This window comes from uncultured Veillonella sp. (assembly GCF_963551295.1).
In the GTDB taxonomy this organism is placed as follows: domain Bacteria; phylum Bacillota; class Negativicutes; order Veillonellales; family Veillonellaceae; genus Veillonella.
Genome location: NZ_CAUVFT010000018.1, coordinates 1 through 45175, shown reverse-complemented (window position 1 = coordinate 45175; position 45175 = coordinate 1). Strand labels below are relative to the sequence as shown.

Genomic DNA, 45175 nt, shown 5'->3' with positions numbered 1-45175 from the left:
ATTATGCTCTACCAATAGAAATCAACGCCGCATTTTTTGCATGTATCAATGTAGTATCAAATAACGGTATATCCGTATCATCCTGTTTAACAAGTAACCCGATTTCAGTACAGCCTAAAATAACACCTTGTACACCAGATTTTACCAAATCACCAATAATATCTAAGTATTGTTGTTTAGATTCATTAGAAATAACACCTAAACACAATTCATTGTATATAATATCATTCACAAGTTCAACTTGATCTTCGTTAGGGATAACAACATGAATCCCCCGATTTTCCAAGATACATTTATAAAAATCTTGTTGCATCGTGTACTTGGTACCGAGTAGACCTACCTTTGTAATACCTGATTTTTCTAACTCTACTGCAGTCATTTCCGCAATATGAAGAAGAGGTATGTGAATATGTCTTTCTATTTCATCCGCTACTTTATGCATTGTATTCGTGCATATAACAATATAATCAGCACCAGCCTTTTCAAGAGATTGAGCCGCATCGGATAAAATTTCAGCGCTTCTATCCCAATCGCCATTTGCCTGGCACTTTTCTATTTCTTCAAAATCAACGCTATATAAAATACATTTTGCCGAATGTAAGCCGCCCAAAACTTGCTTAATAGTTTCATTCAAAACTTGGTAATACGTAATCGTACTTTCCCAGCTCATTCCCCCAATTAAGCCTATTGTTTTCATAATGTCACCCCCTAAGCTTAGAATAACCCAAAACAAAAAGGTTATTCATTATGATTATTCAGCCAACCCTTGTTCTCTACCGATAATATCAGCGATTTCTTGGCACAGGGATTGTAGTTCTTCTTGGTTAGGTCCTTCAGCCATGACACGAATGAGTGGTTCTGTCCCGGATGCACGTACTAAGACGCGACCTTCGTCACCGAGCTCTCCTTCAGCTGTTACGATAGCAGCTTTGATAAGGTCATTGTCTTCCCAGCCAGTTTTTGTAGCAACGCGAACGTTCAAAAGCACTTGTGGATATTTTGTCATAATGCCGGCCAACTCGGAAAGAGGTTGCTTTTTCTCCTTCATAAGAGCCGCCACTTGAACAGCTGTCAACATACCGTCACCAGTGGTGTTGTGATCTAAGAAGATTACGTGACCAGATTGTTCACCACCAACGGAAAGATTATGTTCACGCATGTATTCCAATACATACCGATCACCAACAGCAGTGGAAACCGTTTTCATACCAAGTTCTTCTGCTGCTTTATGGAATCCGATATTACTCATAACGGTACCAACTATGGTATCACCTTTAAGTTTGCCTTCTTCTTTCAACTTAAGAGCGCATAACAACATAATTTGATCGCCATCGAGGACTTGACCTTTTTCATCAACCAATAAACAGCGGTCAGCATCGCCATCATTAGCAATACCAAGGTCTGCATTATGTTGTTGCACAGCTACTTGCAATCCTTCAATATGCGTAGAACCACAGTGATGATTGATATTCAAGCCATCTGGATTCACATTAATATTGATGACTTTAGCCCCTAGTCCAGACAAAATTTCTGGACCTACACTAGACGCGGCACCATTGGCACCATCATAAACGATAGTCAACCCTTCAAGGGACGTATCGATTGTGTGACGTACAAAGTGAGCATATAAATGAGCCAAGTTACTATTAAACTCAATTTTACCTATACCATCCCCTGTAGGACGTGCTAATTCATTATCTGCACTTTGACGAACATATTTTTCCAATTCATCTTCCACTTCATCAGGTAATTTATAGCCATTGCTATCAAAGAATTTAATGCCATTATCTGGATATGGATTGTGAGATGCAGAAATAACAGCACCCGCATCAAACCCTTGTTGACGTACAAGGTACGCTACTGCTGGAGTTGGGATAACGCCTGCAATCACTACATTACCGCCAACAGAACAAATGCCCGCTGCTAATGCACTTTCAAGCATAGAACCAGAAATTCGCGTATCGCGCCCAATCAAGAACATAGGATGTTCCTTTTCCTTACCAAAATGAGTTCCTGCCGCACGACCTAAATGATAGGCTAATTCTGGCGTTAAAAACTCATTAACAACACCACGTACACCATCTGTACCAAATAAACGAGCCATAATTATCCTCCTCTAAGGATTTGTGAAAGTTTCACAAGTCTATATATCTACCGTGTGTATCATTTCAATAATTACTGTTGTGTATTATATCACAATATAGAAAGCATACCTACTATAAAGTCACATCTATATTACATAAATAGTATGAATCTATACTGTAATTCAATTCATCAGTATAATTCCCCACTAATTAGGTTTAGCGTATTTTGCCATACATAAAATGGCTGTTTCCGCGCCATCAAGGGCAGCACTCATAATACCCCCTGCATAGCCAGCCCCTTCACCCATAGGATAGAAACCTCCTACAGTAGGAGAAATGCGTTCTTCATTGCGTCCCATACGAAGCGGTGCAGAGGTGCGCGTTTCAACGCCTGTCATACACACCGCAGGATTATCGAATCCACTGATACGACGGCCCCAGTATGGCAAAGCTCGCTCTAATACGGATGTGACGAACGGTGGCAAGCAATCATGTAAATCGCAATTCACGACACCTGGCTCGTAGCTATATATACTATTTTGTACACTAGGTGCTTGTGAAAGCCCTAAAAACTGCCCTACTGTTTGTGCAGGTGCATGGAAATTAGATCCGCCCAACTCATAAGCCTTTCGTTCCCATTCTCGTTGGAATGCAACGCCATCTAATGGATGAGTACCAAAGTCATCTGGACCCACGTTAACCACGATAGCACTATTAGCAACACCGCTGTTCCGAGCGTATAAGCTCATGCCATTTACGACAACGCCACCTTCTTCAGAGGCAGATGCTACTACTTGACCTCCTGGGCACATACAGAAGCTATATGCAGTACGGCCTGATTCTTTATCGTGGTATACGAGAGAATATTCTGCTGCACCGAGGCCCAAGCTAGATGGTTCTACACCATATTGGGACTCATCAATTACAGCCTGATTATGTTCAATACGAACACCGATAGCAAATGGTTTTGCCGTCATTTCCACATTGCGTTTATAAAGCATTTCGTATGTGTCACGCGCACTATGGCCTACACCAGACAAAACAACAGTCGTATCAATACGCTCACTACCATTAACTTCAACGCCTACGATACGGTCATTTTCAATAAACAAATCCGTTACCTTAGAACCAAAACGGACTTCACCACCCCATTCGATGATGCGCTCACGCATGGCTTTTACCATAGTACGCAATTTATCTGTACCTACGTGAGGTTTATGTTTATATAATATTTCTTCAGGCGCACCAAACTCAACAAAGTATTTAGATATCTCATGTAAACGCGGATGGGTAATACGAGTTGTCAACTTACCATCGGAAAAAGTTCCTGCGCCACCTTCCCCAAATTGTACGTTGGATTCAGGTTTAAATACGCCCTTTTTCCAAAATGTTTCTACATCATGACTACGTGTATCTACATCTTGACCGCGTTCAAGTACGATAGGGCGATAGCCTTCACGAGCTAAGTAAAAGGCTGCAAGCATCCCCGCAGGGCCAAAGCCCACAACAACAGGACGATGTGCTAATGGTACAGACCCCCAAATAATAGGTTCTGGATCTTCTGCAGCAAATACAGATACATCCTTTTCTTTACCAAGCTTCTTCATGACTTGAGCTTCATTATGAACCTCAATGAATAGGGTATATACAAAAACAATGTTTGGCTTCTTACGAGCATCTACGGCACGTCGAACAACATGAATCGTTTCGATAGCACCACGTAACGGGGGATATTTCTTTTCTACAATACTTTTTATATCCGACTTAACCGTAACAGCCACGCGGAGATTTATTATTCTAATCATATTTTTCCTATTAAAGCCTCCCTTTTAGGCGAGCCTACTTCTTTAATCTTTGACCAAAATTCTTTACCACTTGATCTGTAAGAAAATAGTCATACATCTTTATTATACAACACTACCATAAAAGCTAATATATAAATCATAAAAAGGCCCTAATAGAGAAATATTCACTCTATTAGGGTCTTCGTCGCAAGATTTTAAAGCCTCACAAAAAACTTATCATCCATTAAGTACTTTCTTTTGTATTTCTACTTTCACCCGTACCGTTGTGGTATTGCTATTAACACCATTTGGTAACACTAAATTATAGTTTCCCTGTACAGTTTCGGTAGCACCCGATACATCGATAGGTTCTGTTTGTATTTCTGTAACGGAATCAATCATTTCTTCACGACCGGTAACCGTTAGTTGCGTTGGTGTAGCCGACGTAGATTTAACTTCATAGCCTTCTGCTACTGTACCAACAGTCGGAACAGTAATAGGAACTGCCTTTTCTTTACGTAATAAGTTAAGTTCATATTGTGCTTGACCTTGGTTTGGATTAATATGTACATCCAGTACATTACCTGCCGTATCCCAAGCTTCTAAAGTACTAACAGCGCTAAAGTTCTTCGTTTGACCAGCCACATTAACTTTCATGACAACCTTATTCACTGCGTTAACTTGTTGTTTGCGTCCAGAAACAGTTACCTCTTTTGGTACAATCGTGATAGACTTCATGGCAATATCATCTGAGAATTTACCGATTGGAACAATTTCAACAGGAATCTTTTTCTCCGCATATTCGTCAACATTGATAGTGATGGTATCTGGTTTAACCTCCACAAGATTCATCCCTGCAGGAGGAGTAAAATTAATAGTTACATTATTTTGACCTGGTTTTACACCGGATGCATCAATATAAGCCCGTAAATTATCTGATTTCATAGACATAATGGTATCACGTGGACCAGCTAGTACAACACGGACCACATCTGGTGCGTCTTCTATAATATAGCCAGAATTGAGATTTTGAACCTGTACAGGTATTGTATAGGTTACTTCCATCACAGGGTTCTGATCGCGCATAATAAAGAACCACATAACGATAGCCGCTAACAAGGATAATAATTTAGCAGGCCAATTGCGTTTCAAATGAATCATCATTTATTTGCCCTCCATTTCCACATACTAGTAATGGTTTGACGAGGGCGTTCCATAAAGGTGCGCAATGCCTCTTTAATTTGATCCTCTGGTAAATGGCGATAAATATGACCGCCATACGTATAAGAAATGGTCCCTGTTTCCTCACTGACAACGACTACAACAGCATCAGTTTGCTCAGACAAGCCAATAGCTGCACGGTGACGTGTACCTAGTTCAGTACTCAATGTGCGGTCCTCAGTCAACGGTAACAAGCAGCCTGCTGCACGAATTCGCCCATCACGAATGATGAGAGCCCCGTCATGAAGAGGTGTACTGGGAACGAAGATATTTTTAATCAACTCGCGACTCAATACAGCATCAATAAGAATACCTGTATCTACAAAATCATTGAGACCTACTTCACGTTCAAAAACGATAAGTGCCCCCGTATGTTCGCGAGACATAACGCGAGCCGCAGCCATCACTTCATTAATGGCCATATCCATCTCTTCTTCGTTTACATTTTGTGCCTTGCTAAAAATTCGTCCACGCCCCAATTGTTCTAGGGCACGACGCAATTCTGGTTGGAATACAACCGGTAACGCAAAAAGAAGAACGGTCATACTTTGTTGCAAAATCCAGTTGATAACGTATAGATGTAACAGATGACTCAATAAATTTAAAATTGCCAACATAACGAGACCTTTCAAAAGAGAAACGGCCCGCGTATCTTTAAGCAATTTATATAAATAGTAAATACCAATGGCAACGATTATGATATCAACGATATCAAGAAGCCTAAAGGTATGTATAAGTGCGTCAATATGCATAAAAATAGCTCCTTATACAAAATAATAAGGTACAATCAATTCTTTGACTGTACCTTATATTTTAACTCATTTTGAGAGTACTGTAAATTTATAAACAAACGCTGAATGAGATTTTATTAGATGTTTTGTGTTTCAATCCATACATCCATTTGTCCCCCACAAACCATGCCTTCTTTAACAGCTACGTCATCATCAAGGAGAACATCAATACGACGGTGAGCTTCTTTTTTATTCAAAGAGTCCACAGCACTTAGGCGGATTTCATTTTCTGCACGACCGCCGCCAATAGTGCCAAAAATAGATCCATCAGGAAATACAACCATAGATGTACCAGCTTTACGAGGTGTGGATCCACGAGTATATAAAATAGTGGCTACTGCTAAGGTTTCATTTTTACGTTCACTAAGATATTCAATAAACTCACGATTCATGGAGCACTCTACCTTTCCGCAATGAGCCGCCTTTTTTACCACGTACCACTGCCAAATATTCACTAACGATAGATAATGCAATTTCCTCAGGAGTTTGAGCTCCTAAATCTAGCCCAATAGGTGCATATACCATATCTAACTCATCTTGAGTCCACCCCTGCTCACGCAACACTTCAAAGGCGTGATGAATGCGTTTTTGGCTGCCCATAACGCCCATATAGGTAGGCAAGTACCCTCGTAATTGTTCTAAACATATATTATCGTACTCATGAGCACGCGTCACAATGATAAAGCCATTATATTCATCAAGAGGTAAATCGTTCTTGAAGTTTTCTAAAGGTAAGCACTTACGTGTAACACGTTCATCAAAGAATTCAGGAACTACATATTCTGGACGGTCATCTACGACTGTAACACGACAGCCAATAAATAACAGCAAATCAGTAATAGCTCGGCTAACATGACCTGCGCCTAATACGAGAACTGACGGATCATTTTCTACAGGTTGTACGAAACACTCCATTTCGCCTACCATGCAGAGAGAATTTAGCTTTGCTTTATCTACAGTAAATCCTTCAATAGGAGTTCCGTATAGAACACTTCCATCTTCAGCATAAATAGTCTTATCCCCTTGACGAGGACCGGATAGAACTGTAACCATCACGGTAGTTTCAGTAACCTGTAGACGATTTTTCATCACATCATAAATTGTTTCCATCTAGATTCCTTTCATAATCCCAAGCGGTAACAGCCTCTAAAACGCCACCACCAACAGCTAGAGATTTATCTGAAATACTATAACAATGAGACTCTTCACAACGAGCATCCACATCAGCCAACTTAAAATGATCTGATACGATGAGCCCACTTTTTAAAATTCCTCGTAGAATGCCTGTAATTTTAGCTCGGACTGGTTCTTCATCGACATAACCAATCACCTCATTGGCTTGTACAGAATCCCCAATATGCCGTTTTGCTGTAAATAGTCCAGCCTTTGGAGAATGGATAACGCGCTCATGAGTGTAGCCACCTACATTTCCAGGGATACCTGTATTAGGTTGAGCCGGCCCATCATAGATACAGCGACCTAATGAATGACCACGCATCGTTTCAATGACCACATCTACATCTTCTCCAGCAGTAAATCCAGGGCCAACACCTATAACGAGCTCTGCATCATCTCGTTTTGTTCCAAGATTCTTTTTACTCAAAATAGCATCGACTACAATCTCTGGTTTTAAAGTGTCCAATAATTCCTCATATGAGCTAGTAACAACGGGAATGATTTCCTTTGCCAATGTATCCTTCACTTCACCAATAGACACATGGCGAGCAACAAAACGTTCCAAAATCATTTCTCCACGATGAACCGCGTTACCGTAACATACTTCGCGGCGAATCATGGTAGGAATCGCTATTTCACTAATTACAACGGGATAGCCCGCCCGTCTCAATCTATATACAGCGCCGGAAGCGATGTCTCCGCCTCCACGCATGAGTACCAATGGTTTCATAATGCCTCACTTTCACGATGTTTCAAACGCTCAAAATCATCGGGTGTATCTATATCGTCGCCAATATCATCACTAATCCATAATTTCACGACATGGGCTTTACCATCACCACGAATAATGGTCTTACCGCCTTGATCCCCTTGAATCTGCTGTAAAAAATCAAACCAATGAGAACCAAAAATAACAGGATTCCCCGAGTGATAATTCGCCCCATAATGTGGAACGACGATAGTTTTCGGATGAAAGTTATCACTAAATGCACTAATGACCTCATGTACAACAGCACTCGTCAGAAGTGGTTGATCCCCTACTGAACAGAGAATACCGTCTAGCGGTATGGGCGACGTATTCACCAAATGATGTACTCCCAACGCTATGGATACTCCTTGCCCTAGTTCAGGATGGTCATTTCGAATGGCTTCAAAACCATAGCTTGTGACAATAGGTTCTAGTTTCTCATGATCATCACCAGTAACCGCCACAAAAGGTAGTTTACACGACGCAGCAGAAACTACCTGTCCACCCCATCCACATTGAAGAGCCCCACAGACCGCATCTAGAACAGTCTTACCACGCCAGGGCAAGAGTTGCTTATTACATCCCATGCGCTTGGATTGTCCTCCCACAAGGAGGACAATCCCAATATGCAAAGGATGACGGTCTATGGGGTCTTTCATGGGACTAAAAGCAGTGTCACAATTTGCTTTCATAATAGTCATGAGTACCTACCGACATTGAATAATGCGACGGATTTCACAACTTGCTTTATATCCATCAGCCAAAATGATAGCCGTAATATCGCTATCAACAATATGATCAATAAAATCATCGATAATGCGATGTTGCACTGTTTCATAACCAGTACAGAACAGTATTTTCTTGCCTTTACTGTATTGGAATAAACCTTGTTTATGCAAAACAAGATCAGCCAACATACGCGGAGTTACAATAGCCCCCATATCGCGTTTTACGATATCTTGAACGAGCTCAATATTATGTACGTGCTCATCATCTAATGGGGCCCCTAGCATTTGTAGATTGACAAGACCAATCGTAGTCTTTGTAAGAGATGGAATGACAGGCTCAGTCGTCTTAGGCGCCTTGAGCCATTTTTCCTTCGCCCCATCTGCTTCTACAACAATTTGCCAATTTGGATGTAACTTGGCTAAACCATCGATAAGATCACAATCTAAGGAGTCTACTTTTGTTCCTGTAATTCCAGCGAACCACGCACCACAATAGCCACGTAAAAGTCGGTCAGTACAATACTCATCAGCTTCATTAATATTACGAGTATAAATCGGTTCATAATGAGCCACCTGAGATTCATAGAGTCGAGTTGTAGTCGTAACTACGATTGGCTGACCTTTCAGCCGTCCATATTCTACTAGTTTTGAAAGCACAGTCGTTTTACCGCCTGCCCCAACAAGGGCAACGATTCCCGGCTGAATCAATCGATTCCAATAGGATGTTTGTGATGTCATAGAACCAGGCCTCCTTAGAAAGTAAAAGGAACTAGAAATCTCTATACTTTATATTTCTCGTCCATAGCCATAAATACCTTCTCAGGTGTCATAGGTAATGTACGAATATCCGCACCAACTGCATTTTTAATGGCATGTTGGATAGCAGGGCACCCCGTATTGATGACAACCTCACCAATAGATTTAGCGCCGAAGCCACCTGTAGGCTCGTAAGATTCTACAAAGTCTGTATGTAATTCACCAATATCCTGACGGGTTGGGATTTTATAAGTCATAAGATTATTTGTTTCCAAACGACCATTGTTGGAATAGCGTACATCTTCATATAAAGCCATCCCGATAGCTTGTACCACACCACCCTCAACTTGAACGCGAGCCAATTTAGAGTTGATAACAGTACCGCAATCAACACAAGAATAGAAATGAAGAGGGATAACCTTACCTGTTTGTTTATCTACCTTTACCTCAGCAATAGATGCCATAAATGGAGGTGGAGACGTATGACTGCCCCATGTAGCGAAACCAGACAATTGCTCCGCATTAGCACCAACTAATAATTTTGGTGCCAATTGATGGATATCCATTGTTTTGGAGCCGTCTTTCGTGGTAGCTACAACGCCGTCAAAGTCAACATTCTCAACGTCGGTTTCAAAGAATTGAGCAAATTTAGCAATAATCTTAGTGCGTAACTCTTCTGCAGCCATCTTAGCAGCAGTCCCCGTTACATAGGTTGTACTAGATGCGTAGGAGCCTGGATCGAATGGTACGATATCTGTATCTGATTCAATAACAGTCATATATTCCATAGGACAACCTATTACTTCACAGGCCATTTGAGTTAATACGGTATTAGACCCCATGCCCATATCAGAAGATCCAGTATACAATGTATAATTGCCATCGTCACCAAGTCGGATTTCAACAGATGCTACGTCGATATTTGCGACACCAGAGCCTTGTAATGCTAAAGCCATGCCAAGTCCACCGCGATAGCGCTCATCGATGTCCCAAGAATGAGGGCGTTCATCCCAACGAGCCATTTCTTTTACACGATTTACAGTATCTTGGAAAAGACCAGAATCAAGATATTCATCTGGAGCATATACTAAGCTTTGTTCACCTTCCGCTATTAAGTTCTTCTGACGTAATTCAGCTGGATCAATCCCCATCTTGTCAGCCAATTGGTTAACAGCACATTCTAATGGCCACAAGGCTTCTGTTGCACCGTACCCACGGAAAGCACCACCCGGAGTTTGGTTAGTATACACACCTTCTGTACCATAATGAACAGCAGTAGCTTTGTTGTACAAAGGCACAGATTTATGTTCACCAGCCGTAGTAGTAGTGAAGCAATGAGTTGCATGTGCCCCAGCGGCTGTGATGGAGTCCATATCAATAACTTTAATAATGCCATCTTTTGTAGCACCTACACGGATTTTCCATTCACGAGCATGACGTGTAGTGGAGCAAGTTTGTGCTTCTGTACGATCGTATAAAAGATAACAAGGTTTTTTCAATGTCCACGCTACGAAAGCTGTCATAATTTCTGTACAAGCTGTTTGTTTAGAACCGAAGCCACCACCAATACGAGGCTTAATTACACGGACTTTTGTAGCCGGAATACCGAGTGCACGAGCGATGTGACGGCGTACATGGAATACGATTTGCGTAGAGGATACAATAACTACACGACCTAGCGCATCTATATATCCAAAGCTTTGGAATGGTTCCATCGCTGTTTGGCGTGTGGCCTGGTCAAAGTATGTACCTTCTGCCACGTAATCACATTTAGCAAGTTCCGCTTCAATATCGCCCACGCGCTTATGGTAAGATACGCAAATATTGCGTTTGTAATCTTGACCTACAGGGATATTGTTGTGAATATCGTCTTCAGGATGCACTATAGTTTCATGATCGATAGCTGTATGCATATCAAGCACAGGTTTTTGTACTTCGTACTCAACCTTGATAAGTGGCATAGCTTTTAATGCGGTAGCCTCATCTTTAGCTACTACAAGAGCTACTTCATCACCAACGTAGCGAACTACAGGATCTAAGATAAGCGCATCATAAGCGGATGGCTCTGGATATGTTTGACCAGCCAATGTGAATCGCGTATTAGGCACATCTTCATAAGTAAAAATAGCTTCTATGCCAGGGATCAATTTAGCTTTAGATGTATCAATAGATTTGATGCGCGCTTGGGCATGAGGGCTACGAAGAACCTTAATAACGAGTGCATCTTTAGGAACAAAATCGCCTGTATAAGACGGCTTACCCGTCAAAATACCTTTGTAGTCAACTTTGTCATAAGATTTACCAATGTGCTTTTTCATTATAGGCCTCCTTCTAAGAATTTACGAACCCCTCGAAGTTGTGCTTCATAGCCAGTACAACGGCATAGGTTACCAATGAGGTACTCCCGAATTTCATCATCGCTAGCCTTTGGATTTTTACGTTTCAAATTGATAGCACTCATCATCATGCCAGTCGTACAGAAACCACATTGGTCACCACCCTCACTAGCGATACAGTCTGCCAATAATTCAGCTTCCTCTTGTAAGCCTTCTAATGTAGTAATCTTATGACCTGGTGCACGGAAGGAAGGATACGCACAAGACAAGATGATTTCATCATCTACCCATACAGTACAAAGACCACAGTTTGTTGTATCACAGCCACAACGTACGCTATAATAACCAAGGTTACGCAATGTGTCTAACAACATTTCATCAGTTGGCACATTAACCGTTACATTTTTATTATTAATATTAAGTACGAGTTCCATTATTGTGCCACCTCCTTAGCTAAGCGTTGAACCATTGCTTTTACCATCTCCATGCGGTATTCTTTGGACGCATGGGAATTAGATTGATAAACTAGCTCTTCAGATGCCAATTGACCTGCTTCTTTTGCTGCAGACAATCCTTTTTCTGAAAGTAAAGCACTTGCTTTTTCTGCTAATTGAGGTGTACCAGGTCTTGTGCCGATGTATAATTCAACGCCTTTTTCGTCATGGCGAAGAGCACCTGTTAATAATGGGAAGTCGCCACGAGAGATGCGAAGAGCTTCAACAGCTACAGGTACATCTACTTTAGGGATGCGAATTTCCACGAGAATATCACGTTCTCTATATTTCATATAGTCTTGCATGGACATACGACCACCTTTAAAGGTTACGATGTCTGCATGTACTGCCAATAAAGCAGGAATGATATCTGAGAAGCCAAATTTACTTGCTACAGAACCGCCCATGGTAGCAGTATTTCTAAATTGAACACCAAGGATCTCCTTAACGCCTTTAACTACGGCTCCGCCACAGAATTGTTGTAATGGCTGAAAACGTTCCACATCTCCTTGTGTCGCCATAGCGCCAATTACAAACTCCTTATCTTCTTCACGAACATAACGCAAATCAAGGCCTGCCATATCAATCACTGATGGCCAAGTACGTCGTCCTAGACGCAGCCAACAGCCTCCCGCTAGCATAGGAGCAGTTTTGTTCTTTGTGGCTAATTCATAAGCCTCTTCCACCGTCTTCGGTTGTAATACTTTCATAAATGCTAACATAATCTGTCCTCTCAATGGTATACTAATACTAACAGAATTACGGTGCTAACTATAAAAATACAGTTATCACCAAACTACAAACATAATAAAGATCTATAGAATCTCACGCATTTCTTATACTTTTATTTTACCAATTATTTACCACTAAATCTACGATGAAAGATATAAATTTACAGGGAATTTGCAAAGAATTACATATTTATGAATTTGGAATTGCCTCATGGCCACTGCCTGAACAAGCCAGAACTATTTTATTTGAAAGCAACCCATGCCCCTTCACTACGGCAGATGTAGAAGCAAGGCTACTAGGAACGAAGCAATTTATACCGAAAAGTGCCATCGTTTGTCTATTTCCATACCATGTAGAACACAAAGACCAATCCAATCTATCTCGCTATACATGGTCTACAGATTATCACCTAATCATTAATGAATATTTAGAACGTCTTATTGAAAGATTACAAATAATTGATGACTCGGCTCAGTTCTCCATTCATTGCGATACCTCTCCTTTAGCCGATCGGTACATGGCCTACTTGGCAGGTCTCGGCTTTTATGGAAAGAACAACTGTTTTATCAGTCCTAAGTGGGGATCTTATGTCGTTATTGGCACAATTTTAACAACACTAGAGCTCGAGCCAAATGCCCCCCTTGAGCAGTCCTGCATGGGATGCAATCGTTGTATTACAGCGTGCTTAGGTCAATGTTTAGGCCATGACGATTTTAAATACGACACTTGTAAAAGCTTCTTGACGCAGAAAAAAGGAGAGCTCACTGATGAAGAGGAAAATATCCTCGCTAAAACTCCACTCGTATTTGGTTGTGATGTATGCCAAGAGGTGTGTCCTCACAATAAAGATATTCCAACTACGCCTATCCCTGAATTTCAACAGATAGAGCCGTATGTCAATATAGACGAACTAGAAGCACTAACGAACAAAGAATTCAAAGCAAAATACGGCCGTCGAGCCTTCTCGTGGCGAGGTAAAAAAATACTAATGAGAAATCAAGAGATTATAGATAGGAAAAGTAAACTATAATATTCAATAAGGGATAATAATTAACAAATACGCTTATAATAATTATTATTAAACAAACTAACAAAAATTTGATAAAGCATTAGCAACATAATCTACAAATTTTTAGAATCAAAAAGAGACGGCCAAAATGAACTACACCCTCAAAATTGTGTCCAATTTTGGGGGTGCAGTTCAAGAAGTCATCTCTTTTAGTAATTATTTAATTTCATAATAGTTCAACTCATCCAAACTCTTACCAAGAGCAGGGATATATATTTCAAGAAACATATCTACCTCAGGCATATTTAGATTTTTCAACTTAGCTAAGATAGAGTCATGTGCCTCTTTAAACTCATCATTTCCTGCCTTGAGCTCTTTGACGCATTTCATATAGGCTGAAATTATATCGGCAGCCTTAACGAGAGGCCATTCTGGACTAGCCTCTGCATCAACAAGTATAGGCTTATAAACAGATTGTAACCGGTCTGGCAAGGTTGATAGCATTTTTTCTTGCGCCAAAGTTTCAACCTCACCATACAGTTCCCGCAACTTTGGATCAAAATACTTGATTGGTGTCGGCATATCTCCTGTAAAGATTTCGCTCACCTCATGATACATAGCTATGACAGCTACCTTATTGATATCTACATTCCCACCGAAGTATTCATTTTTTATGGCCCCTAAGTTGTGCGCTACCATAGCCACTTCAAGGCTATGTTCTTGAATATTTTCTATTTCCGTATTTCGCATGAGGCTCCATCGATTGATAAAGCGCATGCGTTTTAAAAATGCAAAAAATGAACTCATATGTCCCCCATTACACAATAGGTCCTTAAATTACCCCACGGAGTTTAAATCCATAATCAAGGAATTGTACAGCTTCTTCCCAACGATTATCATCATTAAGCATAACTACAATCATAGTATGGCCCTTCCGTGTGGCAGACGCAATCAAACATTCTCCTGCTGCATTTGTAAAACCTGTTTTCAAGCCATTTGCACCTGGATATTTATTGCGAATAAAATGGTTTGTAGTACGAATTGTTTCTGGTGCACGGTTTTGATACGGCACCTTGTAATAATCATTAGCAACCTTGTCACGGAACATTTGGTATTTCATGCCGTACGCTGCAATCATCGCTAAATCACGAGCCGTAGAATGGTGACCCTTTTGTGTTAATCCATGAGGGTTCAAGAACACACTATTCTTTGCACCCGCTTTTGCAGCAATGCGAGTCATATCCTTAGCAAATTTATCTACAGAACCACTTACATTTTCGGCTACTACAACGGCCGCATCATTACCACTAGCAACCATCATACCTTCAAGAACACCTTCCAATGTAATCTGATCCCCTACGCGAACTCCAAGGTTTGATTCTTCCATGCGCGTTGCATAGCTACTTATCGTAGCTAATTCATCAAGCTGTGTGCCCTTTAGTTCTAAAGCAGTTAACAAGGTAACCATTTTCGTAGTACTAGCTGGATGCATCCACTTATCTGGATTCTTTGCAAATAAAATTTCTTTTGTGTCCGCATCAATGAGGACCACGGCCTCACCAACAGTAGATGGCGGAGCAAAGTATTTAGCATGAGCAATACCATAACTTGCAAATACGGTAGCCATAAACGCCATGACCAATGCTAGTCGCTTACAAACTATATAAATATTCGTTGTTAAAAATGTCATCTCTCTCTTTCTACCTTTCAGTATCTTGACTTTCAAGATTATCTTCTATTACTGCATTTGTAGCAGTCGCTTTTTTCTTTGTCCCTTTAATTTCACCAGTCGATGTATCTACATTTTGGATATATACCACACGTTGAGGATATGGAATATCAATACCGTATTTATCAAAGGCATCTTTCACATCAGACATGATACTGTACTGGACATCTAGGAAGTCTTTAGACTTAACACGGGCATAAGCAGCGATGCGTACAGAATTATCTCCAAATTCAGAGATACCAATTTCCATATTCTTGGGATTGAGGACACGTTTATCAGCAGCAAAAATTTTTTTTAAGATTTTTATTGCTTCATGATGATCATTATTATAGCCAATATCAAACACAAATGGGATAACCCTTTCAGTTGTATAGGCTATATTAGTTACAGCTTGAGATGTAAGGAGGGAATTGGGTATGTATACATTCTTTTGATCTTTAGTAGTGATAACAGTATACATAAATTGAATTGATTTAACACTACCTACAGTATCTCCAACTTGAATAACATGACCTGCTCTAAAAGGCTTAAATATAAGAATTAATAATCCTGATGCCAAGTTAGATAAGTTACTTTGTAAGGCTAACCCAATACCTAAACCAAAGGCACCAAAAGCAGCTACAAAGGAAGTCGTAGGCACACCAATTTGATTTAAGCAAATCAATATTAACCCTACAAGTAGGGCATAATTAATAATCTGAGTGATAAAACTCATCGCTGCAGAGTCATAAGAAGCCTTAGTCATAATACGTACAGCAAAGGTTTTCACCCATGAAATAGCATAACGCCCTACCCAAAATATAATAAGAGCCAATAATATATTACCAGCTTGTGAAAAGAACCAATCGCGAATATGAACTAATACATTAGCATCTTTAAACAGTATTTCTGAAGCGGCATAAAATACATCGCCCATTTTAAACCTCCATTAATATAACTATATATAGATTAAGAACATCTATAAATATAGGTACCATAAACATATATGCTATAATTTAATAAGTGTATTTTACAACAACATAATAAAGTTATTATATCGTTATATTCTATATATAACAATCAAAAACTAGGGAGACTTACATGTTCAAAAATCTATACGAAGCACCCCAAGAACTCGCTACTGGAGGCTATGTAACTAGAGAGTTACACTCCGTCACGATACACTTTGACGATATCCACTATTCTCTTTCGAGCGGACAATTAAATGGTGGCTATCACCATACTCTAGCGGTACGCAACCAGCAGCTAACATATCAAATCGAAACAGAAAAAGATTTACCCGGTGGCTCTGTAGCCGATTATTTAGCTCAAGAATTTGAGCACATTGATACACCTGTTCATTTTAGTACAGCCCTCCTCACGTCTGCCACAATGCATCTACACGCCTATGCCAAAGTCGAAGAACATGATACTATCGTAGAAACTATCGTGACTGCAGGCTATGAAAAAACGGCACATCGCGCAGGTACAGGTTATTGTTATGAAGAGCGTGATGGAGACTTCATAGTACCAGGCACAATTAATATCCTCGTATTTACAAATAAAGCTTTAACAGATAGCGCTATGGTAAAAGCTATCATGACGATTACCGAGGCTAAAACCGCAGCCCTACAAGATTGGAATGTTGAAAGCGTACGTCTCCATCCGTTTATTAATGAAGATATTCCTGACGCAATTACGAAAGAACGCAAAACATCTGCCACAGGTACCTCTACAGATGGTATCGTTCTCACCATCGATACAAATGGAGATATCTTAACCGATGCTGGCTCCTTCTCACTATTTGGAGACACTTTAGCCAAGGCCGTCTATGTAGGCGTACAAAGAGCACTAGAAAATGCTATTGGAGCTGAATAATCCTATCTTGTGATATCCAAAAACATCTAGAATGCCCCCAAATTATCATTCAACACCCCACTCATATATGAAAAATATAATATAAATGAAAAACCGCACATCCTAGGCGATCGGAATGTGCGGTTTATTGCATATAAAACTGTTACATGTAGTATAATTCTTGAAAATGAATATCAAATTAAATTTTGAGATATTTTCTCAACTTTTTATTAAATTAATTATTAGATCAAAGAATCATTATGTTCCATGAATATTATGTGCTTTTAATAATCATAGAAGAATTGTTGTAACTTTTTAAGATTTTTAGTTTTTGTAAGCCCTAGCATCAATAAAATACGCGCTTTTTGTGGACTTAAAGTATCACATACTAGATAGTTTGCCAGTGCATCTTGTGGCACTGCAGATACCATACCACTACCGGTACGAGAAGCACGTACCGTTGGAAACTTTGTATTCTGTGTGATTTGACGTACGTTTTGTGGGATTGTACCATGACCAAGACCTGTTAAGATTAAACCGTCAGGATTTGTAGCAACTACACTCATAGGCACCATATCATCCATACCACCATAGCAGGTCATTATAACTACACGAGGTAACTCAGACAATTTACTCACATCAAATACAGAGTCTTGAGTATGACGTCGAGTAGACACTTTATAATAGTGGGCAACACCATCTTGTACAATACCAAGATGCCCCACTAATGGACTATCAAAAGTCGCTACATTAGTAGTGTTGCATTTAGATACATCCCTTGCCCCATCAATGTAGCCATTTAATACGACTATCACACCTTTACCTACAGACGATGGTGTTCTCGCTACTTGGATAGCTTGCAATAAATTAATTGGCCCATCTGCACTAATAGCACCTGCGGGTCTCATAGATCCAGTAATAACAATTGGCTTGTCTGTATGAACTGTCAGATTCAGAAAATATGCCGTCTCCTCCATGCTATCTGTGCCATGAGTAATAACAACACCACCGATATCATCTCGATTAACCAATTTTTGCACCAACTTAGAAAGTTCTAACCAGTGATTTACGGTAATATCGGAGCTTTCAATATTACTAAACTGAGTATATGTATAAGGACCATACGGTTTTGTACCAGGTACGGAGACTAAGATTTCGTCAAGTCCTAACACCCCTGCCGTATAGCCTGTTAAATCAGTATTTGAAGTACCTTTTCCTGCAATAGTTCCTCCAGTACCAATCAAAGCGATTTTTGTATCCATATTACCTCCACTATAAAACTATAAAATAATTATTGTTATTAAATTTAAACTAAGTACGATTCAATAAGGCTGGTCAATAATGGCCAGCCTTATTATGTTCTAAAAAATTATTTTATCTTATTTTATGGCTTCGCCCCTATAGATTCATGGATTCATCTCTATAAATCGAGATTTCCGCCTTATCAATTAAAGCTTTGGGTCAAATGATGGCATCAACTCTAATTTATGCTTATTAATTCGATTCAGATAGTCGATTCGCTCTTTTGTTATCTGATCTTCAATTTCCCCAGTTCTAATATAATGATCCAATACAGCATAGGTAAATCCTAACTTATCCTCATCGGACTGACCACTGAGACCATCACTTGGCACCTTATCAACTAGGTGCAATGGAATATCAAGAAGTTTTCCTATTTGACGAACTTCTTCTACTACTAGTTGTGCGAGAGGGCTAAAATCACCTGCACTATCTCCGTATTTTGTAGAGTATCCTACGTAGTCTTCAGATCCATTACAAGTATTTGCTATACGAGCACCATTTGGTAAATTTTGCCCTACTGCATAGAGCGTTGTCATTCGAAGTCGAGGCGGTGTATTGATAATTGCATCCTTGGCTAAATCAGTTCTCCCCGTTACAACATCATATCCCTTAGCTTGAACGATAGCATGAGTTAGCGCCTCATAGGCAGCACCAATGTTAACTGTCATGTGAGGAATTCCTAAATGATTCACCACTGCCTGAGCATCATCAATATCGGATTGCACTCCATTTGGCATAAGAACACCAACTACGCGATCTGCACCAAGAGCTTCTTTGCAAAGAGCTGCCACGATAGTAGAATCCTTACCACCTGAAATACCGACTACAGCACTACAGTTAGGACCGTTTTGACTAAAATAATCTCTAATCCATTGAATAAGGGCATTCTTTGTAGATTGTGGATTTTCTAACATAGCCCCTCCTATTTTTTTCGATAAATACGGTTCAATAAATCCATCTTCAATTGATAGTAGCTAGGGCTCATATCAAGATAATGACGATGTGGATTTTCAAAGCGTTGTTCTTCGGGCCAAATTTCATTAGATAATTGTTTCTGTACATATTCTCGAATTTCCTCTAAGGTTGGCAGATTTACAACAAGTTTACCATCCTTGATAACGAGTTGTTTCATTTCTTTAAAGGTACAGTTTTCAAAATATAATTCACGCCAAGGTTGCTCAGGATCGATATAACGATATGGTTCCTCTGTATCGGGTACCTCTCGCAACAATGTTAATAGATCTGCAATCGCACGACCTTTATCATTATAAACACGATATACCTTTTTTAAACCTGGATTAGTAATTTTTTCAACACTTTCAGAAATCTTGATACGCGGTTCCCACATACCATCTTTCTCGATGCTAGCAATCTTATATACCGCACCAAATACGGGGTCACTTTTAGAGGTAATGAGGCGTTCCCCTACACCAAAAATATCAATAGGCCCACCTTGTATTAGCAAAGAAGTGATTGTATACTCATCTAGACTATTAGATGCCATGATTTTACAATCCTCTAAACCTGCATCATCTAGCATGCGCCGTGCTTTTTTAGCCAAATACGCAAGGTCACCAGAATCTAGGCGAATTCCTTTTAAGCGTTTACCCATTGGCTCCAATACATCCTTTGCTACCTTAATAGCATTAGGCACGCCAGAATTTAACACATCATAAGTATCAACGAGGAATACTGCATTATCTGGATACACTTCGGCATAGGCTTTGAAAGCATCATATTCAGAGCCATAGTACATAACCCAGCTGTGTGCCATGGTCCCACTGACAGGAATACCAAATTGTTGACCCGCTAAAACCGTTGCAGTAGACTGAACACCGCCAATATAAGCGGCTCTTGCGCCATATACGGCAGCGTCTACATTATGTGCACGGCGAGCACCAAAGTCAGCCACAATACGACCATCCGCAGCGCGAACAATGCGATTAGCTTTTGTGGCAATAAGAGATTGATGGTTCATCATAGTAAGCACTGCAGTTTCTATGATTTGTGCATCTATGAGAGGTGCCACAATTGTAATAACAGGTTCATTAGGATAGATGATAGAACCTTCTGGAAAGGCATATACATCACCGGTAAAAGAGAAATCTTTTAGATATGCTAAAAATTCTTCACTAAAAATACCCTGACTCCGTAAATAAGAGATATCACTTTCATCAAAGTGTAGATTTAAAATGTACTCAACGATTTGTTCGAGACCACCAAAAATAGCAAAACCGCCCTTGTCTGGATTACGTCTAAAGAAAACATCAAATGCGACGCGATCCACATTTTTTAATTTTGTAAAGTAGCCATGTGCCATAGTCATCTCATAAAAATCCATAAGCATGCTAATATTGCGGCTTTCATGTTGCATTGGTTCACCAACCTTCTAAGATCTATAGAATTTAGATAATTGTCATTCGTTATTCGTATACCCTCATTATACAATATTATTCCTATATAGCTAGCACCTAGCATAAGCTATCCTAATAATCCTTATTGTGATATAACTATATATATAGTAATAATTTATATATTTCATGTGTATGTATGAAAGAACCTACTATAAGTTGTAAAACAAGCGACCATTACGATAAAGTATTTCATTTTATATTGTTTTAAAAGCTTTCAATAATACATACATGTCTATTCTACATGAGAATGAAAGGTGCCATTATGGAAACAATCGTTCAAGCAAAACGCGTTTTAGAAATTTTTAAAGAAATGAGCCAAATTCCACGTGAGTCCGGCAATGAAAAAGGAATCAGCGATTACATCGTGAACTTTGCCAAAAATTTAGGTCTTGAAGTTCATCAAGACGAAATCTTTAATGTAGTTATAAAAAAAGCTGCATCTCCAGGTTATGAAAACCGTCCATCCATCATTTTACAAGGCCATATTGATATGGTTTGTGTTAAAGACCATGACTCTAACCACGACTTCTCTAAAGATCCAATCGCCAACATCATCGAAGGCGATTGGATGCACGCAGACCATACAACGTTAGGTGCTGATAATGGCATGGGAGCTGCTATGATGCTTGCTCTCCTTGAAGATGAAAACCAACAACATGGTCCAATGCAATTATTATTCACTACCAACGAAGAAACTGGTATGGATGGTGCCTTTGCCATTAAAGAAGGCCAAGTAACTGGTGACTACTTACTCAACCTAGATACAGAGGTAGAACATGACTTCACCGTTAGTTGTGCTGGCGGTTGCCACGTACATGTAAAAACTCCATTGTTACGCGATAACAATCAACCAGGCTATGATGCGGGCTTATCCATTACAGTAACCGGCCTCAAGGGGGGGCACTCCGGCATCGAAATCAACGAGCAACGAGCCAATGCAAACCAAGTGCTAACCCGTGTGCTCTATGATATTCAACAGCAATATCCTATTAGTTTAGCGTTCTTCGAAGGTGGCGTAAAACATAATGCAATCCCGTCTAAGGCAGTAGCCGTATTATCTGTACGTTCTGAAGATGTGGCAGCCATTAAAACATTACTCGCATACCAAGAAAAACAATATCAACACGAATATAGCGTACAGGATCCAGGACTTACATTCGTAGTTGAAGATGTTCCTACTCCTGAAATAGTATATGCAGAAGACACAACAGAAGCACTTATTACATATATCTATCTTGCACAAGATGGGGTTCATTCTGTAAGTAAGTCTATCCTAAACCTTGTAGAAACATCTAATAATATTGCTATCGTACGTGAAAATCAACATACCATTGAAATACTCATTTCTATTCGTAGTTCCAATAGCAATAGTCTTGAATTCTTAACTAAAAAAATGATGCTTCTTGCAAAAGCACTTGGCGTAGCCGCAGAGCGTACAGGTGGATATCCAGCATGGGAATACGACAAAGGCTCAAAATTGGAAGAACAAGCGATTTCCTTGCATAACGAAATGTTCAATACACCAGCTAATGTAAATGCCATCCACGCAGGCCTCGAATGTGGTTTATTAAAAGGCGTATTACCAAATACACAGATGATTAGCTTTGGGCCTACTATCGTAAGTCCTCATACACCAACAGAACGCGTTCATTTACCTTCTGTTGAAAATGTATATGTGTACCTCAAAGCATTATTAGCAAAATTACAATAAAATAAATAATTACTATATTTTTGATGTATAATTTGTTATACTATAAGCAAATAGCACATCAAATTACGAGATCCATGTAATAATGACTCTCCAACCCTCCTACAAGTAATTCAGCCAATCTCTCCAACTGAATTATCTTGTAGGAGGGATTTTTTTATAAAAATTTCTCAACTATACAAATAAATATTTATTCACATGGGAGTATTCCTTCATATGTGAACAACATGTAATGCATCATTTTATTTATAAATAATTATGAATATCAACTACATGTGTCAGTATACTCATATATAGTATATAACCTATAAATTTCAGAGAAGACTGTTAAACTCTGAGGAACTTGCTAGTCTCCATATACCCCATAGAGTATTTTCTGTGTTATCCTATAGGTGTATACTGTGTTTACATTACGCAGGAGGTATATATGATTCCAATAGTTATTATATCCGGATTTCTAGGTTCTGGAAAAACAACATTATTACAACATATATTAAAAGAACATACATCGAAAGATAAAATTCTTATTATAGAAAACGATTTTGGTGAAACTAGCCTTGATGCGACTAATCTTGCAAAAACAGGGGCTACAGTCCGCGAAGTAACCTCTGGCTGTATTTGTTGTAGCTTACAAGGAAATTTCCAGCAAGCACTACTTGATATTCTCCAAAATTACAAAATCGATATGATCTACATCGAGCCATCAGGTGTTAGCAAGCTTAGTGAAATCATCCATACTTGTAACGACGAGGACATTGCAAAATCTGCTTACGTTCACGCATCGATAACGACTGTCGATGCTATGCAAGCACCAATGTTTATCAAAAATTTTGGTCTTTTCTTCAAGGATCAAATCACTCATAGTGATGCGATTTTTTTGAGCCATACAGAAGATATTCAACAAACAAGCATTACGAAACGTATGATTCGTGACCTCGCGCCACATACACCAATCCATGAAGAAGCATGGGATACCATCAGTTTGCGTGATTACATCAAGCGCCTGTATCATTGTCATGATGATCACTGTTTGCACGATGAACATTTATTTATGAGTCATACCTTTAAGGATTTACGTACTCTCAGTCTCGCACAGTGGAAAACCATTTTAGAAGGCATGCCTGATACAGTGCTTCGTGCCAAAGGGATTGTACCTACTACAGAAGGCCCACACGAACTCCAGTACGGCACACATTATTGTTCGCTTTCACCTAGTGAAACTAATGACTATAGTTTAGTCGTTATCGGAACAGATTTTAATGTACCAATGGTACATAACGAAGTGTGTCAATCATGATTCCTGTTTATATCGTTACAGGGTTTATTGGATCCGGTAAAAGCACGTTCATAAACAAACAATTACAATACCGAAAAAAGCTAGGCGGTACCGCAATAATTAGCGCCGAAGAAGGCAGTGAGCCTCTTATTAAAGAGCCCTTACAACTCAATGCGGATGAACTCAGTGCCATCATTCCTAGCGATATCAAGTCTTACGAGTTGATAGCCTGTAAAATTGCGGATTATTTAAAACGACTACAGCCAAAAGAGCTATGGATTGAGTGGAATGGCATGGTAAGCTTTCATCAACTAGAAGCCTTACTATATAGCGATATATTAAGCCACCTGGTACAAATAGAAAAGGTGTTATATATTTGTACCGATCAATTTGTTTCAACCATACTCCCTGGCTTAGGTAATGACGTAATGAGTCAATTATACAGCGCAGATTGTATCATCACAGAATCCGATACACATCACGCTTTATTGCGCACCTACAACGGAGAAGCTAAAATTGTAACTACTCCCACCCCTGAAAAAGTGGAGCAGCTGTGCCGAAATTCTACATGGGGACTCATTCCCAATCTATTAGTTATTGGTGTTACAACTTATATACTGTTGGTCACAGCTTTTCGCCATGACATCCCCTATTCTATCCACCAATGCTTCGCTATAATCACGGGTCTCATCATCGAAGCCATTCCATTCCTATTGCTAGGCACGGTAGGCTCAACGATTATTCGTTATTTCGTGCCACAACGAGTGCTATTGAAACTTTTAGGTGACCATTCTTGGAAAAGCTATGGAGCTGCCATGGTCAGTGGTTTTGCCTTGCCAGTCTGTGACTGCGCCATCATCCCACTATTCAAGGCACTAATAGACAGAGGTATCCCTTTATCGGTAGCCCTTTTATTTATGCTCGCTAGTCCGATTATAAACCCTATCACCATTCTTTCTACTTGGTATGCATTTCCAGACAATCCTATGCTCTCCGTATGGCGTATCGTTTTAGGACTAGTTGTGGCCTTGTTAGTAGCCCTATCATTCCGATTCTGGCCTCCATCCACATCTATATTCAAAGCAAGAGCACCACAGAGTCTTAGCTACGAAGAAATCGTTTTAGAAACAACTAAAACTAAATATATTGATAAAAAAAGATTGTTAATCCATATGGAACAAGAGTTTTCTCAACTCTTATTCTATTTCTCCATGGCGGCAACTGTACTATCTATAGTTCAAGTGTATGGCAAGCCTTGGCTTCTCAATGCAGGATTAACCTTGCCAGAATTTACAGCCATTCCAATTTTGCTGATGTTAGCATTCTTCTTCTCAGTCTGCTCTACATCAGATGCTATCATCGGTAAATCCTTGAGCACTTTATTTCCTATTAGCTCCGTAATGGGCTTCCTCATCTTGGGTCCGATGCTAGATATCAAAAACGTGTATATATTAAAACAATATATGCCTACCTCATTTATCATACGATTAAGTATAACGATTGCCGTTATGTCCTACATAGCAGCATTAGTATTCAAATTTTTTCTTAGCTAGTTTACAAATTTTTACTTAGTTAGTAGGCAAATTCTTACTTAACTACTTTCCAATTCACAATTACTCATTAAATTAACGAGCTACTATTTGTAATTCAGTATAATCATTACATCTTATAGTGTAATATATCTTAATTTTAAGATAATTATTATCTCAGTTCTTAATTGATTAAAAGGAGATGATTTCATGACATTAGGACTGAAAGATCGCTTTTCTATCGTGAAAGGTCTATTGTATCTCACCTTAGGTATCTGCTGTATTTACCTCATTGTGACAGGTCGTTATTTAAACTATATTGCACCACGTTATGAACTTTTACTAGGTATTAGTGGCGTTGCCCTTATTTTAGGAGGTCTAGCGACGATCATTTGGGCGCCTTCAAAATACTACAAGCATAACTGGAAGTCTATCGTTCCGATTATTATTCCCATTATGTTGCTCATCATTCCTCCCGTTCTTGTACCATCAACAGGCGTTCATGGTGCCGCTCGCGTAAACGATGATACTAACAATTTCGACTTTACAAACGATGCTATTGGAGAGGTTGTCACCGTTAACAGTGAAAGTAAAGAGCCAGGGATTTCCAAGGACAAAAAAGAAATCGTTTTGAACTCAGATAATTTCTATCAAACTATTGTTAAGGTTGGATCTAATGTTGATCAATATAAAGACTACACAGTTTATATGACAGGCTATGTAAACCGCGAAGATAATACATTAAAATCTAACGAATTTACGATTTCTCGTATGGCTATGGCTTGTTGTATTGCTGACGTTGCCCCTATTGGCATGACAGCCTATAAAACAGATGGTGATAGCTTACAAAATGAACAATGGGTATCGATTGAAGGTAAGGTTTCTACGCGAGACTTCCACGGTCGTAAACAACCATATGTAGAGATTACAAAAATCAAATCTGCAGAACCTATATTAGGCTATGTATACCCTTAAGAATTACATAAAAAACGAGGCTTAACGCCTCGTTTTTAATAGGAATGATTCTGTTGAATAAAATAATAACGTATATTTCATAGTTCAATGTCTATATGAATCTACAAAAGATTGATGCCTTATAATAGTTATTATATTTATTCTTGTTATTATAATTATAATAATTATTAAAATGTTCTATTAGTGCTGTAATTCTTTAATAATTCTCTTACCAAGAGATGCTGCTACAGCGCACAAGAAAATATCTGGACCAACGGGGATTAGGAAGCATGTAATAATAACAGCTTCGACACCAATAGGCTTACCTAAATACAGATTCATAATAAAGTATAGGTACACCATGCCAAGACCATATACAATAAATAGATTTAATATGGATCCAGCTAGCAAACGTTTAAACGATAATGTATCCATTGTCTCTGCAATGCGTCCTACTGCATACGCACCAACCATAAAGCCAATTAAATAACCAAAGGTAGGTTGCAAAATATAACTAGGACCACCACCGGACGTAAAAATAGGAACCCCAACAAGACCTAATACAATATAAATGCCAACACTAGCGGCACCTAAACGACTACCTAAAACAATGCCCGCTAATGTAGTAAATAAGATTTGCAATGTAAACGGACAATTCGGTAATGGGACCCGTATGAAAGCACCAACGGCGATTAGCGCCACAAAGAGTGCTGTCATCGTTAACTGACGGGTGGTAATGTGAGTTTGTTTTGATACAGTAGAGCTCATGGTATACCTCCATTCATAACAGACCTAAGCAGGAATTTGTGCTATCAATGGAAAATAAAAATCCAAGATAACACGAAAACAAACTACTAACTATCTAAATTAAAGCACTTGTATTTTTAATTGTCAACTATAATGATTGACTTTTAGTTTACTATATAGTCTAATATTATATATACTATGTTTTTTGTACTTTTTAATTTTGACTATAGCTAATAGTTATTATCAATAGTTTATAATAACTAAAAGATATACTCATCTTCATACAAAAACCATTTAAATTCATCTTATTTTCATATAACAAGATTAAATTATACGTAAGTAGATTGAGTAAAATCTACTTTCACAAAATCGTAACTAAACGAAAATTATAATTTGGTATCAGGAGGCATTGCTTATGAAAAATGTTAAGAAAGTATCCAAAGTACTATGTGCATTTGGCGTTAGTACAGTATTATTAGCAGGTGTAGTTGGTGCAGCTAGCAACCATGGTTACAACAACCATAGCAACTGGAATGGTGTTGGTAGCGTTGTTCCATCCGCACAAGCTAACTATTCTGTTGATTATATGGGCGCTATTACAGTATTCCAACAACAATTCCCTGGCGCTACTGTAAAATCTATTTCCTATGACGCAAAACACAATCCTTACTATGAAGTAGAAGGTTATTATGGCAACCGTGAAGTAGAAATTAAAGTAGACGAAGCATCTGGTCAAATCGTTGGTAAAGAAGTAAAAGGTTACTCCAAAGCTTCTAAAACAATTAACGTTCAAAACATCATCATTCCTGAAGTAGCTGAAACAAAAGCTATGGAAAAAGTTGGTTCTGATTTCCAAACTATGGATTGGACGGTTGAACGTGAAAACGGCAGAGTTGTATATGAATTCGATATGACAACTGGCGGCGGTAAAAATGCTGAAGTAAAAGTAGACGCTACATCCGGTAAAGTTATTAGCGCTAAAGTTAAAAACACAAAATACTAAGATTTTTCTTTCATCAAGTGAAACCCTATCCTAACCCACTTAGATGACACACTACACATATAACACACATACTATACACACTGTATCCTTTGGATACACTCTCTAACACACTCTCAGAGAGCCCGTAACACTAACCACGGGTTCCCTAACATCCTATCTCACACAATAGGAAAACGGTCTGTGCACACACCACAGACCAAACGTTACACACACTATACTCCCTTAAAGGCCTTGGATCATTGAATCCAAGGTCTTTTTATATATCCATTCTATCAAGGTTGTATTACACCTATACAACTTTTTATTCTTATAAAATTAGCACATACTAACAAAAAGACCTCCCAACGGGAGGTCTTTTGTATAAGTTTTATAGGTTTGATAGTTATGTGTTCTATTTCTTAAGCAAAGTTCAGCTTAAGGATGTCATTTGTAAGTTCTGAAAGTTTGATCTATAGTTTTCAAACTAAAGGTGTGAAAGATTAAGCTTTATCTAAAGCTTGTGCTAAGTCTTCGATGATGTCATCTACATTTTCAAGACCGATAGACAAACGAATCATGTCTGGTGTTACCCCAGCAGATTTTTGTTGCTCTTCATTAAGTTGAGCATGAGTTGTAGATGCAGGATGAATAACAAGAGATTTAGCATCTGCTACGTTGGCAAGATTGGAGAAGATTTCCAAAGAATCAACTAGCTTAATACCGGATTCTTTACCACCTTTTACACCGAATGTGAATACAGAGCCAACACCTTTAGGGAAATATTTATCTGCTAACGCTTTATATTTGCTATCTGCTAATTCTGGGTAATTTACCCATGCTACTTTAGGATGTTTGCTTAAGAAATCTACTACTTTACGAGTATTTTCAACATGACGTTCTACGCGCAAGGACAAAGTTTCAACCCCTTGCAAGATTTGCCAAGATGCAAGCGGTGTAATGCATGCACCTGTATCGCGAAGCAATTGAGCGCGAATTTTTACAGTAAATGGAATTGGTAGATCACCATACACTAAACCATTATAGTGTTCATCCCCTTCAGAGAAGCCAGGATATTTACCAGAACCTTTATAATCGAATTTACCAGATTCTACTACTACACCAGCCAATGTTGTACCATGACCACCAAGGTATTTAGTAGCAGAATGTACAACTACGTCAGCACCATGTTCTAATGGACGGAACAAGTATGGAGATGCAAATGTATTATCTACGATTAAGATGATATTGTGTTTGTGTGCAATATCAGCTACTGCTTGTACATCGATAAGATTAATACCAGGGTTACCAATAGATTCGATATAAACGGCTTTAGTCTTTTCATCGATAGCTGCTTCAAATTCTTCCAAATGATCGGGATTTACGAATTTAGTTTGAATCCCCAATCGAGGCAATGTAGCAGTAAACAAATTATAAGTACCACCGTACAATGTGGATGCAGCAACAATATTGTCGCCAGCATCTGCTACATTTAAAATAGAGTACGTAACTGCTGCGGAACCAGATGCTACAGCTATACCGCCTGCGCCACCTTCAAGTTGTGCAACGCGAGCATCCAATACATCGGTTGTAGGATTGCCAAGGCGGGAATAAATGCCACCAGGATTAGTCAACGCAAAACGACCCGCTGCTTCCTCAGCATCTTTAAATACGAAAGATGTAGTTTGATAAATAGGCACCGCACGAGCACCTGTTGGATCCACCGTATGTCCGGCATGTAATTGTAATGTTTCAAATCTGTATTGCTTACTCATTATGATAACTCCTTTATATTAATTATATTTTAAGTTCATTCTTTATACCTAGTATAGTACTATGCTTTAAAAAATATGTCTACTATTTTTTATATGGTCTTCTCCATAACTTTAAACTATGGTGAACAAAGGATGATGAAAACTTTTACCAAAGCCTCTAAAGCAAGCAAAATCATTTTATAAGAAATAAAATCCCCTAATTACTTCCAAAGAACCCGCTCCCTTGAGAGATGTTAGAAGTAATTAGGGGTACATAGTACTAACAATAAATTAAAAATAAGTGCTTAAATTTAGATGTAAGCGCCTAAATTTTTATCCCGTTCAAATTTCATTTTTTGTATTTGTTCAATGATATATGGCGTTTCTTGGTATACATAGTAGTTTAACCAGTTTGTAAATAATAGTGTACTTACAGAGCGCCAGCGCACGATGGGACGTTGTTTCGGATCATTATCCGGGAAGTAGTTTTCAGGAACCGCAATATCCATACCTTTTTTGATATCCCGCACGTACTCACGGTTAAGTGTATCCCAATCGTATTCGGCATGACCAAATACAAAGATATGTTTATTATCTAAACTACGAACGATAGCAGCTCCTGTTGGTTCAGACCCAGCCAAGAGTTCCAAGTCACGATTTTCCTTAATTTGTTGCAACGAAACTGTGGTGTGCCGTGAGTGTGGCATCCAAAACTTTTCATCAAATCCACGCATGAGCACTGGTCGATCATTATAAATATCGTGTTCGTAAACACCAAATAATTTCTCATCCATAATCGATTTATTAATGCCAAAGTGATGATATAAGCCAGCTTGAGCACCCCAACAGATATAGAACGTAGAGTATACATGCTCTTCGCCCCAGTTCATGATTTCTACGAGTTCAGACCAATAGTCTACCTCTTCAAAAGGCATTAACTCTACAGGAGCACCGGTAATAATCATACCGTCAAAAAACTGGTCTTTTACTTCATCAAAGGTGCGGTAGAAGGTTTCTAAATATTGTTCATCTGTATTTTTAGCCTTACGAGATGCAGTATGTAACAAAGTTAAATTAACTTGCAATGGACTATTACTGAGAGCACGCAAAATTTGCGTTTCCGTCACTTCTTTAGTAGGCATCAAATTGACAAGCAAAATTTGCAAAGGTCGGATTTGTTGATTTTCCGCCCGTTCAGTATCCATAACGAAAATATTCTCTTGAGCTAATTTCGTTATGGCCGGTAAATTTTTTATTACTTTAATAGGCATAGTGTCACCTCTACATATTCTACAATTTGATAACCTAATCTAATTAAAAGCCTTTAGCCTCATAGGCACGACGCCAAGCTTCGAGCCCTTCTTCCAAGATTTTACGAGGACAAGCTACATTAATGCGTTCAAAGTCCTCCCCATCGACGCCAAACATAGAACCTGTATCGAGCCATAGCTTGGCATCATTGATGATCCATTCGTCTCGCTCTTTAGGGCTAAGCGGCAGTTGAGAGCAGTCCAGCCACATGAGATATGTCCCTTCAGGACGATATACACGAATCTTTGGCATATATTTTGCTACATAGTCAATGGTGAATTGAATATTGTCTTGAATATATTCTTTTAATTCATCAAGCCAAGGAGCCCCGACTTTGTAGGCTCCTTCACAGCCCACAATCCCCATCGTATTTAACTGGCTATAGCCAGTACGGTCAATTTCTTTTATAAAACGACGGCGTAAGGAATCATTTGGAATGAAAATATTACTTACTTGTAAGCCTGCTATGTTAAAAGTCTTGCTAGGCGCTGTACATACAATGCAATGCTCTGCATAGCTTTCACCTAGGTCGGCAAAGACCTTATGAGTATGCCCTTTCCAAACAAAGTCAGCGTGGATTTCATCACTTACGATGAGTACATTGTGTTTAATACAAATGTCGCCGAGGCGTTTCAACTCGTCCTCAGTCCACACGCGCCCTACTGGATTGTGCGGATTACACAAGAGGAATAATGTTACATTCTCCTCGATAATTGCACGCTCGATGCCTTCAAAGTCGATAGTGTATTTTTCGTCGCCTTTGACGAGCGGCACATTGATAAGACGACGATCGTTGTCGTCGATAACCATACTAAATGGGTAGTACACAGGTTGATTAATGAGCACCCCTTCGCCAACCTCGGTAAAAGCACGAACCGCCATCGCTAAAGCAAATACGATACCAGGCGTTTTAACAAGCCATTTTTGTTCTGGCGTCCAGTTAAAGCGCGTAGCAAACCAATTCTCCAACACTTCAAAGTATTCATCATCAGACTCTGTATAGCCGAAAACACCATGCTTAACACGATCCAATAAGATTTGTTTTAACTCAAGGGGAATTTCAAAATCCATATCCGCTACCCAGAATGGCAACACATCCGCAGGTTTACCGCGCTTTACAGCAAAGTCGTATTTCAATGATTTTGTATGAGTTCTATCTACTATTTGATCAAAATTATATTGTCCCATAGGAACTCCTTTATTTATTGAAAGCTTGTTCCAAGTCCGCAATCAAATCATCAGTATCTTCAATACCTACAGAGAGACGCAATAAGCGACGTGTAATACCTTTACGCTCTGCATCTTCAGGTTTTAAATCTGGATGTGTTTGCGTCACAGGATACGTCAACAGGGACTCTGTACCACCAAGACTTTCAGCAAATTGAATTAGTTCAATGCCTTCCAATACGGTTTTAGCCGTTTCTTCACTGTCTACTTCGAAGGATAACATGCCACCAAATCCAGTTGTTTGAGCTTTATTGATTTCATAACCTGGATGTTCTGGAAGACCTGGGAACAATACTTTAGTAACATTAGGTTGTGTCTTTAGCCATTCAGCAAGAGCAATCGCATTCTTTTGGTGTTGCTCCATACGAAGTGCCAATGTTTTTACACCGCGGATTACGAGCCAGCTATCCATGGCGGACAAACAAGCCCCTACAGTTTTGTAAGTTAGACGCAATTTAGCAGCGATTTCCTCATCTTTCACAATAGTGAAACCAGAAATTACATCGTGATGGCCACCGATGAATTTCGTACCGCTATGAACGACAATATCTGCACCCAAAGTCAATGGTTTTTGGAAGTATGGGCTCAAGAATGTATTGTCGATGATTACTAGCGCATTACGTGCATGCGCCAATGCACAGAGTGCACGAATATCGGTAATCTCCATCATAGGATTGGTAGGTGTTTCAATATAAACAGCCTTAGTATTTGGTTTAAAAGCTGCTTTCACCGCATCAAGATCAGAAGTACCAACATATGTAAATTCTATGCCGTTTTTTTCATAAATATTGGTGAACATACGGATAGAACCACCATATAAATCATCACCTAAGATGATATGGTCTCCAGGGGAGAATAGATGGAATACTGCGTCCACTGCGGCCATACCAGAAGAGAATGCTAATGCATCTGTACCTTCTTCAAGATCTGCTATCAATTGTTCCAAACGGTCCCGCGTCGGATTAGACTCACGCGTATATTGGTAACCTGTGGTATCACCCAACTGCGGGTGAGAAAATGTACTAGACATATAAATTGCGGGGGAAATTGCACCAGTATTATCTGGCTTGCCACTGCCGTGAACACATTTTGTATTAAATTTCATTCCATTCAACTCCTCATATTTGTATACAATATGTTAATTATAAGAGTAGAGAATGACTAAGGTCAATAAAAAGGGGCACTCATACATCCTGAGTGCCCCTGAAAAGTCATATCTATTTTGAATGGCTTGTCATAACTCTAAGTTAAGTTGACCTAATTTTTAATGCGTTTTGTAATAAGTAATGACAAAATAATACCTAATGACGAAGTTACCAATTGCGGCCAACTAGATACAAAAAGCATGGTATTTACAATTTTTGGTGGAAATTGGAACAAGGAGAAGAACAAGGAATATCCCCCAAAGAGTACGCCGGCTTTTACCAAAGCCGCCACAATAATAAGTAAAAGCTTTGGCTTATGTTGTAACCAATGTGCCACAAATACATACGCTGTCGTGCCAAGAGCCGTAATCAAAATGAACGGCGGCAATGGTAACATGCCTTGTAAATGTGCTACCACTGGTGCAATCCAAGCAATAACAAGACCATTCTTCCATCCATAGCGCCATGTGGCGAGTACAAAGGTTGCGGACGTAATGGAACCGATGAGGAACATGCTCACCTGATTAGGAATAAAGGGGAAAATGAGGCGCAAGCTTTGCGCCAATAAGGCTACGGCCAACAATAGGCCTGTGCCCGTAATAGACTTTGTAGACATAAGAACCTCCTACTATACGATATAGATTTTACAAGAGGTACCTACCTCACATTTAAAATTAAGCCTCTACAAAATATAGACGTGCTCGATCATATACCCAATTATATACATATGTATAACCTAAAATAGCTAATGTCATAGTTATATCCGTCATAAAAGCCATCCCAAAGGTCATATGCATCATGTACATAATAATTGGCACCGTTGCAATCATAAATAAGCCTTCAAACAACACTGCATGAACCGTGCGAATGATTGGACCTCGTGCTAATCGATCACCTGGTACTAGTTTATCAAAAATCCAGTTAAACACAAAATTCCAAACCATAGCTAGTAAGGAAAAAATAACCATCAATAAAAAAGGCTGCCCCTCATGCGGAACAAACTGCATTACCAAACAACCAATTAAAATACAACCAATCTCATATAAAATTGACTGAACAACACGCTCTGTAGCAGACATAATAATAAACTACCTCCATCAGAAAACTCAAAAAAAGATATTTACTATCATATCAATATTATATTATATTTATTTTCTTAGATTTGTCGAATATTACCATTTTAAAATAAAAAAGCCGCGTTGTATCTACTAAGCGACTTGCCCCTCGAAGTGAGTATTGCCATTTTAAGATAGAAAAAAACGCCATATGTCTATCTAGCGACTTGCCCTCTGAAGTGAGCTATGCCATTTTCGGATATAAGAAAAGCCCCTCGTAGCGTTCTGTAAGCTCGACTTTTTCTGAAGTAAGTATTGCCATTTCAGGATAAAAAGAAGCCGCGTTGTATCTACTAAGCGACTTGCCCCTCGAAGTGAGTATTGTCATTTCAGAATAGAAAGAAGTCGCCATATGTCTGTCCAGCGACTTGCCCTCTGAAGTGAGCATTGCCATTTTAGGATAAAAAGAAGCCGCATTGTATCTACTAAGCGACTTGCCCCTCGAAGTGAGTATTGTCATTTCAGAATAGAAAGAAGCCGCCATATGTCTGTCCAGCGACTTGCAGCGAATGGAGCGCAGAGAGACATATGGCGGCGGAAAGCTATCCTAAAAGTGGCATTACGAACTGAATCCATGGAATCCCCACCACGATAAAGATAGCGAGGTAAATAATTCCAAAGATAGCGCCCAATTTCCAGAATTCAGGACCTTTGTTATAGCCACTAGCAAACCAGATTGGGCTGTGACCAGTACCATACGGTGTGAGGATACCCATAATCCCCATTGGTACTAAAAGAATCAACATAACTTGCGCTGGGTCAACGCCAGGAATTTGAAGAATTAGAGTAGCAAATAAGCCTACCATAGCCGTTACATAAGCAGTGCCAGAAGCAAAGAAGTAACGAAGCAAACAGAATGCTAATAACAAACCTAAAACTGCCATTGTAGGATCTAGAGAAACTAAAGAACCACCTGCAGATTTAGCAAGCCACTCCAAAAAGCCTACATTTTTAAGACCCGCAGCCATAGGTACGAGTGTAGCGAACCAAGTCAAAACATTCCATGCTGGTTTGTTAGCAAGGAAGTCTTGCCATGTCATAATCTTAGTGAAAATCATCAAGATAATAACAATCAAAGCTGTTGTAGTTGGGTTTACTTTAAATGTAGAAGCACCAATCCACAATACAAGAGCCAATACGGAAATCAAGGCCATAAAAATTTCACTGCGTGTCATGGAGCCTAATTTCTTGTACTCATCCTTTGCCCAAGCTGCAATTTCAGGGGAACCTTTCACCTCTGGCTTGCAGAATACATAGGTCAACAATGGAGTGATGATGAACAAAATAAGACCTACTGGCAAAAATGCGAGGAACCATGTGCCCCAGTTTGCCGCCACGATACCAGATTTAGCAGACAATTCAAGAGCCAATGGGTTTGGCGCTTGGCCAGTCAAGAAGATGGAGCTAGATACACATGTAGTTGCCAACGCTACCCAGTTCAAATAGGAACCGATTTTACGAGGATTCTTATCTGGATAGGAGTCAAACATTGGACAAATACTAGATACGATTGGGTAAATCGTACCACCAGAACGAGCCGCATTACTTGGGATGAACGGCGCCAATACAAGGTCCGTAATAGCGATGGCATAACCAAGACCTAAAGAGGACTTGCCAAGCTTTGCTACGAGGAACAAGGCAATACGGCGGCCAAGGCCAGAGTTTTCATAACCGATGCCGATCATGAAAGCGGCAAAGATCAGCCAAACAATGGCATTAGAGAAGCCGCTAAGGCCCCAACTGATAGCTTGTGCATCAGTAATCGCCTTTGCTACACCAGTTGCTTTATCTACAACAGGAGCAGGACCAACCTTAAACAACATAGACACGGTAACAGCAATGATACCGATGAAAGCTGGTGGCATTGGTTCTAAAATCAACCCTACCACGAGGCCAGCGAAAATACTTACGTAAATCCAAGAATTTGCGCTAAGGCCTTCAGGAGCACCGATGAGCCATACAAGAATAGCTACTACAAGCGGTGCGAATAATTTCCAATTCAACTTCATTAGAAACTCTCCTTACTACGTCAAAACAAAAATTACAAAAATTGCCTATACAGTATATCAAATATTTCAATAAGATGATATAAACTCAATCATAATACTTATTAATTGATAATAAACTTTTAGTAATAGCTTTTATAACAATAAAAAGCGATACCCCTTAGAAGTAAAGAATTGAATCTAATTGGTATCGCTATCTATCTATTTTGTAAAAATATTTCAATTGTAATTAGCTTACTAAATTATATTATTCACCTTTTGGTACAAACCATAGGCCGTTGTTATTTTTTTCCATGTAGTCTTTGAATTCTTGAGAATGGTAAGCTGCTACAATGTCTTTTGCCCATTGTGCATCTTTGTTTTTCTCGTTAACTACAACTTGTAACAACCATTGTGGCAATACATCTTCATTTGCCAATGCAGATTTAGGATCGATTTTTGCATTATAGATAATCGCACCAGTAATAACAATGTAATCGAAATCAGTACGTACAGAAGGAATTGTAAGGGATTTCATTTCTGTAAATTTAAGATGTTTAGGATTTTCAATAATATCTGCTTGTGTTACTGTCGCTAAATCTTTATTTGGATCAAGTTTAATCCAACCAATTTTTTGCAATAACGCATACGCACGAGCCATGTTGGATGCATCATTAGGTACTGCAATAGTGTCACCATCTGCCACTTGATCTAAAGATGTTTTAGAACCACTAAAGATACCTGCTGGTACTGTTGGAATTGGAGTTAAGGCTACAAGATGACCATTTTGTTTTTCGTTGAAGTTTTTCATGTATGCTGTATGTTGTTCAACGTTGAAATCTACTTCACCATCGCTCAACACTTGATCAGCTTGTACCAAGTCAGACATATCTACACCTTTAAAGGTATAGCCTTGTTTTTCCAAAATTGGTTTTACACCTTTTTCAAACAATTCAGAGTAAGGGCCTTGAGATTTACTATAGCTTAATTCTTTTTTTGCACCATTATCGCTATTGTTTGAACCGCAGCCTGCGATAAAAGCTACGCTAAATACTAATGCCGCACCAAGGGCAAGGAATTTTTTCAATTTCATGGTATATTCTCCTATACTTTCACAATCAAAATAACTAGAATCTATTTCATCAAATTAGGAACGACGTGCACGACGTGCAAAGTAGTTACCTATTGTTTGAATAATTTGAACAAAAATAATTAAAATGACAACGGTAAATAGCATCAATGGGAAGTTCAACCGTTCATAACCATAGGTGAGAGCCAAATCACCTACACCACCTGCACCAATGGCGCCAGCCATAGCAGTAGCACCGATAAGACCTATGGTACCTGTTGTAATAGATAGAATAAGCGAACCCTTTGCCTCCGGTAAAAGGAAATGCCAAATCACCTCAAAATGAGAGGCCCCCATTGATTGTGCAGCCTCGATAATTCCTTTATTAACCTCTAAAATAGAGTTTTCAAAGAGTCTAGCTAGATAAGGGGCAATAAATATAACAAGTGGTACGATAGCTGCCGTTGTTCCCACACGAGTCCCTACAATCATCTTTGTTAATGGTAAGATAAACACCATCAAAATGATAAATGGTACGGAACGTACAATATTAACAATGGTATTTGTAATGGTATAGACAATACTATTTTTAACGATACCATTAGGATTTGTTACTACCAGTGTAACTGCAATAATTAAACCTAACACCGTACCAATAAATAGAGATAGGAACACCATATATAATGTTTGTTCTGCGGCTAGTAATAACTGCGAACCGGGAACACCAAGTTCTTGCATAAAGAAGTCCATTATAGTGTCACCTCCTGCCATTCAATACCTTGTGTCACAAGATATTCTTTTACCTTGCCCACTTCAAGATTATCACCAATAAACTGAACAATAAAAATACCAAGTACTGTATGTTCTAACTCTGTTACCGTAGCAAATAACACGCTCGTTTCTAAATCAAAAGTTTTATTAATATGATATAAAACATTATCGGTCGTATTATTTCCTAAAAAATGCATCTTAAGAATAGTATAAGGTCGCTTATCACAGGCCAAGGTATGTTTCACTGTTGATGGAATCTCATCAGGAATGACAGTCCTAACAAATCTTTTCGTTGTTTCATGTTTTGGTTTACTAAACACCTCAAGTACAGAACCACTCTCTATGAGTTTTCCATGTTCCATAACCACAACGCGATTGCAAATTTTTTGAATTACATCAATCTCATGAGTTACGATAACAACTGTTACCCCTAGTTCACGATTAACGCGCTCTAATAATTGAAGAATAGACTCTGTCGTATCTGGATCAAGAGCACTTGTTGCTTCATCACAAAGCAGAATTGATGGATCTGTAGCCAGCGCACGAGCAATACCTACACGTTGCTTTTGACCACCAGATAATTCTCCAGGATATGCATTTGCTTTATCGCCTAAATCAACAAAGTCTAACAAAGTTTTAACCTTTTTATCAATCTCTGATTTAGGAACCTTATTTAGAATCAATGGAATCGCCACATTATCATACACAGATTTAGCATTCAATAAATTGAACTGTTGAAATACCATACCTATGCGCTTACGCACCTTTCTGAGGTCATTAAAACTTAAGCCATTGATATTGACACCATCTATTTCAACATGACCAGAGGTAGGTACCTCTAAAGCATTAATCATCCGCAACAGTGTAGATTTACCAGCTCCACTGAAGCCAATAATGCCAAATATGTCACCTTTTTCTATATTGAAGTTTACGTCAGATAATGCAGTAACCTTTTGTTTATTAACGTCAAACGCTTTCGTTACATTTCGTATAGCAATCACTGTACCGCCTCTTTCCTTTTAACTTAATAGGAATTAATCCTTTTTTTAAAACATATCTCAAAGGTATGTTTTAACTATGTACCTAGATTACTACAATTTATAAGGACTGTCAAACAAAAAGAACCTCACCCATCAAAAGGTAGAGGTTCTTTGTTTATATAGTTTCTATATTATAAGGATTTACATTCCTACATATCTAATTTTATCTCTTTTACATCAAATCTACATCAAATCGAAACAATTCAGTCACTAATCAGCTACTAAGAAAATTGACTTATCTATATCGATTAAATAAGAATAATGATCCTAGTATGATTGGTGCCCCAATATAGAGTCCCATATTAGGAATTTCTCCCAATAAAAAGGCCGCTACTATAGCTGCCACTATAGGCGAGATATACATAAAGTTAGTTACATCTGAAACCTTTTCCGCATGTTCCAAAGCAAAACTCCAGAAAACAAAGCCTAACGCACTAGAAAGAAAGGCTAAATAGGCCATGGCAAATTTTGCACTAATCGGTGCCACAGCAATCATTTCAATGGCATGTTCCGCAAAAGGCAAAGCCATAATGGCACCTGTAAACATAGACCACATGGCGATAGTGATAGGCTTATATCCTTTTAAACTAAGGCCACGATTAAGGATATTATAAACTGCAAAGAGTGTCATCCCCAGCAAAGTCCATAATGCACCTGTAGGAATTGTAAGGGTTGAATTCCAAAGAATAATTATGGCTACACCTATAAAAGCCGTTATTGTAAATAACCAGCCTATGGGGCGGATTTTATCTTTATAAACAATCATGGCCATCAGCGCTGTCGTCATCGGAGTCAAAGCCATAATAATACTGGATGTGGCCGCCGGAATTGTGCGCAAACCTTCATTAAAGACAACTTGGTAAACGAAATTCCCTGTGGCACCTAACAGAATATATATACCCCACTCACGCCATGTTGTCGGTATGTGTAAGCCTTTTACAACACCGATTACTAGCATAAGTAAGGCCCCACCCATAACCCTTGCCACAGAAAGCGTTAATGAATCTACGGATTGTAATGCTATTTTACTGAAAGGAAATGCAGTAGCCCACACAGCAATAGTAGCAGAAGCACCTAAAAGTGCTTTCTTTCGATTTGTCATTAACATCCACCTTTCAACAATATTCGCATATATTATCTATTATACCTTTTACCTCCTATGTAGGAAACGATTTCTTCCTTATTGGTTCTACAAAATGTACAACAAATTTGTAAGAACAAGTAATAAAACTTTATGAAAGCTATGTTGCAGGAATGGCCCTATAATTAAGGCAAGTAGTTACTTAGCTTGACTATCGTAAGTTCACTATTGATTCCATTGATTTCAATGTGATTTTCTGATTCAGCCACAGAAAAATCGTCTACAAGATTTCCACAATCTTCGAAGAGCAATTTAGTGCGAATACCTTTTTTCACCGCTTTGAAAGCATACTCATGAGGGACATGCAGACGAGATTTCGCCGATATCTGATTTACATCAATTCGCCCCGTATAATCCGCTACATATATCTCCATTGGAGAGTTATTATCCAGCTCTATATGGCTGTTACCGCCGGCAATATAAATTTCTTTAGCCTCTCCATCTAGTTCAAACTTTTCACTAATAATATCAAATAGTTCCAGTTTTTCACAATGAGTCGTTAACTCCGTATCTCCCATATATTTTTCAGGCAAATTTATAAAAATCGACAAATGTTCTTTTACAAGCTCCTCAGATAAGGATTTAGAACGATTTACATCTACATCGATACGCCTCTTAATATCATCGATTTTTACTTTCACCAGTTCCGTCAAATTTTCAATAGTATCACTAACCAGTTGAACCTTTATCTTCTCACCCTCTCCAGCTCTCATTTTTACGTGATTAACAGATCCCAGTTTAATATCGAAATGTTTTATCTCATCGATATCATATTCTACGATACTTTCATAAGGATATCGAAGTTTAACCGCTTCTTCTGAAAGTAATTCATCCACAGAAATATTGAATACAGCTGAAAGGGCCTTTAAATTCGAAATATCCGGCATCCCATTGCCCGATTCCCATTTTGTTATGGCCTGTCTTGACACATTGAGCGTTTCCGCCAATTTTCCCTGAGATAATCCGAATTGTTTTCTATACTCCCGTAATTTTTCATTAAAATCCATAATGTGACCTCCTATTTTAGGCAATATCAGTTACTCTTCAACAAGAGCTGCTCAGAGTATAGTACATAGTATCAATGAAGAAAAGAAACGCTTGTTTTCTTGTCCAGCAACGTTCCGTAGCATCACAATATACGTGCATTTATAAAGACTTACAGGCTAATTCTGTACAAGATGTAAACGACCGCTTGAACTATACACAAATATAAACTATCCAATATTATTGAAAAATCGGTACCCAAGGTTTCTTAACAATATTGATATGCAATTTCATATTATTATATATACATTAAACAAAACCATAAAAAACAAAAACTCATATAAACCTATATATACTGTTGCATCCAAACAATTTAGCTTATGAAAGTTTATGAGATACTTCACAAAATCGCATAGTATGTATTGAAAATCTATATCATTTATTCATTGTGGAATTGTTACAAACATTGTACACTATAGGCATAGAAATCTATAGTTATATCCTTTTATGGAGGTGCAAAATGCAACATACTGCATGGAAAGATTTTAACACAGGTGTGTGGGATAAAGCCGTTGATGTACGCGACTTTATTCAAAGAAACTATATCCCTTATGAAGGGGACGATTCCTTCCTTGCTGGTCCTACAGAAAGAACGACAAAATTGTGGAACCAAGTAATGAAGCTTTACGAAGAAGAACGTGAAAAAGGCGGCATGCTTGATGCTGATACTTCTGTGGCCACACACATTACTGCCCATGCGCCAGGATATATCGACAAAGACCTTGAAACGATCGTTGGTTTGCAAACTGACAAACCTTTAAAACGCGCTATGTTCCCTTATGGTGGCTTGCGTACAGCGAAATCCGCTATTGAAGAATACGGCTTCAAAATGGATCCGCAAACAGAGGACTTCTTCAAAAAACATCGCAAAACTCACAATGATGGCGTATTTGATGTATATACTCCAGAAATGCGTGCTGCACGTACAGCTCATATTGTAACTGGTTTGCCAGATGCGTACAGCCGTGGCCGTATTATCGGTGACTATCGCCGTATCGCTCTTTACGGTGTTGATTATCTCATTGAAGATAAAAAAGAACAATTTAGCATCACAATGGGTGACATGCTAGAAGATGTCATTCGCGACCGTGAAGAAATACAAGATCAAATCCGTTCTTTGAAAGAATTGAAAGAAATGGCAGCGTCCTATGGCTATGATATTTCCAAACCAGCTAAGGATGTTCGTGAAGCTATGCAATGGATTTACTTCGGCTATCTTGGTGCCATTAAAGAGCAAAACGGTGCTGCTATGTCCATTGGCCGTAACTCCACATTCCTCGATATCTATGCTGAACGAGACCTTCGCAACGGCACATACACAGAGGAGCAAATTCAAGAATTCGTAGACCATTTCATTATGAAATTGCGCATGGTTCGCTTCGCACGTATCCACGAATACAACAATTTGTTCACAGGTGACCCTGTTTGGACGACTGAATCCATCGGTGGTATGGGTACTGACGGCCGTACATTGGTTTCCAAGATGTCCTTCCGTTACCTACATACATTGACTAACCTTGGTCCTGCTCCAGAACCAAACCTCACTGTATTATGGTCCCCTCGCATGCCGATTGGCTTCCGCCGTTTCTGCGCAAAATTATCCATTGAAACATCTTCCATTCAATACGAGAATGACGAATTGATGCGCCCTAACTCTGGTGATGACTACGCAATCGCATGTTGCGTATCCCCAATGCGTATCGGTAAGGAAATGCAATTCTTCGGCGCTCGTTCCAACTTGGCTAAATGCTTGCTTTACGCAATCAATGGCGGCGTTGACGAAAAGTTGAAGAAACAAATTGGTCCTAAATACCGCCCTATCACTTCCGAATACTTAGAATTCGACGAAGTATGGGAAAAATTCAACGACATGATGGAATGGTTGGCAGGCGTATATGTAAATGCATTAAACATCATTCACTACATGCACGATAAATATGCTTATGAAAAACTAGAAATGGCCTTGCATGACCGCAAGGTAACTCGTTGGTTTGCAACTGGTATCGCTGGTTTATCCGTAGTAGCAGACTCCTTATCCGCTATTAAATATGCTAAAGTAAAACCTATTCGTGATGAAAATGGCATCGCTGTTGATTTCGAAATCGAAGGCGACTTCCCTAAATATGGTAACGATGATGACCGTGTAGATGGCTTGGCAGCAAAAGTTGTTTCCACATTTATGAACAAAATTCGTAAACATCCTACATATCGTCAATCCGTTCCTACTATGAGCTTGTTAACAATTACTTCCAACGTAGTATATGGTACTGCTACAGGTTCTACTCCAGACGGCCGTAAAGCTGGCGAAGCTTTCGCTCCTGGCGCGAACCCAATGCACGGTCGTGATTCTCACGGTGCCGTATCTTCATTGGCATCCGTAGCTAAAATGCCATGGCGTGATTGCTCCGATGGTATTTCTAATACCTTCTCTATCATTCCGGACGCATTAGGTAAATCTGGTGAAACATTTGTTTCCGTTAGCGATTTTGATATTGAGTTAGACCCTTCTCAATTGCCTAACAGCAATACAAACTTCGCATGTAGCGAACCAAATGTTACTATAGAGGAAGATAAGTAAAATCTTCCACAGTATCGAACTGCTTTCACCGGCATCGATACGCGTGTTAGTCTTGGTTGAAAGGAGGTTATACCCATGAGCAACCAACAAGTTGATAACTTGGTAGAGTTATTGGATGGTTATTCCCAAAAGGGCGGCCATCATTTGAACGTCAACGTGTTTACTCGTGAAACATTGTTAGACGCTCAAAAACATCCTGAGTTGTACCCTCAATTGACGATTCGTGTATCCGGTTATGCGGTGCACTTCAACAAATTGACAAAACAACAACAGGACGAAGTTATTTCCCGTACCTTCCACCAACGTATCTAATCGAGGTTTTCTATGACTGGACGTATTCATTCGGTTGAAACGATGGGTACGGTTGACGGTCCGGGCATGCGCATGGTGGTATTTTTACAAGGATGCCCCATGCGTTGTGCTTATTGCCACAATCCTGACACATGGGATGAAACTAGCGACGATGCTAAATTCATGACCGTAGAGGAATTGTGGGACCAGTACGAACGTAACCGCCAATTTTATACTAATGGTGGTATCACCGTTACAGGTGGGGAAGCTCTTATGCAAATTGACTTTGTTACAGAGCTTTTCACATATTTCCGTGAAAGAAACGTCCATACCTGTTTAGATACAAGTGGAATTTGTTTTGATCCCCACCA

The 45175-nt window shown here is 39.1% G+C and carries 43 protein-coding genes; 10 read left to right on the top strand and 33 right to left on the bottom strand.

Annotated elements, in window-relative coordinates; all coding sequences use genetic code 11:
- Position 1: 1 nt before the first annotated feature.
- The 13 genes from RYO55_RS06380 to RYO55_RS06320 all read right to left on the bottom strand — a co-directional run bounded on the left by RYO55_RS06380 (position 2) and on the right by RYO55_RS06320 (position 12840).
- Positions 2 to 697: an aspartate/glutamate racemase family protein gene (locus RYO55_RS06380; protein WP_308521417.1), complete on the bottom strand. Its 696-nt coding sequence runs from the start codon at positions 695 to 697 to the stop codon at positions 2 to 4.
- A gap of 54 nt (positions 698 to 751) precedes the next feature.
- Entirely contained in the window at positions 752 to 2104 is a 1353-nt protein-coding gene (glmM, locus tag RYO55_RS06375) for a phosphoglucosamine mutase (protein ID WP_314984695.1), read from the bottom strand.
- Positions 2105 to 2290: 186 nt separating this feature from the next.
- Positions 2291 to 3889 carry an FAD-dependent protein gene (locus tag RYO55_RS06370; RefSeq protein WP_314984694.1) on the bottom strand — a complete coding sequence of 533 codons (1599 nt, stop codon included), beginning with the start codon at positions 3887 to 3889 and terminating at the stop codon, positions 2291 to 2293.
- A gap of 216 nt (positions 3890 to 4105) precedes the next feature.
- Positions 4106 to 5032: a YbbR-like domain-containing protein gene (locus RYO55_RS06365; RefSeq protein ID WP_302498623.1), complete on the bottom strand. Its 927-nt coding sequence runs from the start codon at positions 5030 to 5032 to the stop codon at positions 4106 to 4108.
- A complete protein-coding gene (gene cdaA / locus RYO55_RS06360) occupies positions 5029 to 5841 on the bottom strand; it encodes a diadenylate cyclase CdaA (protein ID WP_215676287.1) in 813 nt (270 codons plus the stop codon). The genes RYO55_RS06365 and cdaA overlap by 4 nt, the downstream gene beginning before the upstream one ends.
- A 116-nt stretch (positions 5842 to 5957) precedes the next feature.
- A complete protein-coding gene (locus RYO55_RS06355) occupies positions 5958 to 6272 on the bottom strand; it encodes an XdhC family protein (RefSeq protein ID WP_012863865.1) in 315 nt (104 codons plus the stop codon).
- Positions 6262 to 6990, bottom strand: a complete 729-nt coding sequence (locus RYO55_RS06350; protein ID WP_314984691.1) for an XdhC family protein — start codon at positions 6988 to 6990, stop codon at positions 6262 to 6264. The genes RYO55_RS06355 and RYO55_RS06350 overlap by 11 nt, the downstream gene beginning before the upstream one ends.
- Positions 6974 to 7786 (bottom strand): selenium-dependent molybdenum cofactor biosynthesis protein YqeB, encoded by an 813-nt coding sequence (gene yqeB, locus RYO55_RS06345; RefSeq protein ID WP_314984690.1) that lies wholly within the window; start codon positions 7784 to 7786, stop codon positions 6974 to 6976. Before yqeB ends, RYO55_RS06350 begins: the two co-directional genes overlap by 17 nt.
- On the bottom strand, positions 7783 to 8505 hold the full coding sequence (locus tag RYO55_RS06340; RefSeq protein WP_295816263.1) for a nucleotidyltransferase family protein: 723 nt from the start codon (positions 8503 to 8505) through the stop codon (positions 7783 to 7785). The genes yqeB and RYO55_RS06340 overlap by 4 nt, the downstream gene beginning before the upstream one ends.
- A 6-nt stretch (positions 8506 to 8511) precedes the next feature.
- Entirely contained in the window at positions 8512 to 9270 is a 759-nt protein-coding gene (gene yqeC / locus RYO55_RS06335) for a selenium cofactor biosynthesis protein YqeC (RefSeq protein WP_012863861.1), read from the bottom strand.
- Positions 9271 to 9311: 41 nt separating this feature from the next.
- On the bottom strand, positions 9312 to 11606 hold the full coding sequence (locus tag RYO55_RS06330) for a molybdopterin cofactor-binding domain-containing protein (protein WP_314984688.1): 2295 nt from the start codon (positions 11604 to 11606) through the stop codon (positions 9312 to 9314).
- The gene (locus RYO55_RS06325; protein ID WP_298713533.1) at positions 11606 to 12058 is read right to left on the bottom strand and encodes a (2Fe-2S)-binding protein; all 453 of its coding nucleotides are present in this window, start codon (positions 12056 to 12058) and stop codon (positions 11606 to 11608) included. Before RYO55_RS06325 ends, RYO55_RS06330 begins: the two co-directional genes overlap by 1 nt.
- Complete coding sequence (locus RYO55_RS06320) at positions 12058 to 12840, bottom strand: FAD binding domain-containing protein (RefSeq protein ID WP_314984686.1); 783 nt, start codon at positions 12838 to 12840, stop codon at positions 12058 to 12060. The genes RYO55_RS06325 and RYO55_RS06320 overlap by 1 nt, the downstream gene beginning before the upstream one ends.
- A 155-nt stretch (positions 12841 to 12995) precedes the next feature.
- Here RYO55_RS06320 and RYO55_RS06315 point away from each other — a divergent pair, with 155 nt between their 5' ends.
- Complete coding sequence (locus RYO55_RS06315; protein ID WP_314984685.1) at positions 12996 to 13880, top strand: QueG-associated DUF1730 domain-containing protein; 885 nt, start codon at positions 12996 to 12998, stop codon at positions 13878 to 13880.
- A 195-nt stretch (positions 13881 to 14075) separates the two neighbouring features.
- Here RYO55_RS06315 and yfbR read toward each other — a convergent pair whose 3' ends face one another.
- Genes yfbR through RYO55_RS06300 form a run of 3 tightly spaced genes read right to left on the bottom strand, consistent with a single transcriptional unit; the run spans position 14076 to position 16504 of the window.
- On the bottom strand, positions 14076 to 14666 hold the full coding sequence (gene yfbR / locus RYO55_RS06310) for a 5'-deoxynucleotidase (protein ID WP_042466674.1): 591 nt from the start codon (positions 14664 to 14666) through the stop codon (positions 14076 to 14078).
- Positions 14667 to 14691: 25 nt separating this feature from the next.
- The gene (locus RYO55_RS06305; RefSeq protein ID WP_314984683.1) at positions 14692 to 15549 is read right to left on the bottom strand and encodes a D-alanyl-D-alanine carboxypeptidase family protein; all 858 of its coding nucleotides are present in this window, start codon (positions 15547 to 15549) and stop codon (positions 14692 to 14694) included.
- A 10-nt stretch (positions 15550 to 15559) separates the two neighbouring features.
- Positions 15560 to 16504, bottom strand: a complete 945-nt coding sequence (locus RYO55_RS06300) for a mechanosensitive ion channel family protein (protein WP_314984681.1) — start codon at positions 16502 to 16504, stop codon at positions 15560 to 15562.
- 164 nt (positions 16505 to 16668) lie between these two features.
- Here RYO55_RS06300 and RYO55_RS06295 point away from each other — a divergent pair, with 164 nt between their 5' ends.
- The gene (locus RYO55_RS06295; protein WP_295816279.1) at positions 16669 to 17445 is read left to right on the top strand and encodes an adenosylcobinamide amidohydrolase; all 777 of its coding nucleotides are present in this window, start codon (positions 16669 to 16671) and stop codon (positions 17443 to 17445) included.
- 263 nt (positions 17446 to 17708) lie between these two features.
- Here RYO55_RS06295 and RYO55_RS06290 read toward each other — a convergent pair whose 3' ends face one another.
- The 3 genes from RYO55_RS06290 to RYO55_RS06280 all read right to left on the bottom strand — a co-directional run bounded on the left by RYO55_RS06290 (position 17709) and on the right by RYO55_RS06280 (position 21100).
- On the bottom strand, positions 17709 to 18686 hold the full coding sequence (locus tag RYO55_RS06290; RefSeq protein WP_314984679.1) for an asparaginase: 978 nt from the start codon (positions 18684 to 18686) through the stop codon (positions 17709 to 17711).
- Between the two features lie 186 nt (positions 18687 to 18872).
- Positions 18873 to 19640, bottom strand: a complete 768-nt coding sequence (gene nadE, locus RYO55_RS06285; RefSeq protein ID WP_314984677.1) for an NAD(+) synthase — start codon at positions 19638 to 19640, stop codon at positions 18873 to 18875.
- 8 nt (positions 19641 to 19648) lie between these two features.
- Positions 19649 to 21100, bottom strand: coding sequence for a nicotinate phosphoribosyltransferase (locus tag RYO55_RS06280; protein ID WP_278466967.1), 1452 nt, complete (start codon positions 21098 to 21100; stop codon positions 19649 to 19651).
- Between the two features lie 302 nt (positions 21101 to 21402).
- Between RYO55_RS06280 and RYO55_RS06275 the strand changes: the two genes are divergently transcribed.
- From RYO55_RS06275 to RYO55_RS06260, 4 genes are all read left to right on the top strand, one after another.
- Complete coding sequence (locus RYO55_RS06275; RefSeq protein ID WP_314984676.1) at positions 21403 to 22851, top strand: aminoacyl-histidine dipeptidase; 1449 nt, start codon at positions 21403 to 21405, stop codon at positions 22849 to 22851.
- Positions 22852 to 23275: 424 nt separating this feature from the next.
- Positions 23276 to 24145: a GTP-binding protein gene (locus tag RYO55_RS06270; protein ID WP_004693915.1), complete on the top strand. Its 870-nt coding sequence runs from the start codon at positions 23276 to 23278 to the stop codon at positions 24143 to 24145.
- On the top strand, positions 24142 to 25677 hold the full coding sequence (locus tag RYO55_RS06265) for a permease (RefSeq protein ID WP_314984674.1): 1536 nt from the start codon (positions 24142 to 24144) through the stop codon (positions 25675 to 25677). Before RYO55_RS06270 ends, RYO55_RS06265 begins: the two co-directional genes overlap by 4 nt.
- Before the next feature lie 186 nt (positions 25678 to 25863).
- A complete protein-coding gene (locus RYO55_RS06260; protein ID WP_278451935.1) occupies positions 25864 to 26628 on the top strand; it encodes a TIGR03943 family putative permease subunit in 765 nt (254 codons plus the stop codon).
- Positions 26629 to 26808: 180 nt separating this feature from the next.
- Here the strand turns inward: RYO55_RS06260 and RYO55_RS06255 are convergent, their stop codons facing one another.
- Positions 26809 to 27375, bottom strand: a complete 567-nt coding sequence (locus RYO55_RS06255) for a biotin transporter BioY (RefSeq protein ID WP_295816292.1) — start codon at positions 27373 to 27375, stop codon at positions 26809 to 26811.
- 394 nt (positions 27376 to 27769) lie between these two features.
- On the opposite strand from RYO55_RS06255, the gene RYO55_RS06250 reads away from it, so the two are divergent.
- Positions 27770 to 28357 carry a PepSY domain-containing protein gene (locus tag RYO55_RS06250; protein ID WP_004693923.1) on the top strand — a complete coding sequence of 196 codons (588 nt, stop codon included), beginning with the start codon at positions 27770 to 27772 and terminating at the stop codon, positions 28355 to 28357.
- Positions 28358 to 28836: 479 nt separating this feature from the next.
- Here the strand turns inward: RYO55_RS06250 and RYO55_RS06245 are convergent, their stop codons facing one another.
- The 13 genes from RYO55_RS06245 to RYO55_RS06185 all read right to left on the bottom strand — a co-directional run bounded on the left by RYO55_RS06245 (position 28837) and on the right by RYO55_RS06185 (position 41898).
- Positions 28837 to 30108 carry an O-acetylhomoserine aminocarboxypropyltransferase/cysteine synthase family protein gene (locus RYO55_RS06245; protein ID WP_314984670.1) on the bottom strand — a complete coding sequence of 424 codons (1272 nt, stop codon included), beginning with the start codon at positions 30106 to 30108 and terminating at the stop codon, positions 28837 to 28839.
- Positions 30109 to 30398: 290 nt separating this feature from the next.
- The gene (gene metA, locus RYO55_RS06240) at positions 30399 to 31358 is read right to left on the bottom strand and encodes a homoserine O-succinyltransferase (RefSeq protein ID WP_004697897.1); all 960 of its coding nucleotides are present in this window, start codon (positions 31356 to 31358) and stop codon (positions 30399 to 30401) included.
- 43 nt (positions 31359 to 31401) lie between these two features.
- Positions 31402 to 32586, bottom strand: coding sequence for a MalY/PatB family protein (locus RYO55_RS06235; RefSeq protein ID WP_314984668.1), 1185 nt, complete (start codon positions 32584 to 32586; stop codon positions 31402 to 31404).
- A 10-nt stretch (positions 32587 to 32596) separates the two neighbouring features.
- Positions 32597 to 33730: a PLP-dependent aspartate aminotransferase family protein gene (locus RYO55_RS06230; RefSeq protein ID WP_314984667.1), complete on the bottom strand. Its 1134-nt coding sequence runs from the start codon at positions 33728 to 33730 to the stop codon at positions 32597 to 32599.
- A 152-nt stretch (positions 33731 to 33882) separates the two neighbouring features.
- Positions 33883 to 34386, bottom strand: coding sequence for an ECF transporter S component (locus RYO55_RS06225; RefSeq protein ID WP_314984666.1), 504 nt, complete (start codon positions 34384 to 34386; stop codon positions 33883 to 33885).
- Positions 34387 to 34444: 58 nt separating this feature from the next.
- Positions 34445 to 34849 (bottom strand): PACE efflux transporter, encoded by a 405-nt coding sequence (locus tag RYO55_RS06220; protein ID WP_314984665.1) that lies wholly within the window; start codon positions 34847 to 34849, stop codon positions 34445 to 34447.
- A 220-nt stretch (positions 34850 to 35069) separates the two neighbouring features.
- Positions 35070 to 35369: a hypothetical protein gene (locus RYO55_RS06215; RefSeq protein WP_314984664.1), complete on the bottom strand. Its 300-nt coding sequence runs from the start codon at positions 35367 to 35369 to the stop codon at positions 35070 to 35072.
- A 58-nt stretch (positions 35370 to 35427) separates the two neighbouring features.
- Positions 35428 to 36894, bottom strand: a complete 1467-nt coding sequence (locus RYO55_RS06210; RefSeq protein ID WP_295816307.1) for a DASS family sodium-coupled anion symporter — start codon at positions 36892 to 36894, stop codon at positions 35428 to 35430.
- A 244-nt stretch (positions 36895 to 37138) separates the two neighbouring features.
- The gene (locus tag RYO55_RS06205; RefSeq protein WP_308521409.1) at positions 37139 to 37963 is read right to left on the bottom strand and encodes a MetQ/NlpA family ABC transporter substrate-binding protein; all 825 of its coding nucleotides are present in this window, start codon (positions 37961 to 37963) and stop codon (positions 37139 to 37141) included.
- Positions 37964 to 38017: 54 nt separating this feature from the next.
- Positions 38018 to 38689 (bottom strand): methionine ABC transporter permease, encoded by a 672-nt coding sequence (locus RYO55_RS06200; protein ID WP_005381510.1) that lies wholly within the window; start codon positions 38687 to 38689, stop codon positions 38018 to 38020.
- Positions 38689 to 39711, bottom strand: a complete 1023-nt coding sequence (locus RYO55_RS06195; protein ID WP_314984663.1) for an ATP-binding cassette domain-containing protein — start codon at positions 39709 to 39711, stop codon at positions 38689 to 38691. Before RYO55_RS06195 ends, RYO55_RS06200 begins: the two co-directional genes overlap by 1 nt.
- 274 nt (positions 39712 to 39985) lie before the next feature.
- The gene (locus RYO55_RS06190) at positions 39986 to 40852 is read right to left on the bottom strand and encodes a DMT family transporter (RefSeq protein WP_314984662.1); all 867 of its coding nucleotides are present in this window, start codon (positions 40850 to 40852) and stop codon (positions 39986 to 39988) included.
- A 164-nt stretch (positions 40853 to 41016) separates the two neighbouring features.
- Positions 41017 to 41898, bottom strand: a complete 882-nt coding sequence (locus RYO55_RS06185) for a helix-turn-helix transcriptional regulator (protein WP_314984660.1) — start codon at positions 41896 to 41898, stop codon at positions 41017 to 41019.
- A 497-nt stretch (positions 41899 to 42395) separates the two neighbouring features.
- Here RYO55_RS06185 and pflB point away from each other — a divergent pair, with 497 nt between their 5' ends.
- The 3 genes from pflB to RYO55_RS06170 all read left to right on the top strand — a co-directional run.
- Entirely contained in the window at positions 42396 to 44513 is a 2118-nt protein-coding gene (gene pflB, locus RYO55_RS06180; RefSeq protein WP_314984658.1) for a formate C-acetyltransferase, read from the top strand.
- 75 nt (positions 44514 to 44588) lie between these two features.
- The gene (gene grcA3 / locus RYO55_RS06175) at positions 44589 to 44825 is read left to right on the top strand and encodes an autonomous glycyl radical cofactor GrcA3 (RefSeq protein ID WP_004693956.1); all 237 of its coding nucleotides are present in this window, start codon (positions 44589 to 44591) and stop codon (positions 44823 to 44825) included.
- A 12-nt stretch (positions 44826 to 44837) separates the two neighbouring features.
- Positions 44838 to 45175, top strand: a 338-nt coding sequence (locus RYO55_RS06170) for a 4Fe-4S cluster-binding domain-containing protein (protein ID WP_314984656.1), incomplete at its 3' end; no start/stop codon positions are given.

What these genes read in the sequence shown, in the direction of transcription:
- RYO55_RS06380 (WP_308521417.1), bottom strand. Translation starts at nt 697, where the DNA reads ATGAAAACAATAGGCTTAATTGGGGGAATGAGCTGGGAAAGTACGATT.
- glmM (WP_314984695.1), bottom strand. Translation starts at nt 2,104, where the DNA reads ATGGCTCGTTTATTTGGTACAGATGGTGTACGTGGTGTTGTTAATGAG.
- RYO55_RS06370 (WP_314984694.1), bottom strand. Translation starts at nt 3,889, where the DNA reads ATGATTAGAATAATAAATCTCCGCGTGGCTGTTACGGTTAAGTCGGAT.
- RYO55_RS06365 (WP_302498623.1), bottom strand. Translation starts at nt 5,032, where the DNA reads ATGATGATTCATTTGAAACGCAATTGGCCTGCTAAATTATTATCCTTG.
- cdaA (WP_215676287.1), bottom strand. Translation starts at nt 5,841, where the DNA reads ATGCATATTGACGCACTTATACATACCTTTAGGCTTCTTGATATCGTT.
- RYO55_RS06355 (WP_012863865.1), bottom strand. Translation starts at nt 6,272, where the DNA reads ATGAATCGTGAGTTTATTGAATATCTTAGTGAACGTAAAAATGAAACC.
- RYO55_RS06350 (WP_314984691.1), bottom strand. Translation starts at nt 6,990, where the DNA reads ATGGAAACAATTTATGATGTGATGAAAAATCGTCTACAGGTTACTGAA.
- yqeB (WP_314984690.1), bottom strand. Translation starts at nt 7,786, where the DNA reads ATGAAACCATTGGTACTCATGCGTGGAGGCGGAGACATCGCTTCCGGC.
- RYO55_RS06340 (WP_295816263.1), bottom strand. Translation starts at nt 8,505, where the DNA reads ATGACTATTATGAAAGCAAATTGTGACACTGCTTTTAGTCCCATGAAA.
- yqeC (WP_012863861.1), bottom strand. Translation starts at nt 9,270, where the DNA reads ATGACATCACAAACATCCTATTGGAATCGATTGATTCAGCCGGGAATC.
- RYO55_RS06330 (WP_314984688.1), bottom strand. Translation starts at nt 11,606, where the DNA reads ATGAAAAAGCACATTGGTAAATCTTATGACAAAGTTGACTACAAAGGT.
- RYO55_RS06325 (WP_298713533.1), bottom strand. Translation starts at nt 12,058, where the DNA reads ATGGAACTCGTACTTAATATTAATAATAAAAATGTAACGGTTAATGTG.
- RYO55_RS06320 (WP_314984686.1), bottom strand. Translation starts at nt 12,840, where the DNA reads ATGTTAGCATTTATGAAAGTATTACAACCGAAGACGGTGGAAGAGGCT.
- RYO55_RS06315 (WP_314984685.1), top strand. Translation starts at nt 12,996, where the DNA reads ATGAAAGATATAAATTTACAGGGAATTTGCAAAGAATTACATATTTAT.
- yfbR (WP_042466674.1), bottom strand. Translation starts at nt 14,666, where the DNA reads ATGAGTTCATTTTTTGCATTTTTAAAACGCATGCGCTTTATCAATCGA.
- RYO55_RS06305 (WP_314984683.1), bottom strand. Translation starts at nt 15,549, where the DNA reads ATGACATTTTTAACAACGAATATTTATATAGTTTGTAAGCGACTAGCA.
- RYO55_RS06300 (WP_314984681.1), bottom strand. Translation starts at nt 16,504, where the DNA reads ATGGGCGATGTATTTTATGCCGCTTCAGAAATACTGTTTAAAGATGCT.
- RYO55_RS06295 (WP_295816279.1), top strand. Translation starts at nt 16,669, where the DNA reads ATGTTCAAAAATCTATACGAAGCACCCCAAGAACTCGCTACTGGAGGC.
- RYO55_RS06290 (WP_314984679.1), bottom strand. Translation starts at nt 18,686, where the DNA reads ATGGATACAAAAATCGCTTTGATTGGTACTGGAGGAACTATTGCAGGA.
- nadE (WP_314984677.1), bottom strand. Translation starts at nt 19,640, where the DNA reads ATGTTAGAAAATCCACAATCTACAAAGAATGCCCTTATTCAATGGATT.
- RYO55_RS06280 (WP_278466967.1), bottom strand. Translation starts at nt 21,100, where the DNA reads ATGCAACATGAAAGCCGCAATATTAGCATGCTTATGGATTTTTATGAG.
- RYO55_RS06275 (WP_314984676.1), top strand. Translation starts at nt 21,403, where the DNA reads ATGGAAACAATCGTTCAAGCAAAACGCGTTTTAGAAATTTTTAAAGAA.
- RYO55_RS06270 (WP_004693915.1), top strand. Translation starts at nt 23,276, where the DNA reads ATGATTCCAATAGTTATTATATCCGGATTTCTAGGTTCTGGAAAAACA.
- RYO55_RS06265 (WP_314984674.1), top strand. Translation starts at nt 24,142, where the DNA reads ATGATTCCTGTTTATATCGTTACAGGGTTTATTGGATCCGGTAAAAGC.
- RYO55_RS06260 (WP_278451935.1), top strand. Translation starts at nt 25,864, where the DNA reads ATGACATTAGGACTGAAAGATCGCTTTTCTATCGTGAAAGGTCTATTG.
- RYO55_RS06255 (WP_295816292.1), bottom strand. Translation starts at nt 27,375, where the DNA reads ATGAGCTCTACTGTATCAAAACAAACTCACATTACCACCCGTCAGTTA.
- RYO55_RS06250 (WP_004693923.1), top strand. Translation starts at nt 27,770, where the DNA reads ATGAAAAATGTTAAGAAAGTATCCAAAGTACTATGTGCATTTGGCGTT.
- RYO55_RS06245 (WP_314984670.1), bottom strand. Translation starts at nt 30,108, where the DNA reads ATGAGTAAGCAATACAGATTTGAAACATTACAATTACATGCCGGACAT.
- metA (WP_004697897.1), bottom strand. Translation starts at nt 31,358, where the DNA reads ATGCCTATTAAAGTAATAAAAAATTTACCGGCCATAACGAAATTAGCT.
- RYO55_RS06235 (WP_314984668.1), bottom strand. Translation starts at nt 32,586, where the DNA reads ATGGGACAATATAATTTTGATCAAATAGTAGATAGAACTCATACAAAA.
- RYO55_RS06230 (WP_314984667.1), bottom strand. Translation starts at nt 33,730, where the DNA reads ATGAAATTTAATACAAAATGTGTTCACGGCAGTGGCAAGCCAGATAAT.
- RYO55_RS06225 (WP_314984666.1), bottom strand. Translation starts at nt 34,386, where the DNA reads ATGTCTACAAAGTCTATTACGGGCACAGGCCTATTGTTGGCCGTAGCC.
- RYO55_RS06220 (WP_314984665.1), bottom strand. Translation starts at nt 34,849, where the DNA reads ATGTCTGCTACAGAGCGTGTTGTTCAGTCAATTTTATATGAGATTGGT.
- RYO55_RS06215 (WP_314984664.1), bottom strand. Translation starts at nt 35,369, where the DNA reads ATGGCGGCTTCTTTCTATTCTGAAATGACAATACTCACTTCGAGGGGC.
- RYO55_RS06210 (WP_295816307.1), bottom strand. Translation starts at nt 36,894, where the DNA reads ATGAAGTTGAATTGGAAATTATTCGCACCGCTTGTAGTAGCTATTCTT.
- RYO55_RS06205 (WP_308521409.1), bottom strand. Translation starts at nt 37,963, where the DNA reads ATGAAATTGAAAAAATTCCTTGCCCTTGGTGCGGCATTAGTATTTAGC.
- RYO55_RS06200 (WP_005381510.1), bottom strand. Translation starts at nt 38,689, where the DNA reads ATGGACTTCTTTATGCAAGAACTTGGTGTTCCCGGTTCGCAGTTATTA.
- RYO55_RS06190 (WP_314984662.1), bottom strand. Translation starts at nt 40,852, where the DNA reads ATGACAAATCGAAAGAAAGCACTTTTAGGTGCTTCTGCTACTATTGCT.
- RYO55_RS06185 (WP_314984660.1), bottom strand. Translation starts at nt 41,898, where the DNA reads ATGGATTTTAATGAAAAATTACGGGAGTATAGAAAACAATTCGGATTA.
- pflB (WP_314984658.1), top strand. Translation starts at nt 42,396, where the DNA reads ATGCAACATACTGCATGGAAAGATTTTAACACAGGTGTGTGGGATAAA.
- grcA3 (WP_004693956.1), top strand. Translation starts at nt 44,589, where the DNA reads ATGAGCAACCAACAAGTTGATAACTTGGTAGAGTTATTGGATGGTTAT.